This is a genomic window from Pseudomonas oplopanacis (genome assembly GCF_057128725.1).
Genome location: NZ_JBSKHV010000011.1, coordinates 168935 through 221420, shown reverse-complemented (window position 1 = coordinate 221420; position 52486 = coordinate 168935). Strand labels below are relative to the sequence as shown.

Here is a 52486-nt window from a genome sequence, read left to right as displayed (position 1 = left end):
CGCCGGTTTGTTAGATGTGTTTGCTCGCACGAACATCATCAATCAAATCGGCGTTCTTGTTTCTGTGTTTCCCGGGAATCCGTGAAGAACCTTTTTTTTGCTTACTTTTTTTTTGGCGTTTGAAAAAAAAAGTGAGTCGCCGTAAGGGCGAAACCCTAAGCAGCCGTTACCGCAGCAACGGATATGTACACCCAAACCAACAACATGGTCGGCCCAGAGGCCGCCAAGTCACCAGCACCTGTCCAAACCCTGAACACACAACTTGAAATATCCCGTGCCATTGAAACCGCCCCCCACCTGCCCCATCTAAGACCCATACCCCATTGCGCAGGTGCCCCATGAGCGACCAGCAAGAATTCCCCGAAGACCCGAGCGAGTACGACGAAGCCGAGCAAATCGAACACCACGCTACCGGCAAAGGCCTCGCCCTGCCCGGCCAGAACCTGCCGGACAAGGTCTACATCATCCCGATCCACAACCGCCCGTTCTTCCCGGCCCAAGTCCTGCCGGTCATCGTCAACGAAGAACCGTGGGCCGAAACCCTCGACCTGGTCAGCAAAGCCGATCACCACTCCCTGGCCCTGTTCTACATGGACACGCCCCAGGAAGACCCGCGCCATTTCAACACCGGCGCACTCCCCGAGTACGGCACGCTGGTCAAGGTCCACCACGCCAGCCGCGAAAACGGCAAACTGCAATTCGTCGCCCAGGGCCTGACCCGGGTGCGCATCAAGACCTGGCTCAAACACCATCGCCCACCGTACCTGGTGGAAGTCGAATACCCGCACCAGCCGACCGAGCCGACCGACGAGGTCAAGGCCTATGGCATGGCGCTGATCAACGCGATCAAGGAACTGCTGCCGCTCAACCCGCTGTACAGCGAAGAGCTGAAAAACTACCTCAACCGCTTCAGCCCCAACGACCCGTCGCCGCTGACCGACTTCGCCGCCGCCCTGACCTCCGCCACCGGTGGCGAGCTGCAAGAAGTGCTCGACTGCGTGCCCATGCTCAAGCGCATGGAAAAAGTCCTGCCGATGCTGCGCAAGGAAGTCGAAGTTGCGCGCCTGCAAAAAGAGATTTCCGCCGAAGTTAACCGCAAGATCGGCGAGCATCAGCGCGAGTTCTTCCTCAAGGAACAACTCAAGGTCATCCAGCAAGAGCTGGGCCTGACCAAGGATGACCGTAGCGCCGACATCGAGCAGTTCGAACAACGCCTGACCGGCAAAGTGCTCTCGCCGCAGGCGCAGAAACGCATCGAAGAGGAAATGAACAAACTGTCGATCCTCGAGACCGGCTCGCCGGAGTACGCGGTCACCCGCAACTACCTCGACTGGGCGACCTCGGTGCCGTGGGGCGTGTACGGCGAGGACAAACTCGACCTCAAACACGCGCGCAAAGTGCTCGACAAGCACCACGCCGGCCTCGACGACATCAAGGACCGCATCCTCGAATTCCTCGCGGTCGGTGCCTACAAAGGCGAGATCAGCGGCTCCATCGTGTTGCTGGTCGGCCCGCCGGGCGTAGGTAAAACCAGTGTCGGCAAGTCCATCGCCGAATCCCTCGGCCGGCCGTTCTACCGTTTCAGCCTCGGCGGCATGCGCGACGAAGCCGAGATCAAGGGTCACCGCCGCACTTACATCGGCGCGCAACCGGGCAAACTCGTGCAGGCGTTGAAAGACGTCGAAGTGATGAACCCGGTGATCATGCTCGACGAGATCGACAAGATGGGTCAAAGCTACCAAGGCGACCCAGCCTCCGCGCTGCTGGAAACCCTCGACCCGGAACAGAACGTCGAATTCCTCGACCATTACCTGGACCTGCGCCTGGACCTGTCGAAAGTGCTGTTCGTGTGCACCGCCAACACCCTGGACTCGATCCCCGGCCCATTGCTGGACCGGATGGAAGTGATTCGCCTGTCCGGTTACATCACCGAAGAAAAAATCGCCATCGCCAAGCGTCACCTGTGGCCCAAACAACTGGAAAAGGCCGGTGTGTCCAAAGGCAGCCTGAGCATCAGCGACAGCGCCCTCAAAGCGTTGATCGACGGGTACGCCCGTGAAGCCGGCGTGCGTCAGTTGGAAAAACAACTGGGCAAACTGGTGCGCAAAGCCGTGGTGAAATTGATCGACGAACCGAAAGCGGTGATCAAAATTGCTCCGAAAGACCTTGAAGCCTCACTTGGTCATCCGGTGTTTCGCAACGAGCAAGTGCTGTCCGGCACCGGCGTTATTACCGGTCTGGCCTGGACCAGCATGGGCGGCGCGACCTTGCCGATTGAAGCGACGCGGATCCACACGCTGAATCGTGGCTTCAAACTCACCGGTCAACTGGGTGATGTGATGAAAGAGTCGGCGGAAATCGCCTACAGCTACGTCAGCTCGAATCTGAAGTCGTTTGGCGGTGATCCGAAGTTCTTCGACGAAGCCTTCGTCCACCTGCATGTCCCGGAAGGCGCCACCCCGAAAGATGGCCCGAGCGCCGGCGTGACCATGGCCAGCGCCCTGCTCTCGCTCGCACGTAACCAGCCACCGAAAAAAGGCGTGGCCATGACCGGCGAATTGACGTTGACCGGGCACGTACTGCCGATTGGCGGGGTACGCGAGAAGGTGATTGCGGCGCGGCGGCAGAAGATCTTCGAGTTGATCTTGCCGGAACCTAACCGTGGCAGTTTTGAGGAGCTGCCGGATTACCTGAAGGAAGGGATCACCGTGCATTTCGCCAAGCGTTTTGCGGATGTGGCGAAGATATTGTTCTGATTGGTATGTAGTGCCTGGCCCACCGCTTTCGCGAGCAGGCTCGCTCCCACAGGTTGATCACTGCCCCCTGTGGGAGCGAGCCTGCTCGCGAAGGCGTCGGCATGGCCGACAACTCTGCACCGTCACACTTTGTCTCATCTTCAGTTATGCTCGCCGTTCGTCGTGAACGCCGGAGCCGCTGACCTTATGTCCCCCACTCGCTTGTTTGTCCCCCTCGCCCTTTCTTTGCTGGCCGCCTGCGCCACGCAACCGAAACAAAACGTGACCGTGGAAAAACAAAGCCAATGCCCGGTGAAACTCAACAGCGGGCAAAACCTGATCCTGACCCTGCCGAGCAACCCGAGCACGGGTTACCGCTGGGCAATCCAGGATTCGGCCGGTGGTGTGCTGCATGCCCTCAGCCCTGAGGTGTACACCAATCCGGAAGATGCAGGGATCGTCGGCAGCGCCGGTCTTTCGACCTGGCGCTTTCAAGCCTTCACCGCCGGCTCCGGACGTCTACGCCTGACCTCGCAACAACCCTGGGCCCCGGAAGTGTTGCCGGTGGAAACTTTCGACTGCGCAATCTCGGTTAACTGATCGTGGGCTGGCTGATTCTGGCGCTGATGGGCGCGGTGACCTTCCTGTATGGCGTGAGCGTACACGCGACGTTGCTTTGTCTGCTGGTCAAACCGTTGCCGGTGCTGGCCCTGCTCGGCTGGTTGCATGACGCGCCGCCCAGCGACTATCGCCGCTGGATCAGCCTTGGCCTGATTTTTTCGCTGCTCGGCGACGTGTTGCTGGCGTGGCCAGGGGATCTGTTTGTGTTCGGTCTCGGGGCGTTTCTGGTCGCGCATCTGGCTTATCTCAAAGCCTATTTGAGCGATTGCCGGCGGTTGGCGGCGTTACCTTTGGTGATCGCCTTGATCGTTGGCGCGGTATTGTTGGGAATTCTGATTTCCCACGGCCTCGGCCCGTTGCTGATCCCGGTGATTGTTTATGGGCTGGCCATCAGCGCGATGCTCTGGCGGGCGCTGGCTCGTTTGGGCACTGATGTGCCAAAACGCTCGGCGTTGCTGGCGGCGGCGGGCGCGCTGGCGTTTGTGTTCTCCGACAGCGTGATTGGTATCAGCCGCTTTGTGGCGCCGTTTGATGCGGCGCCCTACGTGATCATCCTCAGTTACTGGCTGGGGCAGTGGGGGATTACGGCGTCAGCGTTCACCCAGAAACCGCGCTGAATTCTTCGCGAGCAGGCTCGCTCCCACATTTGATCTGCGGTGAATGCAATATTTGAGTTCGACGAGATCCATTGTGGGAGCGAGCCTGCTCGCGAAGGCGGCATTACTGACAATGCAGCTCCCCGAGTACCCCTTCCAGCCGGTTTATCAGACAACCCGCGCATCCCCCCGTCAATTTGGCTAAAATGCCGGCCTTTTCCACCCATGCCGCTGGAACCGCCGTGAGCAAAGAATCCGATCGCCTTTTCGCCCAGCCTTTGGCCCAGGTGCCTGACTTCGCCTTTAACGAGGACGTGGTGCGGGTGTTCCCGGACATGATCAAGCGTTCGGTGCCGGGTTATCCGACCATCGTGGAAAACCTCGGCGTGCTCGCCGCGCAATTTGCCCAGCCCAACAGTGTGCTCTACGACCTTGGTTCGTCCCTGGGCGCTGTGACGCAGGCGCTGCGCCGGCACGTGCGCACCGACGGTTGCCGCGTGATCGCTGTGGATAACTCCGCGGCGATGGTCGAGCGTTGCCGCGAATACCTCAATGGCCAGGACTCGATGTTCCAGGAGTTGTTGCCCGTTGAAGTGATCGAGGGCGACATCCTCGCCCTTGAGTTTCAGCCGGCCTCGGTGGTGGCGCTGAACTTCACCCTGCAATTCATCGCCCCGGACCAGCGCACCGCTTTGCTGTCGCGTATCCGCCAGTCGTTGTTGCCGGGTGGCGCGCTGATCCTGTCGGAGAAGCTGCGTTTCAATGACCCTGAAGAACACGCGCTGCTCACCGACCTGCACGTCGCCTTCAAGCGCGCCAACGGCTACAGCGAACTGGAAATCGCCCAGAAGCGCAGCGCCATCGAAAACGTCATGAAGCCCGACAGCCTTGAAGAACACCGCGACCGCCTGCTGGCCGCCGGGTTCTCGAAAGTCGTGCCGTGGTTCCAGTGTCTTAACTTTGCCTCGTTGATTGCCTTGCCATGATTGATCTGTCCCCCCTCGCCCGCCGTCTGGCCGGTACACCGCTGGCCGCCTGGGCCAACACCCTGCAAGCGCAACTCGACAAGAAAATGGAGAAGGGTCACGGCGACCTGGAACGTTGGCAGAGTGCGCTGGATGCATTGCCGAAGATCCAGCCAAGCGAAGTCGACTTGCTCAATGGCCTGATGCTCGACACCGAGTGCGACGACGAAACGCGTGCGCAGATGCGTACCGCGCTGATGGGGTTGTCGCCATGGCGCAAAGGACCGTTTGATTTGTTCGGTGTGCACGTCGACACCGAATGGCGATCAGACTGGAAGTGGTCGCGGGTTGCACCGCATCTGGACCTGAAGGGCAAACGCATCCTCGATGTCGGCTGCGGCAACGGTTATTACATGTGGCGCATGCTCGGCGCCGGTGCCGACAGCGTGATCGGCGTTGACCCGAACTGGCTGTTCTTCTGCCAGTTCCAGGCCGTGCAGCGTTACCTGTCCGAACCTAACGCCTGGCACCTGCCATTCCCGTTCGAAGACTTGCCGCCGGAGCTGGAAGGCTTTGATACGGTGTTTTCCATGGGTGTGTTCTATCACCGTCGTTCGCCGATCGAGCATTTGCTGGCGCTGAAGGATTGCCTGGTCAAGGGCGGTGAACTGGTGCTGGAGACGCTGGTGATCGAAGGCGATCAGCAGCAGGTGCTGGTGCCGGAAGACCGCTACGCGCAGATGCGCAACGTGTGGTTCCTGCCGTCGGTGCCGGCGCTGGAGTTGTGGTTGCGCCGTGCCGGGTTTACGGATGTGCGCTGCGTGGATGTGAGCGTAACCACGGTCGAGGAACAGCGCGGGACGGAGTGGATGAAGTACCAGTCGCTGAGTGACTTCCTGGACCCGGACGATCACAGCAAGACTATTGAAGGGCTGCCAGCGCCGATGCGTGCGGTCATCGTGGCCCGCAAGTAATCCCCCGATCTCACTACCAATGGAGATCAACTGTGGGAGCGAGCCTGCTCGCGAAGACGGCGGCACATCCAGCATTGATGTGACTGACATACCGCTTTCGCGAGCAGGCTCGCTCCCACAAGGGCCGGTGTTTATTCAGTAGGTTTCGCGCGGCGGGCCTTGAAAAACTCACTAAGCACCGCCCCGCATTCCTCCGCCAACACCCCGCCCTCAAACAACACCCGATGATTCAAAAACCCTTGGGTAAAGAACTGCCCCTGACTCTGCACAATCCCCGCCTTGGGCTCCAGCGCGCCATACACCACCCGCGCAATCCGCGAATGCACGATCAGCCCGGCGCACATACTGCACGGCTCCAGCGTCACGTACAGCGTGCTGCCCGGCAGGCGATAGTTGCTCACGGCCAGGGAGGCGGCGCGGATCGCGACCATCTCGGCATGGGCGCTCGGGTCGTTGCCGCTGATCGGGCAGTTGAAGCCGCGACCGATGACTTCACCGTCCTGCACCAGCACCGCGCCCACGGGCACTTCACCCAGCGCGGCGCCTTGAGCCGCCAGGGCCAGGGCTTCGCGCATGAAGTCGCGATCACGGCTGCGGTCGATGATGGCAGCGGGACGAATCTGACGCATCACGCCACCTCGATGGCGGCCATCAGGCCGGTTTCCATGTGATCGATCACATGGCAGTGGAACATCCAGATACCGGGGTTATCCGCCACCAACGCCACTTGCGCACGCTCGTTCTTGCCCAACAGATACGTGTCGGTGAAGTACGGAATGACCTTGTGCCGGTTCGAGGCGATGACTTTGAAGCTCATGCCGTGCAAGTGAATCGGGTGCTGATACTGAGTCATGTTCTTCAATTCGAAAATGTAGCTCTTGCCCTTCTCAAGCTTGGCAATCGGGCGGTCGGCGCAGGTTTTGTCGGTGATGTCCCACGCCTTGCCGTTGATCTGCCACAGGCTCGGCGGTTTGCCGTTATCGACGTTCACCGACACCGAACCCACCCATTCGAAATTGAAGTTGAGTTTCTCGGCATTGGCCAGGTCCGGCTCGGCGATCGGATTAGCAGGCAGTGCTGGCGGCCATGGTGTCGGTGCGTCGGTATTCGCCACTGAGCGCAAAGTGCCCAGGCGAACCGGGCCGTTGCGCAGGGACAATTCCTCACCGGCCGGCGGCGCCTTGATCGCCAGGCAAATACGCATGCCGGGGCCAAGCCAGTATTCCTTGCCCAACGGGCGCGGCTCAATGGGATTGCCGTCCAGCGCATAGATCTGCGCTTCGACGCCGGGGATGTTGAGTCGATAGGTCAGGGTGTTATCGAGGTTGAGCACGCGCACCCGGGTAATCTGCCCGGCGGGCAAGTCGATCATCGCTTGCGAGACCCCATTGATGGTCGACAAACGTCCCGCCGTACCGCCACGCGCCGCTTCACGAGGAATGCTAAACGCAACGAACGCGCCCTCCTCATCGACGTGCCAGCTCTTGAGGCTGAGGGTTTTTTCGTACTTGAAACCGGTCGGCTCACGCTCTTCGATGATCAGCGGACCGACCAGCCCGCGACCGAGTTCTTCGCTACTGTTCACATGCGGGTGATACCAGTAACTGCCCGCATCGGGCACGCGGAATTTGTAATCGAAATACTCACCCGGCAGCACCGGCAATTGCGAGACGTACGGCACGCCGTCCATTTCCAGCGGCAGGCGGATGCCGTGCCAGTGAATGGTGGTCGCCACAGGCAGGTGGTTGATGAAACGCACCCGCAGCCATTCGCCCTGGCGAACCCGCAACTCAGTCCCCGGTGCCGACGGGCCGAATGCCCAGGCTTCGGTCTTGTGCCCCGCGACCAACTCAACGTCGAGCGGCGCTGCGATCAGCTCGTAGTCGTGACCTGCGTCAGCGTCGGCCATCTTGCCCAACCAGTAACGCGACGCGCCCCCCGCCCCGACACCAACGACAACAAGACCGGCCAGGCCACCGAGGATTTGGCGACGGGTAAACGACATGAACTCAACTACCTCACATGAAAAGCGGCAGGGCCAAGGCCCGCAAAAGGCGAATACGATACACCCGCAGTTGTGAAAGAAACAGCAAAGCGCCCGTGACGACGGGACGCAGGCTAGGAATATGACAAAACAGGCCCATGAAAAAAGCCGTGTGAACTCACGTTCACACGGCTTTTTTATCCAGCGATCAAACCTTCAAGGTTTGTGCAGGATCACTCCCACTCAATCGTCGCAGGCGGCTTGCTCGACACGTCGTAAGTGACGCGGGAGATGCCTTCGATTTCATTGATGATGCGGCCGGAAACGGTTTCCAGCAGTTCGTAAGGCAGGTGCGCCCAACGCGCGGTCATGAAGTCGATGGTTTCCACGGCACGCAGGGCAACGACCCAGGCGTAACGACGGCCATCGCCTACAACGCCAACCGATTTCACTGGCTGGAACACCACGAAGGCCTGGCTGACCTTGTGGTACCAGTCGGCCTTGCGCAGTTCTTCGATGAAGATGTGGTCGGCACGACGCAGCAGGTCGGCGTATTCCTTCTTCACTTCACCGAGGATGCGCACGCCCAGGCCCGGGCCCGGGAACGGGTGACGGTAGACCATGTCGTACGGCAGGCCGAGTTCCAGGCCCAGACGACGGACTTCGTCCTTGAACAGTTCGCGCAGTGGCTCGACCAGTTTCAGGTTCATCTCTTCCGGCAGGCCGCCCACGTTGTGGTGCGACTTGATCACGTGAGCCTTGCCGCTCTTGGCGCCAGCCGACTCGATCACGTCCGGGTAGATGGTGCCTTGGGCGAGGTACTTGATGTTGTCCAGTTTGTTCGACTGGGCATCGAATACGTCGATGAAGGTACGGCCGATGATCTTGCGTTTCTTCTCTGGGTCGCTTTCGCCAGCCAGGTTGTCCAGGAACTGATCTTCGGCGTTGGCGCGGATCACCTTGACACCCATGTTCTCGGCGAACATGGCCATCACTTGCTCGCCTTCGTGCAGACGCAGCAGGCCGTTGTCGACGAAGACGCAGGTCAGCTGGTCGCCAATGGCTTTGTGCAGCAGCGCGGCAACTACCGAGGAGTCAACGCCGCCGGACAGGCCGAGCAGTACGTTGTCGGTGCCGACCTGGGCGCGAATGTTGGCGATGGCGTCTTCAGCAATTTTCGAAGGCGTCCACAGGGCTTCGCAGCCGCAGATGTCGAGGATGAAGCGCGACAGGATGCGACCGCCCTGCTTGGTGTGGGTCACTTCCGGGTGGAACTGCACGCCGTAGTAGCCGCGAGCGTCGTTGAACATGCCCGCAATCGGGCAGCTCGGGGTGCTGGCGAGGATGTGGAAGTCCTGTGGCATCTTGGTGACCTTGTCACCATGGCTCATCCACACGTCGAGGCCGAACAGGCCGTCGGCGTCGATGTGGTCTTCGATGCCGTCGAGCAGGCGGCTTTTGCCGACCACGTCAACGCGAGCGTAACCGAACTCACGCAGTTCGGAACCTTCGACCTTGCCACCCAGCTGTTCAGCCATGGTCTGCATGCCGTAGCAGATACCGAAGACCGGTACGCCCAGGTCAAACACCGCTTGCGGGCAGCGCGGGCTGTCAGCGACGTGCACGGACTCGGGGCCGCCGGCGAGAATGACGCCTTTTGGAGCGAATTCGCGGATCGCTTCGTCGTCCATGTCGAACGGATGCAGTTCGCAGTACACACCGATTTCACGCACGCGGCGGGCAATCAACTGGGTGTACTGGGAACCGAAGTCGAGGATCAGGATGCGGTGGGCGTGAATGTCGAGGGCCATGATTCAGTCTCGTCTAAGTAATTCAGAAACAGTCGTGATTCAGAAACAACTCGGGGCTGAATAAAACAGCCCCGGTTACTTAACTTTTTGCTTGAAGCCTCAACCTACGCGGTAGTTTGGCGCTTCTTTGGTGATTTGTACGTCGTGCACGTGGGACTCGGCCATGCCAGCGCCGGTGATCCGCACGAACTCAGGCTTGGTGCGCATTTCTTCGATGTCGGCACTGCCGGTGTAGCCCATCGAGGAACGCAGGCCGCCCATCAGTTGATGGATGATGGCGCTCAGGGTGCCCTTGTAAGGAACACGCCCTTCGATACCTTCCGGAACCAGCTTCTCGGCGCCTGCCGAGGAATCCTGGAAGTAACGGTCGGAGGAACCTTGAGCCTGGGACATGGCACCCAGCGAACCCATGCCACGGTAAGCCTTGTACGAACGACCCTGGAACAATTCGATCTCGCCCGGTGCTTCTTCAGTACCGGCGAACATCGAGCCCATCATCACGCAGGAAGCACCGGCGACGATGGCCTTGGACAGGTCACCGGAGAAACGGATGCCGCCGTCGGCGATCAACGGAACGCCAGTGCCTTCGAGGGCAGCGGCGACGTTGGCGATGGCACTGATTTGCGGGACGCCGACGCCGGCGACGATACGGGTGGTGCAGATCGAGCCAGGGCCGATACCGACCTTGACCGCGTCAGCGCCAGCTTCGGCCAGGGCCAGAGCGGCAGCACCGGTGGCGATGTTGCCACCGATGACCTGCACTTCAGGGAAATTCTGTTTGACCCAGCGAACGCGGTCGATCACGCCTTTGGAGTGACCGTGAGCGGTGTCGACCACCACCACGTCAACGCCGGCACTGACCAGGGCTGCGACGCGGTCACCGGTGTCTTTACCGGTGCCGACCGCAGCGCCTACACGCAGACGACCTTGATCGTCCTTGCTGGCCAGCGGATATGCCTTGGCTTTTTCGATGTCGTTGACGGTCATCATGCCTTTGAGGGCGAATTTGTCGTCGACGATCAGTACGCGTTCGATGCGGTGTTTGTGCAACAGCTCGCGGACGTCGTTCTTGTCGGCGCCTTCCTTGACCGTGACCAGACGCTCTTTAGGCGTCATCACTTCACGGACGGAGACGTCCATGCGGTTCTCGAAGCGCACGTCACGGGAGGTGACGATGCCGACCAGGTCGCCATCGTGCAGTACCGGAACGCCGGAGATGTTGTGCATGCGGGTCAGTTCGAACAGTTCACGAACCGTGGCGTCAGCCTCGATAGTGATCGGGTCCTTGACCACGCCGGCTTCGTAACGCTTGACCTTACGCACTTCGGCAGCTTGCTGCTCGATGGTCATGTTCTTGTGGATGATGCCGATGCCACCTTCCTGAGCCATGGCAATTGCCAGACGGGCTTCAGTAACGGTGTCCATGGCGGCAGAAACCAGAGGAATATTCAGCTCGATGCCACGGGTTAGGCGGGTCTTGAGACTGACTTCGTTAGGAAGTACCTCGGAATAACCGGGCACTAGGAGAATGTCGTCGAATGTCAGAGCTTCTTGGCTGATACGCAGCATCGCGGGGGCTCCCGAGCGGGAAAATGGAAGCGCGCCATTATAGTCAGACACCCCCTCGGGTTCAATGTAAAACTCTGTCTATTATTAGCATTACTGATATACGGGAATTCTCGGGGCCTACAACTCGACTTTGACCCAACTCACCGGCTGATCCAGCCAATCGGCAAATTCGTCGATAAAGTTCTGCTTGAACCCGGCTTCTGCCCAGTTGTTGAAGATGAATCCGAGGTTGGAAAAACCGCACTCCTGCAAGAACAGGAATCCGTTGATGTCATCTTCATGCCCGCATTCTGGACAGGTGAAGTTGTCGGTGCGGCCGGGCATCCAGTCTTCCAGGCTTTCGAACAGCGCTTCGCCGACTTCCTTGCGGCACTCGGCGCAGCCCGCCTCGCTCAGGAAACCTTTGGCCGGCGTGTAGATGCAGCGCTTGGTGATGATCTCCAGGCCATTGACCGGCTCGCCAAATGGCAGCGCTTCGGGGTGCAGCACTACAGCGCGGGCACCGTCGGCGATGGCGTGGCCCATGCGATTGCCCGTGCGGCCGCAGGTGGTCAGTTCTTCCTTGATGATGTTCTTGCGCACCAGCCACCGCACGACCGCCCGGGCCCGGGGTTCGTGCACTGGCAGCGTGGAGATTTTCGGGACGATGATGCTTTGGGAGTTCATGGTGCGGCCCTACAAATTCTGAATGATCACCCTTGTGGCGAGGGAGCTTGCTCCCGCTCGGCTGCGCAGCAGTCGTAATCCAATGCATGCAGTGTGCCTGACACACAACATTGCAGGTTTTGGGGCCGCTTCGCAGCCCAGCGGGAGCAAGCTCCCTCGCCACAGGGACTGCGCCGGGCAGCTTAATCCCTGAGATATTCCGGTCAAGTACTCAGGTAACGCCCGATCAAGGCAATCCCGCTGGCCAGCACCAACCAGGTCACCAACCGCACAAACGCCTCGCGGGATAACCTCATGGTCAACCGCCGCCCGATCCACAGCCCCAAGGCCATGGCCGGCAACAAACACAGGGCCAATACCAACAAGGGTAGCTCGGCATACACACCTGCGACGGCAAACAGGCTCAGGCGCACCACCGTGCTGCAACTGATCAGCGCGCTCTGGGTCGCGCGGGCCGCCTCTTTGGGCAGGCGACTGTTCAAATAGATCGCATATAAAAAGCCGCCACTGCCAAACAATGCCCCGAACATCCCGCCCACCGTGCCCATCGGCACCGCCCACGCGGCGGATAACTGTGTCGGACGGGTTTTGACCCACAGGCTGTAAATCGCATAGGCGCTGATAAACAGCCCCATGAGCAGCAGCAACACGTCGGATTTCAGGTTCAGCAGAAAGATCACCCCCAACGTGCACCCCACCGCCATGCATGGAAGTAACCGCAGCAACTCGGGTTTCGCCACATCACGTCGTGAGGGCAGCAGATTGCCGAACGCGGCGACAAAATCCAGCAGCACCAGCAATGGCACGATCTTCGACAGCGGCATGAACAGAATCAGAATCGGCCCCGCCACCAGCGCGGTGCCGAAGCCGGCGATGCCAAACACGATATAAGCCAGAGCGATGCCCAGCCCGATGATCAGCCAATCCGTTGTGCCGAAGGGCCATTGGTTGAGAAATTCCAACATATTCACTCCATGTCTTCCTTGAATACCGGGGCTGGACTTTACCCCTGTGGGAGCGAGCCTGCTCGCGAATACGGATTGACTTTCAGCATTGCAGTGGCTGACACACCGAATTCGCGAGCAGGCTCACTCCTACAGGGGGAATTTCGTTGGGTCATGGAGATTGATCGCCGAATGCCTTTAAACTGCGCCCCATGATTAAAGATCCCTTTGCAAGACTCGGCCTGGACCGTGAAGTCCTGACTGTCAGCCAGCTCAACGGCCGCGCGCGGGTGTTGCTCGAAGACGTGTTCAGCAATATCTGGGTCGAAGGCGAAATCTCCAACCTCGCCCGCCCGGCGTCCGGCCACGTGTATTTCACCCTCAAGGACAGCGGCGCCCAAGTGCGTTGCGCGCTGTTCCGGCAGAACGCTGCGCGGGTTCGCCAAGCGTTGAAGGATGGCCTGGCGGTCAAAGTCCGCGGCAAGGTTTCATTGTTCGAGGGACGTGGCGACTATCAGCTGATCCTCGACACTGTGGAGCCGGCCGGTGACGGCGCGCTGCGTTTGGCCTTCGATGCGTTGAAGGAAAAGCTCAGCGCCGAAGGCCTGTTCAGCGCCGAGCGCAAAGTGCCGCTGCCGGCGCATCCGCAACGCATCGGCATCATCAGTTCGCCGACCGGCGCGGTGATCCGCGACATCATCAGCGTGTTCCGCCGCCGTGCTCCGCAGATCCAGCTGACGTTGATCCCCACTGCCGTGCAAGGTCGCGAGGCTACCGCGCAGATTGTCCGCGCACTGAAACTGGCCGACGCCCGTGGTTTCGACGCGCTGATTCTGGCCCGTGGCGGTGGCTCGCTGGAAGACCTCTGGTGCTTCAACGAAGAAGCCGTAGCCCGTGCCGTTGATGCCTGCGTCACGCCGATTGTCAGCGCTGTCGGCCACGAAACCGATGTGTCGATCAGTGACTTCGTCGCTGACGTTCGTGCCCCGACGCCCTCCGCTGCCGCCGAACTGCTCGCCCCGGATTCCAGCGATCTGGTGCGTCGGGTCGAAAGCCTGCATCGCCGACTGGTGATGCGCATGCGTGACCGTTTGATGCGCGATCGCCTGCGTCTGGAAGGCATTTCCCGGCGCCTGCGCCATCCCGGCGAACGTCTGCGCCAGCAAGCGCAGCGTCTGGATGATCTGGACATGCGCATGCGTCGCGCCTTCGAGCGCAGCCTCAACACCCGTCGCGAACGTTTGATTCGCCTGGAAACCCGCCTCGCCGGGCAACACCCCGGCCGGCAATTGGCGATGCTCCGCCAGCGCCTCGACAGCCTTGCCGAACGCCTGCCACGTGCGATCCGCGAAGGCCTGAAGTCGCGGCGCCTGCAACTGCAAAGTCAGGTGCAGACGCTGCAAGTGGTCAGCCCGTTGGCAACCCTGGCTCGTGGTTACAGCATTTTGCTCGACGAGCGCGGTAACGCGATCCGCAGCGCCGAGCAAACCCACAACGGTCAGCGCCTCAAGGCCAAACTCGGCGACGGCGAACTTCAAGTGCGGGTCGAAGACAATCACCTGACGCCTGTCACCCTTTCTTTACTGGATTGATCCATGCCGCGTTTTCTAGCTCCGCTGCTGTTGCTGTGCCTGACCTTCAACGCCCACGCCGACAGCTACATCACTCGCCTGTTGAACAAACCGGTGCCGGGCGGCGTGGCCGTGGTGGATCTGGGCACCGCTGCCCAGGCGCCGAAAGCCAGCTATCAAGGCAAACCGGTGCTGGTGGTCAAGGAACAGAACAACTGGCTGGCGATTGTCGGCGTGCCGCTGACCGTGAAGCCGGGCACGCAGCAGATCAGCAGCAGCGGTCGCAGCCTGAATTTCACCGTCGGCAACAAGAAGTACCCGGAACAACACATCACCCTGAAGAATACGCAGCAGGTCAATCCGAACCCGGACAACCTCAAGCGCATCGAAGGCGAACTGGCCGAGCAGATCCAGGCCTACCGCAGCTTCAGCCCGAACACACCGAGCAACCTGCTGCTGGACAAACCGGTCAACGGGCCGCTGTCGAGCAAGTTTGGTGTGCGCCGTTTCTTCAACGGTGAAGAACGCAACCCGCACGCAGGGCTGGACTTCGCTGTGCCGGCGGGGACGCCGATCAAGACGCCGGCCGCGGGCAAGGTGATTCTGATCGGCAACTACTTTTTCAACGGCAACACGGTGTTTGTCGATCATGGGCAAGGCTTTATCAGCATGTTTTGCCACATGTCGAAAATCGATGTGAAGGTCGGACAGCAGTTGGCGCGTGGCGGGGTGGTGGGCAAGGTCGGTGCGACTGGCCGGGCGACCGGGCCGCATATGCACTGGAATGTCAGCCTGAATGATGCGCGGGTGGATCCGGCGATTTTTATCGGGGCGTTTCAACCTTAATAGTTGTTGAGGCTACTGGCCCCTTCGCGAGCAGGCTCGCTCCCACATTTGATCTGTGGTGTACACACATCCACTGTGGGAGCGAGCCTGCTCGCGAAGGCGGCAAAACAGACACCACCTATTCCGCCTCAAGATCCTCGATGCCATGGGCTTCCCGGTCCGCCAAACAATGCCTGACCCACTCCTGCGTCTCCGCCGAAAACCCCGCCAACTCCTCAGCCGTAATCAACTCCCGCGCACACAACCCGAGCAAGTGCGACTGCGCCTCATGCCGTGAAAACCTGAATACACCAAACGCCCAGTACAGCTCCTTTTGCCTGGACTGAAGCAGCTCTTCAGTGGCTTCAATCCGATCATAAGGCTCCAGGCTTTTATCCAGCACCGTGCGCTCGACCTCCTCCATGATCCGGATACACATCCGCTCATGAGCCAACGGCCGCAGCGCGCTATAACGCTTCCAGTCCGACTCGTTCATGTCCGACTCCTGCCATGATCAGGCTTTAAGCATAGCCGTGCCCAAGAGGCCGACGTCGCAATTCTCCAATTGCGCAGTGCTCAAACCTCGCGCAATCATCCAGACAATCACTGCCATTCAAAGCAATAAAATCTCGATAAATTCGGCTTTCCGGGTATTCCTCTCAATTTTTTTCGACTGCTTGCCATCCTTCACCCCCAAGGTTAGGGTTGAAGGCATGAAAACCTTTCACACCCTCATTCAGCTTCGCCAGCACCGCAGCCTGTGCCTCGTCAGCGCACGACTGCCAGGCTGAATCGCGGTGCCTCGCCCCACGCTTTTCCCCAAGAACATTTGATCCACCGGCAGGCCGCCTTTTTTCGGCCAACACAATAAGGATTCCCCCGATGAGCATGCTCAAAGACCCGTCTTCGAAATACCGCGCGTTCCCGACCATCGACATCCCGGACCGCACCTGGCCGTCGAAGACCATCACCGCCGCGCCGATCTGGTGCAGCTCTGACCTTCGTGATGGCAACCAGTCCCTGATCGAGCCAATGGACGCGGTCAAGAAGCTGCGCTTCTGGAAAACCCTGGTGTCGGTCGGCGTGAAAGAAATCGAAGCGTCGTTCCCGGCCGCTTCGCAAACCGACTTCGACTTCGTACGTACCCTGATCGAAGGCAACCACATCCCGGACGACACCACCATTCAGGTGCTGACCCAGGGCCGTGAAGACTTGATCGAACGCACCTTCGAATCCCTGCGTGGCGCGAAGAAAGCCATCGTTCACCTGTACAACGCGACCTCCCCTTCTTTCCGCAAGATTGTCTTCAATCAGGACAAGGACGGGATCAAGGAAATCGCCGTGAGCGCGGCCAAGCTGTTCGTCAAATACGCCGCCCAGCAGCCGAACACCGAGTGGACCTTCGAGTACTCGCCAGAGACCTTCAGCGCCACCGAACTGGAATTCGCCAAAGAAGTCTGCGATGCAGTGATCGAGGTCTGGAACCCGACGCCTGAGCACAAGATGATCCTCAACTTGCCTGCCACCGTCGAATGCGCCACCCCGAACATCTACGCCGATCAGATCGAGTGGTTCGGTCGTCACATCAACCGTCGTGACAGCGTGATCATCAGCCTGCACACCCACAACGACCGTGGCACCGGTGTTGCCGCTACCGAATTGGGCTTGATGGCCGGTGCCGACCGTGTCGAAGGCTGCCTGTTCGGCAACGGCGAGCGTACCGGTAACGTCGACCTCGTGACCGTGGCACTGAACCTGTACACCCAGGGCATTCACCCTGAGCTGGACTTCTCCGACATCGACGGCGTGCGCAAAGTCGTCGAAGAGTGCAACCAGATCCAGGTGCACCCACGTCACCCATACGTCGGCGACCTGGTGCATACCGCGTTCTCCGGCTCCCACCAGGATGCGATTCGCAAAGGCTTCGCCCAGCAGAAACCGGACGCCTTGTGGGAAGTGCCGTACTTGCCGATCGACCCGGCCGACATCGGTCGCAGCTACGAGGCGGTAATCCGCGTCAACAGCCAGTCGGGCAAAGGCGGTATCGCGTACCTGCTGGAACAGGAATACGGCATCAACTTGCCACGCCGCATGCAGATCGAGTTCAGCCAGGTCGTACAGCGCGAAACCGATCGCCTGGGCCTCGAGATGACCGCTCAGCAAATCCACGCGCTGCTGCACAGCGAATACTTGCAGGCCAACACCCCGTACGCGCTGGTCAGCCATCGCTTGCAGGAAGAAAACGGTCACAGCGCCGTGGAAGTGGAAGTCTCCAGCAAAGGTCAGGGCGAAACCAACCTGCACTGGCGCGGCAAGGGCAACGGCGCACTGGAAGCCCTGGTGGCCGGCCTGCCGATTCCGGTGGAGATCATGGACTACAACGAACACGCGATTGGCGCGGGCACCAATGCCAAGGCTGCGGCCTACATTGAACTGCGTGTGAACGGCGAGCGTGCGGTGCACGGTGTGGGTATTGATGAAAACATCACCACGGCCAGCTTCAAGGCCCTGTTCAGCGCGCTGAACCGCTCGCTGAGCCAGCCGGAAGCGAAAGCGGCGTAAGCGTTCGCTGAAATGCAAAAGGCCCCAAGGTGTGAACCTTGGGGCCTTTCGTTTGCCTGTGATTTTTGTGTTGTCTGTCGTGGCCTCTTCGCGAGCAGGCTCGCTCTCACAGTAGAGCTGGGGTGCACATAAGAGTTGCGGTCACACAGATCCAATGTGGGAGCGAGCCTGCTCGCGAAGAGGCTGGGTCAGGCAGCGAAAATCTCAGGTGAATTCGAATGAATCCGCATCCAGATTCGCCGGGAAACGCGTGCGATAAGCCTGCAGATCCGCAGCGTTCAGCACTACCTGAAACACGCCGTCGGCTTCACCGGCACTGAGCAGGGTTTCGCCCTGGAAATCCAGCACCTGACTGTCACCGGTGTAGGCAAAACCTTTGCCATCGGTGCCGATGCGATTCACCGCGGCCACGTAGCAGAGGTTTTCGATGGCCCGCGCCGGCAGCAATCGGTTCCAGTGCTGACGTCGCGCCCCCGGCCAGTTGGCGGTGTACAGCAGCAAATCGGTGTCGTGCGCATCGCGACTCCAGACCGGGAAGCGCAGGTCGTAACAAATCAGCGGCCGCACGCGCCAGCCCTTGAGTTCGAACTGCACCTGACGCTCTCCCGGTGTGTAGTGGTTATGCTCGCCGGCCATGCGAAACAGATGGCGCTTGTCGTAATGCCACACCTCCCCGTCCGGCCGCGCCCACAGCAGGCGATTGCGATGACTGCCGTCTGCGGTTTGAACGATGATGCTGCCGGTGATGACCGCGTCGAGCTTCGCCGCCTGAGCGCGCAGCCACTTGCTGGTCGGACCGTTTTCCGCCTCCGCCAGCGTTTGCGACTCCATGGAGAAACCGGTGGTGAACATCTCCGGCAGGATGATCAGGTCCGCACCGCGCGCCTGCTCCAGCAACTGCTCGAAATGCTCCAGGTTGGCTTGCCGGTCATGCCAGGCCAGCGTGGTCTGGATCAGCGCGACATTCAGGTTGGGCAATGCACTCAGATCACGCATAGTTTTGCCGCTGCTTCACGCAGGGTCTCCTCGCGTTTGGCGAAGCACAGGCGCACCAGGCGCTGGCCTTCGGGTGGGGTCTGGTAGAACACCGAGATCGGGATGCTCGCCACGCCATGTTCGCGGGTCATCCACAACGCCATTTCGACGTCATTGAGGTCCGGGCGGATCTGCGAGTAGTCGACCAACTGGAAATAGGTGCCGGTCACGCGAGTGAAACTGAAGCGCGATGGCGTCAGTAAATCGCAGAACAGATCACGCTTGGCCTGATAGAAACCTGGCAACTCTTCGACGTGTTCCGGGTGCTCGGCCATGAAGTCGGCCAGGGCGAACTGCAGCGGCGTCACGCCGCAGAAACTGACGTATTGATGCACCTTGCGCAGTTCGGCGGTGAGTGCCGGTGGAGCGACCACGTAGCCGGTTTTCCAGCCGGTAACGTGATAAGTCTTGCCGAAGGAACTGACCACGAAAGCGCGCTGATAGAGCTCTTCGTGATTCAACACGCTGACATGCGGCACGCCGTCAAACACCAGGTGTTCGTAGACTTCATCGCTGACCAGATAGATGTCGCGACCCCGAATCAGATCCGCCAGCTGATCCAGCTCGGCCCGGCTGATCAGCGCCCCGCTCGGGTTGTGCGGCGAGTTGAGCACGATCATCCGCGTGCGCGGGGTAATGGCGTCAGCCAGTTTCTGGAAGTCGATGGCGAAATCATTCAGCCCGAGCTGCACATGCACGCAGCGTCCACCGGCCAGTTCCACCGACGGCTCATAACTGTCGTAGCAAGGATCGAACACGATCACTTCGTCGCCGTTGTGGATAACCGCCTGAATCGCACAGAAGATCGCCTGGGTGGCGCCGGGAGTGATGGTCACTTCGTGATCGGCATCGACGTTGACGCCGTAGCTGCGCGCGATCTTCGCCGACACTTGCTGGCGCAGCGCCGGCAGGCCGGTCATTGGCGAATACTGGTTATGGCCATTGGCGATATGCCGGCCGACCGCATCGCACAGGGCTTGCGGGGCATCGAAATCGGGAAAACCCTGGGACAGGTTGATCGCCCCGGTTTGCGCCGCGAGTTGAGACATCTGAGTGAAGATAGTGATGCCGACATTCGGCAGCTTACTGGTGATCATCGGTGATTCCCTGCTCTACACCCGGCTCTAACGGCGGCGCGGGAGAGCCCGAGGATAGCCCATCCGGCGCCCATAAAAAAAGGGCGCCAATGGGCGCCCTTCTTCTAATTGATCGTTCCTGCGCGGGAGCGTGGGAACGACCGACTAAAGCTGCTTCTATTTCTTGTCGCGGCGCTTTTTGTCGGCCTTTTTGTGGTGCGACATCATGCGACGCTTCTTGTTGACCTGGCGGTCGGTCAGCGTGGTCTTTTTGCCTTCGAACGGGTTCTCGCCGCCCTTGAACTCGATGCGGATCGGCGTACCGACCAGCTTCAAGACCCGACGGTAAGTGTTTTCCAGGTAACGAACGTAAGACTTCGGTACCTTCTCGATCTGGTTACCGTGGATCACGATGATCGGCGGGTTCGCACCACCCAAGTGGGCGTAACGCAGCTTGATCCGGCGGTTGTTGACCATCGGTGGCGCGTGCTCACCGACCGCATCTTCCAGAATCTGGGTGAGGCGGTTGGTCGGCCAGCGGGTCACGGCGGACTTGAACGAGTTCTGTACCGAGGCGTAGAGGTTGCCCACGCCCGTGCCGTGCAGGGCCGAGATGAAGTGGATGTCGGCGTAGTCAACGAAGAACAGTCGACGTTGCAGTTCGACCTTCACGAAGTCGCGCTCGCTCGGCGTCATGCCGTCCCACTTGTTGATCGCGATAACCAGCGCACGACCCGACTCAATGGCGAAGCCCAGCAGGTTGAGGTCGTGGTCCACCACGCCTTCGCGCGCGTCCATGACGAAGATCACCACGTTGGCGTCTTTGATCGCTTGCAGGGTTTTGACCACGGAGAATTTTTCAACTTCTTCGTGGATCTTGCCGCGCTTGCGCACACCGGCGGTGTCGATCAGCGTGTACTTTTCGTCGTTACGCTCGAACGGGATGTAGATACTGTCGCGGGTGGTGCCTGGCTGGTCATACACGATCACCCGGTCTTCACCGAGCATGCGGTTGACCAGGGTCGACTTGCCGACGTTCGGGCGGCCGATGATGGCGATCTTGATACCGTCTTTTTCACTTGGGCCAGGAATGCGCTTGGCTTCCTCGCCTTCGGCAACGATCTCTTCCTCGCCTTCTTCCTGCTCGTCATCGTCTTTCGGGAAGTCGCTCAGGGCGATTTCCAGCATCTGGGTGATGCCACGACCATGAGCACCGGCGATAGGGATCGCGTGGCCCATGCCCAACGGGGCGAACTCGGCGCGGGCCATTTCAGGGTCGATGTTGTCGACCTTGTTGGCAACCACATAAGAACGCTTGTTACGTTTGCGCAAATGCTCGGCGATCATCTGGTCGGCGGCGGTGAAACCGGCCTTGGCATCTACCAGGAACAGAACGACATCCGCTTCTTCAATGGCCAGCAGCGACTGCTCGGCCATTTTTTCGTCCATACCGTGCTCGTCACCGGAGATACCGCCGGTGTCGACCAGAATGTAGGAACGCCCTTGCCACTTGGCCTCACCGTATTGGCGATCACGGGTCAGACCGGACAAGTCGCCGACGATGGCGTCACGAGTCCTGGTCAGGCGGTTGAACAAGGTGGACTTGCCGACGTTCGGTCGGCCCACCAGGGCGATTACGGGAACCATGCGGCTCTCCACTTCGTTATTTCAGAAAATACAAAAGCCGCTGCGAGGCAGCGGCTGGTGCTCGGGGCAGCGCTTGAGGGCGCTGCGAACCCCGTCAAACGGGGCTGCCTGGGGTTTAACCCCAAGCATAGTCAAACCTTTACTTAATGGTCAGGGCTTCCAGTTTGCCGCTGTTGCCATACACATAAATCGTGTCACCCACCACCAGCGGACGGGCACGCAGGCCGTCGCTGTCGATGCGCTCGCGACCGACGAAACGACCGTCCACCTGGCTCAGCAGGTGCAGGTAGCCTTCCATGTCGCCGACTGCAACGTAGCTGGAGAACACTTCCGGAGCCGACAGTTGACGACGGGCCAGCGAGTCGTTGCTCCACAATGCAGTGGTGGAACGCTCGTCAACGCCTTCAACCGTGCCCGCAGACAGGCTCACGTAGACGTTGCCAAAACCCTGGGCGACACCGGCATAGCTGGAAGCATCACGCTGCCAGAGCTGACGACCGCTTTCCAGGTCCAGTGCCGCAACGCGACCCTGATAGCTGGCAACGTACAAAGTACCGCCGGACAGCAACAAGCCGCCGTCGATATCGACCACACGTTCCAGCTCCGAACGACCTTGTGGAATTGCTACTCGCTGTTCCCACACCGGCACGCCGTTGGTGATATCGAGAGCAACCACTTTACCGGTCGACAGGCCAGCCAGCGCAAGGCGGTTGGTGACGATCGGTGCGCTGGTGCCGCGCAGGGTCAGGACCGCAGGGGTGCTGTCATACAACCAGCGCTGGTTGCCGGTCGCGGCATCCAGACCGATCAGACGGTCGTCCTGAGTCTGGACCACAACCACGTCACCGTTGTTGGCCGGCGGTGCGAGGACTTCACTGGACACGCGAGCGCGCCATTTCTCTTCACCGTTGATCGCGTCCAGGGCAACGATTTCGCCTTTGAGCGTACCGATCATGACCAGCCCGTAACCCACGCCAACGGCGCCGGAAACAGGCAGTTCGAGATCTTTCTTCCATTTGACGTCGCCATTGCTGCGATCCATCGCGACCACCACGCCAGTGACGTCGGCAGCATAGATGGTGTCGCCATCAATCGCCGGTACCAGCATGTTGTAGGTTTCGCCCTGACCGTCACCGATCGAACGACTCCACTGCTTGTGCAAGACCACTTCTTCTTTGAAGTCGACGAGCTCGGCAGGCGGCAATTCTTTTTTGCTGTTGCTGCTGCAACCCGCGGCCAAAATGGCCAGGGCCAGCAATGCTGCATGTTTCCAACGAATCACGTCACGCATCCCCTTTGGCCAGATCGTCCAGCTTGATTTGTAGGCCGCCGACCGCCGCTTCATCCGACAGGGCTGCCTTGGCTTTTTGATACGCCTTGTTCGCTTCGTCGGTACGACCCAACTGCACCAGCAGGTCGCCTTTGAGTTCTTCGCGAGTGGCCAGGAATGCTTTGTCGGCATCGCCTTCGAGCAGTTTCAGGGCTTCATCGGCCTTGTTCTGCGCGGCCAGTACCTGCGCCAGACGCTGACGGGCGATTTCACCCAGCGCCGGGTTGGCCGGTTTGGCGACAATGGCTTTCAGCTCGGTGGCGGCGTCGTCCAGCTTGGCGCTGTCGACCGCGACTTTCGCCACGAACAGGCTGCCGTATTGCGCGTAGGCACTGCCGGCGAACTCGCTGTTGAGCTTGCCAGCCAGGTCGGCAACACGGGCTGCGTCAGGCTTGCCGTCAGGCGTCAGCGTGGTTTCGAGCAGTTGCTGATAGAGCATCGAGGCGCCTTGCGACTGATTGCTCTGATACTTGTGAAAGGCCTGCCAGCCGAACACGATGACCAGCGCCAACAGGCCGCCAGTGACCAGGGGCTTGCCGTTGCGTGACCACCAGTCCTTCAAATCCGCCAAATTTTCGTCTTCGGTACTCGACACCCCAATACTCCTTAATCGCTAATTCGGCTGTTTGACAGCTTCAACCCTGCACGACGCAGGTGGCCAGGTGTGCAGCAAGCGCATCCCAGGCAATGCTTTGTTGTTCGCCCTGGCCACGCAGGGGTTTGAAACCTACCACTTGCTGGGCCATCTCATCGTCACCGAGGATCAGCGCATACAGCGCACCGCTCTTGTCGGCCTTCTTGAACTGGCTTTTGAAGCTGCCGGCGCCGGCATTGACTTGCAGGCGCAGGTTGGGCAATTGATCACGAACACGTTCACTCAGGGTCAGGCCGGCGAGTTCCGCCGCTTCGCCGAAGGCGCAGAGGTAGACGTCGACCTGACGGGAGATTTCTTCCGGGATCTGCTCCAGGGTCTCAAGCAACAGCACCAGGCGCTCGATGCCCATGGCGAAACCAACGCCAGTGGTCGGCTTGCCGCCCATTTGCTCGACCAGACCGTCGTAACGACCACCGGCACACACGGTGCCTTGGGCGCCCAACTTGTCGGTGACCCATTCGAAAACGGTCTTGCTGTAGTAATCCAGCCCGCGAACCAGCTTCGGGTTGATCACATAAGGAATGCCGGCGACGTCCAGACGAGCCTTCAGGCCCTCGAAGTGCACGCGGGACTCATCGTCCAGGTAGTCGGCCATTTTCGGCGCGTCGACCAGGATCGCTTGAGTGTCGGCGTTCTTGGTATCCAGAACCCGCAAAGGGTTCGTTTTCAGACGGCGCTGGCTGTCTTCGTCCAGCTTGTCCAGATGCGCGGACAGGAACTCGACCAGCGCTTCACGATAGCGACCACGCGATTCGGCAGTGCCCAGGCTGTTGAGCTCGAGCTTGACCGCATCACGGATGCCCAGCTCGCCCCACAGGCGCCAGGTCAGCACGATCAGCTCGGCATCGATGTCCGGACCGTCGAGGTTGAACACTTCGACACCGATCTGGTGGAACTGGCGATAACGACCTTTCTGTGGACGCTCGTGACGGAACATCGGGCCGATGTACCAGAGTTTCTGCACCTGGCCACCGCCGGTGATGCCGTGCTCTAGCACTGCACGCACGCACGCAGCCGTGCCTTCCGGACGCAGGGTCAGGGAGTCGCCGTTGCGATCTTCGAAGGTGTACATTTCTTTTTCGACGATGTCGGTCACTTCACCGATGGAGCGCTTGAACAGCTCGGTGAACTCGACGATCGGCATGCGGATCTGCTTGTAACCGTAGTTATCCAGCAGACGCGAAACGGTGCCCTCGAAATGACGCCACAGGGGAGTCTGTTCGGGCAGGATGTCGTTCATGCCACGAATGGCTTGCAGAGACTTGCTCACTTTAAATCCTTAAATTCGTTCGGCTCTTCAGTCGGGCTCAGCCGCGGGCGATGACTGCCGCGTCGGCTTTGACCTTCTCGGCCGCTTTCTGGCGGATCAAACGTTCAAGCTCATCCACCAGATTGTCATTCGTCAGTTTCTGCGACGGCTTGCCGTCGATGTAAATCAGGTTGGGCGTGCCGCCGGTCAAGCCGATATGGGCTTCCTTGGCTTCACCCGGCCCGTTGACCACGCACCCGATGACCGCGACATCCAGCGGCACCAGCAGGTCTTCGAGGCGCCCTTCCAGCTCGTTCATGGTCTTGACCACATCGAAGTTCTGCCGCGAGCAGCTCGGGCAGGCGATGAAGTTGATGCCACGGGAACGCAGATGCAGGGATTTGAGAATGTCGTAGCCGACTTTCACTTCCTCGACCGGGTCAGCCGCCAACGAGATGCGAATAGTATCGCCAATCCCTTCGGCGAGCAGCATACCGAGGCCCACGGCGGATTTCACTGTGCCTGAGCGCAAACCACCCGCTTCGGTGATGCCCAGGTGCAGCGGCTGGACGATTTCCTTGGCCAGCAGGCGGTAGGCTTCGACGGCCATGAACACGTCGGAGGCCTTCACGCTGACCTTGAAGTCCTGGAAATTCAGGCGTTCGAGGTGCTCTACGTGGCGCAGGGCAGATTCGACCAGCGCCGCCGGAGTCGGCTCGCCGTACTTCTTCTGCAAATCTTTTTCCAGGGAACCGGCGTTGACGCCGATACGGATCGGAATCCCGCGATCACGGGCGGCATCGACCACCGCGCGGACGCGGTCTTCGCGACCGATATTGCCCGGGTTGATCCGCAGGCAGTCCACACCCAACTCGGCCACGCGCAAGGCGATCCGGTAGTCGAAGTGGATGTCGGCGACCAAGGGCACTTTAACCAGTTGCTTGATCTTGCCGAAGGCTTCGGCGGCATCCATGTCTGGCACGGAAATGCGCACGATGTCGACGCCAGCGGCTTCCAGACGATTGATCTGGGCCACGGTGGCGGCGACGTCATTGGTATCGCTGTTGGTCATGCTCTGCACAGCGATAGGCGCATCGCCGCCAACAGGCACGTTACCGACCCAGATCTTGCGGGATTCGCGACGTTTGATTGGAGATTCGCCGTGCATGACTTATTGACCCAACTTCAGGCGAGCAGTCTCGCCACTGGTGAACGGAGCGACATCAACCGCCTGACCGTTGTAGCTGACCTGCGCGCCACGGGCAAAGCCCAGGCGCACGGCAAACGGCGGCTTGCCGCTGACGGAAACGCTATCGCCTTTACGCTTGAGACCACTCAACAGCACCTTGCCGGAGCCATCGGTCACTTGCGTCCAGCAATCGGCGGTGAACTGCAGCTGAACCTGACCCTGGCCGGCCACTGGAGCCGTTGTGGTCGGAGCGGAAGCAGTCGGAGCAACCGGAGCGGTCACTACCGTTGCGGGAACCGCTGGAACAGCCGGCGCCGGAGCAGTCGGTGTTGCAACCACAGGGGCAGTGCTGTGCGCTGGAGCGGCAGCAACCGGCGCGGCGTTGTGCGTCGGAGCTACCGGTGCCGGTGCTACCGGAGCAGCAGGCGCGGTTGCTTCAGCTTCAGCCGGTGCCTCAGTGGAGGTCTCGGCTTGTGGCAATGCCAGCGAAGTAGAGCCTTCAGCCTGACCTTCCGCGACGGCCTGGTCTTCCGGCTCGTCCAGCGGATGGATCTGGGTGGTGCCGTCGGCGCCTTCCACTTCTACGTGTTCAGGGGCGAGGCCGATCGACTCCTTGGTGCGCTGCGAAGTTTGATCCTGCCACCAGACAAATCCGCCACCAATCACAGCGATCAGCAACAACAGGCTGACGATGCGCAAAATAGTATGGGAAACCCGCACCGGCTCTTCGATACGCCCCAGGCTGTGAACGCTGCTGCCCTGGGAATCGGTGCCAGTGGACTGGTCGAACTGCTGGACAAGAACGGCCTGGTCCATGCCCAACAACTTGGCGTACGCACGGATATAACCGCGAGCAAAGGTATGCCCTGGCAGCTTGTCGAATGCGCCGGCTTCAAGATTGCTCAAGGAGGTAACGGTGAGGTTGAGCTTGAGGGCCACTTCGGCCAGCGACCAGCCATTGCTTTCGCGGGCCTGGCGCAAAGTCTCACCGGGGTTAACGCGATTCGCTGCTACAACTTCGGGATGCGCCGCTTTCATCATTGCTCCGACAGGTATTGCTGATATTCCGGCGTACCGGGATAGAGTCGTTTTAGTTGTAGGCCTGCACTTGCGGCCTTGTCGCGATCTTCGAACACGTTTGCCAGCCGAACGCCGAGCAATAGACTACGTGCATTTTGCTCGGCCAGCAGGCTAAAACGATCGTAATAGTCACGCGCGGGCACATAATGCCTGTCTTCGAAGGACAACTCAGCCATTTCGAGCAGTGCACGAGGCTGTTGGCGATTCAAACGCAGGGCTTTTTCAAGTTGCTGCTGTGCAAGATCACGCTCGCCCAGCTTTGAAGCGGTCATGCCCAGGTTCTCGAATACTCGCGAACGCTCAGGATACAGCGTATCGGCGGCGGCCTGTTCAAAGCGCTCGTACGCCTCTTTGTAGCGTTTTTCCTCGAACAGGAAACTGCCGTAATTGTTGAGGATTCGTGCGTCGTTAGGGCGGGAAGACAGCGCCTTGCGGAAATGCTGGTCGGCCAGTTCCGGCTCCATTTCGGCCTGGAACACCAGACCCAGCGCCGCGTTGGCATCAGGGTCCGAGTCATCCAGCTCCAAAGCCTTTTTCAGCGGGACTTTGGCACGCTCGGTCATGCCCTGCTGCAAGTACCCCAGCCCCAGCTGTACATAAGCCACACGCGCTTCATCGCGCCCCTTGCTGGTCTTCATCGGGTTGAAATCGCCCGACAGGACACAACCAGTACATAGACTGGCCCACAGCAAAAGCAGCGCGAAGCGCAGGGACATAGAGATCCTCTCTTTAATTATTTCGCAACGTTTGTAGCCATATCGTTTTCGGCGCTCAACTCGCGCACGGCGATATAACGTTCGCTGCGACGGGTGCGATCCAGCACCTGCCCTACCAATTGGCCACACGCGGCATCGATGTCTTCACCGCGGGTGGTGCGTACGGTGACATTGAAGCCTGCATGGTGAAGCTGATCCTGAAACCGGCGAATCGCGTTGTTGCTCGGGCGCTCGTAACCGGAATGCGGGAACGGGTTAAACGGAATCAGGTTGATCTTGCACGGGATGTTCTTGAGCAGCTCGATCATCTCAACGGCGTGTTCAACCTTGTCGTTGATGTCCTTGAGCAAGGTGTACTCGATGGTCAGCACGCGCTTTTCGCCCAGGGACGACATGTAGCGCTGGCACGACTCGAGCAGCATCTTAAGCGGATATTTCTTGTTGATCGGCACCAATTGGTTACGCAATGCGTCATTCGGTGCGTGCAGCGACAACGCCAGGGAGACGTCGATGTGCTTGGACAGCTCATCGATCATCGGTACCACGCCGGAGGTCGACAGGGTCACACGGCGTTTGGAAATGCCGTAGCCCAGGTCGTCCATCATCAGGTGCATGGCCGCGACGACGTTGTCGAAGTTCAGCAGCGGCTCGCCCATGCCCATCATCACCACGTTGGTGATGGCACGGTCGGCGGTCGCCGGGATGCTGCCAAACGACTTATTGGCAATCCACACCTGACCGATGACTTCGGCGGCGGTGAGGTTGCTGTTGAAACCTTGCTTGCCGGTGGAGCAGAAACTGCAATCCAGGGCACAGCCTGCCTGGGACGAAACGCACAGAGTGCCGCGTTTGCCCTGGGGAATGTACACGGTCTCGACGCAGCTGCCGGACGCCACGCGCACCACCCACTTACGGGTGCCGTCGGTGGAAATGTCCTCGCTGACCACTTCAGGACCGCGAACTTCAGCAATCACCTTGAGCTTGTCGCGCAAGGCTTTGCTGACGTTCGTCATGGCGTCGAAATCATCGACGCCAAGGTGGTGAATCCATTTCATTACCTGACCGGCACGGAAACGCTTCTCCCCGATCGAGTCGAAGAATTTTTCCATTTCCTGTTGAGTCAGACCCAGCAGGTTGGTTTTTACAGTCGATGTAGTCATGGATTCACCTTCACTCTTAAGCCAATGCTTAGCGAGTGGTTACTTCAGTAGCTGCGAAGAAGTACGAGATTTCGCGAGCAGCAGCGGCTTCGGAGTCCGAACCGTGTACAGCGTTGGCGTCGATGGAGTCAGCGAAGTCAGCGCGGATGGTACCGGCAGCAGCTTCTTTAGGGTTGGTAGCGCCCATCAGCTCACGGTTCAGAGCGATAGCGTTTTCGCCTTCCAGAACCTGAACAACAACCGGGCCGGAGATCATGAAAGCAACCAGGTCGCCGAAGAAACCACGAGCGCTGTGCTCAGCGTAGAAGCCTTCAGCTTCAGCTTTGGACAGTTGCTTCAGTTTCGAAGCTACAACGCGCAGGCCTGCTTTTTCGAAACGAGTGGTGATCTCGCCGATGACGTTTTTAGCAACAGCGTCAGGCTTGATGATGGAGAAAGTACGTTGAACAGCCATGGTGTAACTCCAGAAACGGTAATTTGTGAAAAATTAAACCCGCGAATTATACGCGGGTTCTTGGGTATTGCCTAACCTGCAGCGTGGCTCAGTCGCGTTCTTCGATCCAGTTGGCCTGAATGGCCTCCAGGATCTTTTCGCCACAATGCTCAGGCTTGTCGTCGAACTCGGGCAATTCCATCACCCATTTGCGCAGATCGACGAAGTTGACCGATATAGGGTCAACATCGGGCTTGCTTTCAGCCAGCTGGATCGCAATCTCCAGCACATCAGTCCACTTCAGACTCATGACAATTCCTTGAATCAGTGCGGCGCTTCGGCTGCGTGGTTGAGCGAGTACTTCGGAATTTCGACGGTCAGGTCTTCAGTACCGACTCGGGCCTGACACGCCAGGCGGGACTGAGCCTCCAGCCCCCAAGCCTTATCAAGATAGTCTTCTTCCAGCTCGTCAGCCTCTTCCAGCGAGTCAAAGCCTTCACGAATCAGGCAATGGCACGTGGTGCAGGCACAGACGCCGCCACAGGCACTTTCCATCTCGATATGGTGCTCATGCGCCAGTTCGAGGATGGACGTACCGGTCTCAGCCTCCACAACCATGCCTTCCGGGCAAAACTTCTCGTGTGGCAGAAAAATGACCTGCGGCATCGTTATTCCTCAATCTCGTTCAGGTTGCGCCCCGCCAGCGCGGCTTTCACCGTCGAGTCCAGGCGGCGGGCAGCAAAGGCATCGGTCACTTGCGACAGACGCTTGGTCTGCTGCTCGATGGCGTAACCATCGGAACCTTTCATCAGTTCGGTCAATTCCTGCACTTGCATGTCGATGACCAGACGCTCTTCGGTGTCGAGCAAGCGCTCGCCATCAGCCTCCAGAGCCGCTTGTACTGCTTCGATCAGGCGTTGTGCGTCGACTTGCTGCTCACGCAGTACACGAGCGACTTTGTCGTCATTGGCGTGCTGGAACGAATCCTTGAGCATTTTGGCGATTTCGCCGTCTGTCAGACCGTAGGACGGCTTGACCTGAATGCTCGCTTCAACGCCCGAACCCAATTCACGGGCCGAAACACTGAGCAGACCGTCGGCATCGACCTGGAAGGTCACGCGAATCTTCGCCGCACCGGCCACCATCGCCGGAATGCCACGCAATTCAAAACGTGCCAGGGAGCGGCAGTCGCTGATCAGCTCGCGCTCACCCTGCAATACGTGGATCGCCATGGCCGACTGGCCGTCTTTATAGGTCGTGAAGTCCTGGGCGCGAGCGACAGGGATGGTGGTGTTGCGCGGAATCACCTTCTCCATCAGGCCGCCCATGGTTTCCAGCCCCAGGGACAACGGAATCACGTCGAGCAACAGCAGTTCATCGCCATCGCGCTTGTTGCCGGCCAGCGTATCGGCCTGGATCGCGGCACCGATGGCCACCACTTGATCCGGATCGATTTCGGTCAGCGGCTGACGACCAAAGGCTTCAGCGACCGCTTCGCGAACGCGAGGCACGCGGGTCGAACCACCGACCATGACCACCGCGTGCACTTCTTCCAGTTCAACACCGGAATCACGCACTGCGCGGCGGCAGGCTTTGAGGCTGCGAGCGACCATCGGCTCGATCAGCGCATCAAAGGCTTCGCGGGTCAGTTCGGCTTTCCAGCCGCCATGCGCCACTTCCACCGACGATGCGGTGGTCAGTGCTTCTTTGGCGGCGCAGGCTGTTTGCAACAGTTGACGCTGCGCGCCCGGATCGAGGTCGGCGGACAAACCGGCGCTCTCGATGATCCAGCCAGCAATCGCGTGATCGAAGTCATCGCCACCCAGCGCGCTGTCGCCGCCGGTAGCCAGGACCTCAAACACACCGCCGGTCAGGCGCAGAATCGAAATATCAAAGGTGCCGCCGCCCAGGTCATAAATGGCGACCAGGCCTTCAGCATGCTGATCCAGACCGTAAGCCACAGCAGCGGCGGTTGGCTCATTGAGCAAACGCAGCACGTTCAGACCGGCCAGTTTGGCCGCGTCCTTGGTGGCTTGACGCTGTGCATCATCGAAATAGGCTGGAACGGTGATCACCGCGCCGACCAGCTCGCCACCCAACGTCGCTTCAGCACGCTGACGCAGCACTTTGAGGATATCGGCGGAGACTTCGACCGGGCTTTTCGGCCCCTGCACGGTGTCTATGAACGGCATGTGCGATTCGCCACCGACAAAGCGGTACGGCAGTTGATCGCCCAATTGCTTGACGTCGGACAGACCACGACCCATCAAGCGCTTGACCGACAACACGGTGTTCAAGGGATCTGTGGCGGCAGCCAGTTTGGCGGATTCGCCCACTTCGACGCGATCAGCGTGATAGCGCACGGCAGACGGCAGGATGACCTGCCCGTCAGCGTCGGCCAGAGGCTCGGAAAGACCACTGCGCAACGCAGCGACCAGCGAATTGGTAGTGCCCAAGTCGATCCCCACAGCCAGACGACGCTGGTGCGGTTGAGGACTTTGGCCGGGTTCGGCGATCTGCAGTAGGGCCATTGGTATCAGGACTTATCTGTATATCAGGCGTGCGACCGGAGCGGCACTGGGTTAATCGTCGAGGCGCTCTTCTAACTGGCGCACTTCGTAGGTGAGCTTGTCGAGGAACTGCATGCGCCGCATCAGGCGTTCGGCCTGCTCACGGTGCGCCGCATCATTCCAACAAGCCGCGAAGCTTTGGTTCAGTACATCCTGGGCGGTTTTCAAGCGACGCTTGAACGCTGCAACACCGGCCAGATCGGCACTGTCTTGCAGGTCTTCGAGCTCTTCACGCAGCTCCATCTGCTGCAGCAAAAACTCCGGGTCATGCACCGTGACCTCCAGCGGCAGCTCACCACCGTTCAAGGCGAGCAAATAACGCGCGCGCTTGGGCGGACTTTTGAGCGTCTGGTAGGCCTCGTTGAGGCTCGCGGATTGCTCTAGCGCCAACCGCTGCTCACGCTCGGAAGCGTCAGCAAAGCGGTCCGGATGAACACTGCGCGCCAACTCACGGTAGCGCGTAGCCAGCTGGTCGAGGTCCAGATTGAAACTCGGTTGCAGCTCAAATAAAGCGAAATGACAAGGAGTACCCACGACAAGCCTCAGATGTTGAAGCTTTCGCCGCAGCCACATTCACCGCGTACGTTGGGGTTGTTGAACTTGAAGCCTTCGTTCAACCCTTCCTTGACGAAATCGAGCTCGGTGCCGTCCAGGTAGGACAGGCTTTTCGGGTCGATAATCACTTTTTCACCGTGACTTTCGAACACCTGATCCTCTTCAACCACCTCGTCGACAAACTCCAGCACGTAGGCAAGGCCGGAACAGCCTGTGGTGCGAACACCCAGACGAATCCCTTCACCTTTGCCGCGCCCGTCGAGGGAGCGCCGCACGTGTCGAGCAGCCGCTTCTGTCATGCTGATAGCCATCGGTGACTCCTTACTCGTCGCCAAAACCTGAAAGTCAGATCAAGCCTTTCTTCTGCTTGTAGTCACGAACGGCCGCTTTGATAGCGTCTTCTGCGAGCACGGAGCAGTGGATTTTCACTGGCGGCAGGGCCAGTTCTTCAGCCAGCTGAGTGTTCTTGATGGTCTCGGCTTCGTCCAGGGTCTTGCCCTTCATCCACTCGGTAGCGAGGGAGCTGGAGGCGATAGCCGAACCGCAACCGTAGGTCTTGAACTTGGCGTCTTCGATGATGCCTTGCTCGTTGACCTTGATTTGCAGGCGCATAACGTCGCCGCACGCCGGAGCGCCGACCATGCCGGTGCCGACATCAGGGTCTTCCGCGTCCATCTTGCCGACGTTGCGCGGGTTTTCGTAGTGGTCGATGACCTTTTCGCTGTAAGCCATGATGCTTAATCCTCACTCATCAGAGAGTCGCTCTTAAAGCCCTGCCAACCTTGGTTTACAGGGCCGGTTCGCGGCGACTTGAAATCAGTGTGCCGCCCACTCGATTTTCGAAATGTCGACACCGTCTTTGTACATGTCCCACAGCGGCGACAGAGTGCGCAGCTTGGTAACGGCCTCGCAGACTTTCTGCGCGGCGTAGTCGATTTCTTCTTCGGTGGTGAAACGGCCGAAGGTGAAGCGAATCGAGCTGTGTGCCAGTTCGTCGTTGCGGCCCAGGGCACGCAGTACGTACGAAGGCTCAAGGGACGCCGAGGTGCAGGCAGAACCGGACGAAACGGCCAGGTCCTTGAGCGCCATGATCAGCGACTCGCCTTCGACGTAGTTGAAGCTCAGGTTCAGGTTGTGCGGTACGCGAGCGGTCATGCTGCCGTTGATGTACAGCTCTTCCAGGCCTTCGACCTGTTTGAAGAAGCGGTCGCTCAGGGCTTTGATGCGCACGTTTTCGGCAGCCATGTCTTCCTTGGCTACGCGGAACGCTTCACCCATGCCGACGATCTGGTGGGTCGCCAGGGTGCCGGAACGCATGCCACGCTCGTGACCGCCGCCGTGCATGGTCGCTTCGATGCGAACACGCGGCTTGCGGCTGACGTACAGCGCGCCGATGCCTTTAGGGCCGTAGGTTTTGTGGGCAGAGAACGACATCAGGTCGACTTTCAGCTTCGACAGGTCGATGTCGACCTTGCCGGTGGACTGAGCCGCGTCGACGTGGAACAGGATGCCCTTGGAGCGGAGCAGTTCGCCGATGGCTTCGATGTCGTTGATGGTGCCGATTTCGTTGTTCACGTGCATGACCGAGACCAGGATGGTGTCGTCACGCAGTGCAGCTTCAATCATGGCCGGCGTTACCAGGCCATCGGTCTGAGGCTCGAGGTAGGTCACTTCGAAGCCTTCACGCTCCAGTTGGCGCATGGTGTCGAGGACAGCCTTGTGCTCAATCTTGGTGGTGATGAGGTGCTTGCCTTTGGTCGCATAGAAATGCGCCGCGCCCTTGATTGCCAGGTTGTCGGACTCGGTGGCACCGGAGGTCCAGACGATTTCACGCGGATCGGCGTTGACCAGGTCTGCGACCTGACGACGGGCGTTTTCGACGGACTCTTCAGCTTTCCAGCCGAACACGTGGGAACGGGACGCCGGGTTACCGAAGTTTCCGTCGACCAGCAGGCATTCACTCATTTTTTGCGCAACACGCGGATCAACCGGGGTGGTCGCAGAGTAATCAAGGTAAATCGGCAATTTCATGGACTATCTCCTAAATCAGGCTGGCTGGCGTGCCGTTAGCTCTTTGGCTGTCATTCGACGGCGGACGCTTCAATCTTGTCCAGGCGTGGCGCCTTGCTGTTGCAACGGCGCTGGTCCTGACGCTGGGCTATGTCTTGTACCTCACGGCGAGTCACAAGGTCAGCCAAGCTGATACCGCTCAGAAATTCGTGAATCTGCAGGCTCAGGTCGCACCACAAGTGGTGAGTCAGGCAGGTATCGCCTGAATGGCAATCGCCTTGGCCCTGGCATTTGGTGGCATCCACCGATTCGTTCACCGCATCGATCACCTGGGCGACCTGGATGCCCTGCATCTCGCGGGACAGTTGGTAGCCGCCGCCCGGACCGCGGACGCTGGACACCAGATTGCTGCGGCGCAATTTGGCGAAAAGCTGTTCGAGGTAGGACAGGGAGATGCCTTGGCGCTCGGAGATATCGGCCAGGGACACCGGCCCGTGCTGCGCGTGCAACGCCAGATCGAGCATGGCGGTCACGGCGTATCGGCCTTTTGTAGTCAGTCGCATGGACAATTACCACGGAGTTCGGAATGGGGCGAGTATGCAATTCCCGAGTATTTAAGTCAACTATAAGACCTAGTACTTTAGTCAGGTTTACCCGCAAAAGAGCGGCCGCATCATAGCAAAGGCTGGAGGGTTACAGCCAGTCATTGCGCGTTATCGTTCTTCGCGAGCAGGCTCGCTCCCACAGGGGAATACATTTCAATTGTGGGAGCGACCCGGTCTAGCTGGCCTGACTCTGATCCTTGTCCTTCACGCAGGCGAAGTCTTCTTCGCGCAGCTCAGGCAGATCCTTGGCACAGTAGTTACTGCCCAGATCCTTCAGTGCGCCGCACATCCCCTCCAGGCGACCATCGACCGCCTGCAAGTGATCCAGCAACTGACCAATGGCACGGGCTACCGGGTCCGGCATGTCTTCACCGACACCGTAGGCATCGAAGCCGATCTTCTCGGCCATGGCCTTGCGCTTGGCATCCTGCTCGTCATCGGACTTGACGATGATCCGCCCTGGAATACCGACAACGGTCGCGCCGGCAGGCACCGCTTTGGTCACCACGGCGTTAGAACCGACCTTGGCACCCGCACCAACGGTAAACGGGCCAAGCACCTTGGCGCCCGCCCCCACCACCACGCCATCTTCAAGGGTCGGGTGACGCTTGCCCTTGTTCCAGCTAGTTCCGCCCAGCGTCACGCCTTGATAAAGGGTGACGTCATTGCCGATCTCGGCGGTTTCACCAATAACGATGCCCATGCCATGGTCAATAAAGAAGCGACGACCGACCTTGGCGCCCGGATGGATCTCAATCCCGGTCAGCCAGCGACCGAAGTTCGAGACCAGTCGCGCCAGCCATTTCAGCTCTGCGCGCCACAACGCCGACGACAGACGATGAATCCAGATGGCATGCATGCCCGGGTAGCACGTCAGAACTTCAAAAGCGTTACGCGCCGCCGGGTCTCGATGGAATACGCTTTGGATATCTTCACGCAAACGCTCAAACATCATTAATCCTTCCGCTTTAGAAGCTCGCCACGGGCCGCTTTTTGGGTTTCCGTGAGGATGCCACGCAATATGTTCATTTCCGCCCGGCTGACCGAGCTACGTCCGTACAACCGACGCAGGCGCGCCATCAAGTGCCGTGGCTTTTCCGGATCAAGGAATTCGATGGCCACCAGGGTTTGTTCCAGGTGTTCATAGAATCGCTCCAGCTCATCCATGGTCGCCAGCTCACCACTTTTGGTGGACGCCACTTCATCCTTCTCGACCTTGCTCGGCCGCCCTTGGGCCGCGAGCCAGGACATGCGCACTTCATAGCCCAACACCTGCACCGCCGCCCCAAGGTTCAGCGAACTGAACTCGGGGTCTGATGGAATGTGCACGTGATAATGACATCGCTGCAGCTCTTCATTGGTCAGGCCGGAATCTTCACGACCAAAGACCAAGGCAATCTCGGCACCCTGCCCGGCTTCTTCCACCACTTTCACACCGCATTCGCGAGGATCGAGCAGCGGCCAGGGAATGCGCCGGTCGCGAGCGCTGGTGCCGAGCACCAGGTTGCAGCCGACCAAGGCATCTTCCAAAGTGGCGACGACTTGCGCGTTTTCAAGGATATCGCCGGCACCGGAAGCACGGGCGTCGGCTTCGTGATGCGGAAATAGCCGCGGTTCGACCAGCACCAGCCGCGACAGGCCCATGTTCTTCATGGCACGCGCAGCCCCGCCGATGTTGCCGGGATGGCTGGTATTGACCAGGACGACACGAATGTTATGCAGCACGGGAGGCAGTCTCGAACACAGAATTAAGGAGCCGAATCTTACAGTTCCTACTACCGTTAAGCTATGAAAGCGAACACCGACCTTCACCTGTAGAAAAGTTCTGATAGAATGCCCGGCTTTCTTTAACAACCTTAGGTGACACATCCATGCAGCCCATGCTGAATATCGCGCTGCGCGCCGCCCGCAGCGCCAGTGAATTGATTTTCCGCTCCATCGAGCGCCTGGATACCATCAAGGTCGACGAAAAAGACGCCAAGGATTACGTATCCGAGGTGGATCGCGCCGCCGAACAGAAAATCATCGATGCGCTGCGCAAGGCCTACCCGAACCACTCGATCCTGGGTGAAGAAACCGGCATGCACGCCGGCAACGGTATCGAAGGCGAAGAATACCTGTGGATCATCGATCCGCTGGACGGCACCACCAACTTCCTGCGCGGCATTCCTCACTTCGCTGTCAGCATCGCCTGCAAATACCGTGGTCGCCTGGAACACGCTGTTGTTCTGGACCCGGTTCGCCAGGAAGAATTCACCGCCAGCCGTGGTCGCGGCGCTCAACTGAACGGTCGTCGCCTGCGCGTCAGCGGTCGCACCAGCCTGGACGGCGCCCTGCTGGGTACCGGCTTCCCGTTCCGTGACGACCAGATGGACAACCTCGAGAACTACCTGGGCATGTTCCGCGCCCTGGTTGGCCAGACTGCCGGCATCCGTCGCGCTGGCTCGGCGAGCCTGGACCTGGCCTACGTGGCTGCCGGTCGTTTCGACGCGTTCTGGGAGTCGGGCCTGTCCGAGTGGGACATGGCTGCAGGCGCCCTGCTGATCCAGGAAGCCGGCGGTTTGATCAGCGACTTCACCGGTGGTCACGAATTCCTTGAGAAAGGTCACGTCGTTGCCGGTAACACCAAATGCTTCAAGGCAGTTCTGACGGCGATCCAGCCGCACCTGCCAGCCTCGCTGAAACGCTAAGCTTCCAGCGACAGAAAAAGCACCCTTCGGGGTGCTTTTTTTATTCCCGAAATCTACCCCCACAAACACCAAAAATCCCCTGTGGGAGCGAGCTGCTCGCGAAAGCGGTGGACCAGTTTCCATTGATGTGGATGTGAGACCGCCTTCGCGAGCAGGCTCGCACACACTGGATTGGGGGGATTCAGGAATTGTGGGCACAAAAAAAGCACCCCGAAGGGTGCTTCTTTTTAACGCTTGAACCTGAATATTTAACGGTTCTCTTCGTTCTGCGACAGGACCAGCTTGCCTTCCTTGTCGACCGGGATCTGGTTGCCCGGATCACGATCCATCCGCACTTTGCCTTCCTTGCCATCCAGCGAATAACGAACGTCGTAACCTACGACCTTGTCGCTGATGTCATTCACCGTATTGCAGCGAGTTTGAGTCGTGGTGTAGGTGTCACGCTCTTGCATGCCTTCCTGAACCTTGTTGCCTGCATAACCACCGCCGACAGCGCCTGCAACCGTAGCAATCTTCTTGCCGGTGCCGCCGCCGATCTGGTTACCCAGCAAACCACCTGCTAATGCACCGACCACCGTACCGGCAATCTGATGTTGATCCTTGACCGGCGCTTGCCGAGTCACTGCGACATCCTTGCAGACTTCACGTGGCGTCTTGATCTGTGTCTTGACCGGTTCAACGGCTAGTACTTGCGCATACTCAGGGCCGCTTTTTACCAGGCTGTAGGTGGCAACAGCACCCCCGGCAGTTACACCGACAGCACCCAATACCGCACCAACCAGCAACGACTTGTTCACATGAACCTCCTGACCATCACATGCGGGAAGAACCCGCGCTTCTCCCAGCCTTGGAGCATAAAAAAAGGCGCGAGTTCAACTCGCGCCTTTTTTGGCAGACAGCTGGAAAGCGATGGCCGTTATGGACGGTCGTCGACTTCCTTCTCGGTTGCCGCAGGAGGAATCAGATCCTCGCTGTTGAGGTTCAGCCAGATCAGCACCACGTTCGCGATGTAGATCGACGAGTAAGTACCCGCCAGAACACCGACGAACAGCGCAATGGAGAAGCCGAACAGGTTGTCACCACCAAAGAACAGCAGGGCCGCAATCGCCAGCAACGTGGAGATCGAAGTGGCCATGGTCCGCAGCAGGGTTTGCGTGGTCGAGATATTGATGTTCTCGATCAGGCTAGCCTTGCGCAGCACACGGAAGTTCTCACGAACCCGGTCGAATACCACGATGGTGTCGTTGAGCGAGTAACCAATGATCGCCAGCACCGCCGCCAGTACCGTCAGGTCGAAGGTGATCTGGAAGAACGACAGGATACCGATGGTCACGATCACGTCGTGGATCAGCGAAACAATCGCACCGACCGCAAACTTCCACTGAAAGCGGAACGCCAGGTAGATCAGGATGCCGCCCAGCGCCATCAGCATGCCGAGGCCGCCCTGGTCGCGCAGCTCTTCACCTACTTGCGGACCAACGAACTCGACGCGCTTGACCGTCGCCGGGTTGTCGCCGCCGACTTTCAGCAGCGCTTCTGCCACCTGGTGACCCAGTTGCGGATCTTCACCCGGCATACGCACCAGCAAATCGGTAGTTGCACCGAAGCTCTGCACGATTGCTTCGTGATAACCCGATGTCACCAGTTGCTCACGCACCTTGGTGACGTCAGCCGGACGCTCGTAGGTCAGCTCAATGAGCGTACCGCCGGTGAAGTCCAGGCCCCAGTTCATGCCCTTGTGGAAGACGCTGAAAATGGCCAGCGCCGTAAGGAACAATGTGACGCCGAACGCAAAGTTGCGAACGCCCATGAAGTTGATTGTACGTAACATGGCAGCCCCTTAAATCCACAACTTCTTGAAGTCACGACCGCCGAAGATCAGGTTGACCATCGCGCGGGTCACCATGATGGCCGTGAACATCGAGGTAAAGATCCCGAGGGACATGGTCACTGCGAAGCCTTTGACCGGGCCGGTGCCCATCGCAAAGAGAATCCCGCCGACCAACAGTGTTGTCAGGTTGGCGTCGAGAATCGCGGTGAATGCCCGGCCGAAGCCTTCGTTGATTGCCCGTTGTACGGTCATGCCCGCCGCGATCTCTTCACGAATCCGCGAGAAGATCAGAACGTTGGCGTCAACCGCCATACCCATGGTCAATACGATACCGGCGATACCCGGCAGGGTCAGCGTTGCACCCAGCAAAGACATCAAGGCCAGCAGCAGCACCATGTTCACCGCCAGCGCGACGGTGGCGATGATGCCGAAGAAGCGGTAGATGGCGATGATGAACAGCGAGACAAACAGCATGCCCCACAGCGATGCATCGATACCCTTGACGATGTTGTCGGCACCCAGGCTTGGACCAATGGTGCGCTCTTCAGCGAAGTACATCGGTGCAGCCAGACCACCGGCACGCAGCAGCAGCGCCAGTTCGGAAGACTCGCCCTGGCCGTTCAGGCCAGTGATGCGGAACTGAGCACCCAGCGGCGACTGGATGGTCGCCAGGCTGATGATCTTCTTCTCTTCTTTAAACGTCTGGACCGGCACGTCTTTCTCGACGCCGTTGACCATTTGCTTGGTGTAGGTGGTAACAGGGCGTTGCTCGATGAAGATCACCGCCATGCTGCGACCAACGTTGCTGCGAGTCGCACGACTCATCAGCTCGCCACCGTGGCCATCCAGACGGATGTTCACTTCTGGCGTGCCGTGCTCGCCGAAGCCAGCCTTGGCGTCAGTCACCTGGTCACCGGTGATGATCAGGCCACGCTCGATCTGAGCCGGCGGACGCTTGCCTTCACGGAACTCGAAAGTTTCGGAAGTGGCTTTCGAAGCACCTGGCTCAGCCGCCAGACGGAACTCGAGGTTGGCCGTCTTGCCGAGGATACGCTTGGCTTCTGCGGTGTCCTGAACGCCCGGCAATTCAACCACAATGCGGTTGGCACCCTGACGCTGAACGATCGGTTCGGCAACACCCAGCTCGTTGACGCGGTTACGTACCGTGGTCAAGTTCTGCTTGATGGAGTATTCGCGGATTTCCGCCAGCTTGGCTGGGGTCATCGCCAGACGCAGCACCGGTTGACCATTCAGGTCGGCCGGAACAATGTCGAAATCGTTGAAGTTCTTGCGGACCAGCGCGCGGGCCTGTTCGCGGGTTGCTTCATCAGTGAAGCCCAGCTGAATGGCACCGTTGAGTTGCGGCAGGCTGCGATAGCGCAGTTTCTCTTTACGCAACAGGCTCTTTACATCGCCTTCGTACACTTTCAAGCGTGCGTCGAGGGCTTTGTCCATGTCCACTTCCAGCAGGAAGTGCACACCACCGGACAAGTCCAGACCCAGCTTCATCGGGTGCGCGCCAAGGCTGCGCAGCCACTGCGGCGTGGTTTGTGCCAGGTTCAGTGCAACGACGTAGTCATCACCCAACGCCTTGCGCACGACGTCTTTGGCCGGCAGCTGATCTTCAGCCTTGGTCAGACGAATCAGACCGCCCTTGCCATTGGCCGCCAGCGTGGCTGCCTTGACGTTGATCCCGGATTCCTTGAGCGCAGTGCTCACACGATCCAGATCAGCCTGATTGACCAACAGCGCAGTACTTGCACCGCTGACCTGAATGGCCGGGTCATCAGGATATAGATTGGGAGCGGAATAAATCAGACCGACCGCCAGCACCGCCAGGATCAGAATGTATTTCCACAGAGGGTATTTGTTCAGCATCACGCCGCCCGTTTATGACGCGGGGCGCCTTGCGCGCCCCGTCGATTGAATATGAAGTTGAAACTTAGATCGCTTTCAGCGTGCCTTTTGGCAGCGTCGCGGCAATAGCGCCTTTCTGGAACTTCATTTCGACAGTGTCGGAAACTTCCAGAACAACGAAATCGTCTGCCACTTTAGTGATCTTGCCGGCGATACCACCGGTGGTCACAACTTCGTCGCCTTTCTGCAGGCTGCTCAGCAGGTTCTTCTGTTCTTTGGCGCGCTTGGCCTGTGGACGCCAGATCATCAGGTAGAAGATGACCAGGAAACCGACCAGGAAAATCCACTCAAAGCCGCCGCCCATTGGGCCTGCCGCAGGTGCAGCAGCGTCAGCCATGGCATTAGAGATAAAAAAGCTCATTTAGCACTCCAGTTGCAAATGTTGAATCTTGGGGTCAGAAAACTCAGTCCAAAGGCGGAACAGGTAACCCGCGTTTGGCGTAGAAGGCATCGACAAAGGCGGCCAATGTACCCTGTTGAATAGCCTCGCGCAAACCAGCCATAAGCACTTGATAATGACGCAAGTTATGGATGGTATTGAGCATGCTCCCCAGCATTTCGCCGCACTTGTCCAGGTGATGCAGATAAGCACGGGAGAAGTTCTGGCAGGTATAGCAATCGCAGGTCGGATCGAGCGGCGAATCATCATGGCGATGGAACGCGTTACGGATCTTCAGCACGCCGGTATCAATGAACAGATGCCCATTGCGGGCATTACGGGTTGGCATCACGCAATCGAACATGTCCACACCGCGGCGCACACCCTCAACCAGATCTTCAGGTTTGCCAACGCCCATAAGGTAACGAGGTTTGTCAGCCGGCATCTGACCCGGCAGGTAATCCAGCACCTTGATCATTTCATGCTTGGGCTCGCCCACCGACAAACCGCCAATGGCCAGGCCATCAAAGCCGATCTGGTCGAGGCCTTCCAGGGAGCGCATGCGCAAGTCCTGGTGCATGCCGCCCTGAACGATGCCGAACAGCGCCGCCGTGTTGTCGCCATGGGCTTCTTTCGAGCGCTTGGCCCAACGCAACGACAGCTCCATCGACACGCGAGCGACGTCCTCGTCAGCCGGGTACGGGGTGCATTCGTCGAAAATCATCACGATGTCCGAACCCAGGTCACGCTGGACCTGCATCGATTCTTCCGGGCCCATGAACACTTTTGCGCCATCCACCGGGGAGGCGAAGGTCACGCCCTCCTCCTTGATCTTGCGCATGGCGCCCAGGCTGAACACCTGGAAACCACCGGAGTCGGTCAGAATCGGGCCTTTCCACTGCATGAAATCGTGCAGGTCGCCGTGCTTCTTGATCACTTCGGTGCCAGGACGCAGCCACAAGTGGAAGGTGTTGCCCAGAATGATTTCCGCGCCAGTGGCGGTGATATCCCGCGGCAACATGCCCTTGACGGTGCCGTAGGTGCCCACCGGCATGAACGCCGGGGTTTCTACGGTGCCGCGTGGAAAGGTCAAACGACCGCGACGAGCCTTGCCGTCAGTAGCAAGTAACTCAAACGACATACGACTTTGGCGACTCATTCTGTTTCCTCAGGGCCACGTGGTGCGGGGTTACGGGTGATAAACATCGCATCACCGTAGCTGAAAAAGCGGTATCCATGCTCGACGGCCGCTTTATAGGCAGCCATGGCTTCGGGATAACCGGCGAACGCCGAAACCAGCATCAACAGCGTGGATTCAGGCAAATGGAAGTTGGTGACCAGGGCATCGACCACGTGAAACGGTCGGCCCGGGTAGATAAAGATATCGGTGTCGCCACTGAACGGCTTGAGCACGCCATCGCGCGCAGCACTTTCCAGCGAACGCACGCTGGTGGTCCCCACGGCCACCACGCGACCACCGCGAGCACGACACGCCGCCACCGCATCCACCACGTCCTGGCCGACTTCCAGCCATTCGCTGTGCATGTGGTGGTCTTCGATCTTCTCGACGCGCACCGGCTGGAACGTGCCCGCACCGACGTGCAAGGTCACGAACGCGGTCTCGACGCCCTTGGCGGCAATCGCCTCCATCAGCGGCTGATCGAAATGCAGCCCCGCCGTCGGCGCCGCCACCGCGCCCAGGCGCTCGGCGTAAACCGTCTGATAACGCTCACGGTCCGAGCCTTCATCCGGGCGGTCTATATAAGGCGGCAACGGCATGTGCCCGACGCGATCCAGCAGCGGCAACACCTCTTCGGCGAACCCCAACTCGAACAACGCATCGTGACGCGCCAGCATCTCGGCCTCGCCACCGCCATCGATCAGGATCTTCGACCCCGGCTTCGGCGACTTGCTGGAACGCACATGCGCCAGCACGCGATGACTGTCGAGCACGCGCTCCACCAGGATTTCCAGCTTGCCGCCGGAAGCCTTCTGGCCAAACAGCCGCGCCGGAATCACCCGGGTATTGTTGAACACCATCAAATCGCCCGGGCGCAAATGCTCGAGCAAATCAGTGAATTGACGGTGTGCCAGGGCGCCACTGACCCCATCAAGGGTCAACAGGCGACTGTTGCGACGCTCGGCCAAAGGGTGGCGGGCGATCAGCGAATCTGGGAGTTCGAAAGTAAAGTCAGCAACGCGCATGATGGGGTTCGTCTAGCAGGGGCCGGAAGTCTAGCCGAAATAGTGAAAATTCTCTATGTACCTGATTGACCGACGGTAATCTCATCTCTATACTTCGCCGCCATTGAGCCCTGATGGCGGAATTGGTAGACGCGGCGGATTCAAAATCCGTTTTCGAAAGGAGTGGGAGTTCGAGTCTCCCTCGGGGCACCAAAATTAAGAAAGGTCTTGCTTAGCAAGGCCTTTTTTTTCGCCTGCCAAAAAGTGCCTGACACAACGCCGACCTGTAGGAGCCGGCTTGCTGGCGATGCTTTTGATCCTCTCGTTCTCGTTTGGTACGACAATTCTCAAGGATTCATCCCATGGAACTGCTGCTGGAAACTGTTGCTCTGTTCTGCCTCAAGCTGGCTTATGAGACGGAGGATTCGAGTCCGATTCTTCGGGATGATTTGGTGATGAGTGAGTATGAGCGGGAGGTTTTTGGGTTGTTGGTAAGGCGGGGGGATGTTGAGGGGATTCAGTTGAAAGTGGATGAGTGTGTGGGGTTGGCGTTGGAAGCCATTGGTGGTGTGGATAAGCCGTTGGGGCGGGAGTTGCAGAGATTAGGGGCTGAACTTGCCAGTATTCAGAAGATGGAGCAGCTTGATGCCCCCCTCATCGCGCTCAAAGATTATCTGAAAGACATTCAATGAATGAAAACGGACGGATTAAAAAGCAATAATAAATCTGCCCTCTTTTCTGTCCTTTTCTGCCCAAGATAAGTGTTATGTTATACCACTTACGGCAAATGGTAGCATTGACTTACAAGCTCGCAACCTATACTACCTTTAGAGTGGCAATCGGCCACCCAATGGATTAGGTGAGGAAATGGTCGCTACTCAAAGGGAATTTGTTTGTTTGGCAAACTCCAAGAAACACGGCGAAAGATGCATCGCGGGAAAGCTCGTTGGCGAGGCACAGAATGGCGTTTGGTACAGACCCGTAAGTAACAGGGGCAGTCGGGGGATCTCAGAGAATGAGGCGAGCTACCAGGCCGGGGGATCGGTGAAAGCATTAGATATCATTTCCATCTGGGATACTGCGAAGCACCAGCACGTATTTCAGCAGGAAAACTACATCATCGATGCAGCTCAAAAGTGGGTTAAAAACGGCGAGTTTATTCACGCTAATCTCAGCCAGCTGATAGATACACCTGAAAGCCTTTGGGAATCTAATTACAGCAGCACTTCGGGCCTTAATGACCGCGTACCCGAGCGGTTACTGACGCAAGCGAGATCAACACTTTATCTGATCAGACCTGATGGAAATGTATCAATCAAGGTCGATGCCGAAGGCAAGCAGTGGAATAATCACAAAATCAGTGTTCGAGCAACTTTCGCTTATAGAGGTGTAAATTACGCCCTAAGCTTGACAGACATTCCGGCAGAGGCCCACTTCCTAAACAAGGGAGTTGGAACCTATGTATTAAATAACATCAGCTGCCTAACGATCAGCTTGAGCGAGATACATACAAACGTACCAAATTACGTACCGGGCCAAGGCTATGGGTACAAAGTGATTGCAGGTATCTTTTAAGGTTACTATGAAAATTTATACTATAGGGTTTACGGAAAAAAAAGCTGAAAGATTTTTCAGCCTAATCAAGATTAGTGGAACGAAACGAATAGTAGATGTAAGACTTAATAATATATCGCAACTCGCAGGATTTTCAAAAAAGGAAGACCTAAAGTATTTTCTTAAAGAACTTTGTAATGTCGATTATTTGCACCTTCCAGATTTAGCACCAACAAAAGAAATTTTGTCTCCATATCAGAAAAAGGACATCACCTGGCAGCAGTACGAGGAAAAATATCTCAACCTGATGTCAAAGCGAAATATTGAGAAACACGTATCCAAAGATGTCATTGACGAAGGATGTTTGCTTTGTAGCGAGCATCAACCTCATCAATGTCATAGACGTTTGGTCGTAGATTATCTAAAATCGGCATGGAATGAATCTGACGCAGTCGTTAAACATTTGATATGAAAACAGAAGCAAAAGTTTTAATAGCATACCCAATTGACTTTCTATCTTTTGAAAAATTCGAGAGAAAAGTCAAAAAAATAATTAGCTCACTTGAAAAAGCAGAGTTGATTTACTTTGCCGACGACAATAACTTTATCAAAAAATATGCTGAAGCCAACGAACTGGCTTCAACTAAGTATGAAAAAGAAACCGACACTGTTCTCGATGCGACACATGCGTTTATTTTTCAAGACGAGGAGAGAAACTGCTTTTTCAATCTTTTTCTTGAGCTTCGTAAAAAAAACACCCCTATTCGAATCACAAACCTTAAACTGACGAAGGTTTCCAATCGAGATAATGGCGAAAAATATGATGTTTATATTGGCAGGGGGACACTCTGGGGAAACCCCTACCAGATGGGCAAAGAAGGCACCCGAGAAGAAGTTATCGAAAAATTTGCTTATGACTTTAAAAGACGCTTCCTAAAACTCCCGGATAAGTTTGATGAAAATATTGAAAAACTCAGAGGAAAGACGCTAGGTTGTCACTGTAAACCTGCTGCATGCCACGGTGATGTAATTGCAAATTACCTGAATGCACAAGACGATGGTGAATAATGAGAAAAACACCATTTCAAAAAAATGGACTATTCAAGCGTATCTATTGCTACAGAAAATGTAGTATTTCACCATTGGTTTTTTACCACTATAACGATCAGGATCGATGCGTTTACTCCCGCTCCTCCTAGCTACCTCCCTCTCTTTCCGTAGCCAAATGTAGCCACGCTGCTTAAGAGTGCCACATCAAACCAATAACAAAAAAATGTTATCGATATCTCCCTCCTTGCTGCAAACAATAATCGACGACATGATCAAACCATGATTCATACCAATACCAAGTATTCGCTACTTTGGTGCCAAAGCCTAGACCTGGCCTTTTAGCATCCAACTCCTTCCAGAGAACCGTATGGTGGGTCATCGTAAAATTTTCGTATCCAGCTTCTTTTATCTTTTGCACAATTTCCGAAGGAAGGCATTTAGGTCGTTCAGTCTCTTTAATTACTGTGTACTGTGCATTGATACCTTTCGCAAGCTCCGAATCCGACTTAATAAACTCAATAACCTGGTCGGCTTGTCCTTTTCGATTCGCCGTTTTAGGAATGAAAAACACCCTGTACGAAAATCTAGGGTCGTTAAACTCCTCATCACTTAAATCCATATCGAAGGCAGTTATATAAGCTCTTATATTTTCAGGCAACCCCTCTGTCTTAGAAAGCATGTCAACCTGCTCTTTATTAAGGGATGAAAACTGCAAACTGAATGAAAGATGCTTATCGATACCAAATTCCAGCCCAAACAATTCTTTTATAAGCTCATTATAGTTAAGACAGCACGCTTGAAAGCGCGCACTCAGAAGCTGATCTATCCTTGTCGTCATCTGATGTTCGATTTCGTGCCTTAGCCCAATTAAAAACTTTAAATTTTTTGCTGCGCTTGCAGACACCGGGGAGTTTTCGTCATTAAGGCATCGCTCCAACTCCCAATGTTTCATAGCGCCTTTAGCTGTTTTATCGAACTTCTTGCGGGCACCCACCATTTTGTAGTAACGATATTCTATTTGTTTTTTTCGATAATAAGCATGCAACAGATATGTCCATGAAATCATCATCAGCACGATAAATATCTCAGACTTGAAGGTTAACGCTGGATTATTAAATATTTGTACTGATGCCAGCGCAGCCTCTCGAGATTTCTTAATCAGCTCACTCGATATAGAACCTACAGCTCGAATACGTTTCTTCTGAGAGGTCATATCCATCATCCGTTGACAGCACCTAAACAGCATAGCTTCAGTATCAGGAATAAAAATAGGACATCTCACACTTTCTCATCTCTTGTGGTTTCGGAACAAAGCTTTCGAGGTTGCAGGAAAGGAGCCTCCACGATACCCTCCCACCGTCGCTGCCAATTCAGCGACCGGGTGTGGAAACCCGTGTAATTCAAGGCGCAACAGCGCCCCCATCACGTCTGCCGGCGCTTTTTTTGTGTCTGCGGCGTGAGTTATGGCGGCTGTGCGTGGGACGTCTTCGGGCGTGCCGGTTTCCTTGATTCCCGGTTTTCCACCCTGCGCACAGCTGTCACCCATTCGTGTGGAAACGGATATGGCAGCTCCATATATCAAGGAGTCTGATAATGCGCAGCATCAATCCGTACAAAATTTGGCTTTTCCCTCATCGCGACTCCCAGTTGCGTAACACCCCACGCGCCACCCTCTCCCACCGCCTCTCCGTCCTCGGAGGTGCCCAATGACCGATCAATCAGAGCTGAAAACCATCGGCCTAACACCTGCCATTTACTGCGCAGATCAACCACTCTTCCACGTCACTCGCGGCGTCCCTCTCGGCGATGCATTGGCCATGGCTTCTGACTTTCTGTTTCTCGCCAAGAAGCTGAATGAAGATGCGGCGTACGCCACAGACACCGACCGCCATGCCTGGGCTGCGCATTATTTGACGGCGATGAGTAAGGCGGTGGTTGATGATGCGGTGAAGGTGCTTGGGCGGGGTCGCAGTTCTGCGGCGACACCTGAGCGGACGGCGACGACTGAAGAGTAGCGGCTGAAAAATAGGGAGCGAACTGCTTGTGATGACGGTGGTCGGTTCAGCATTGATGTTGGCTGAACCGGCGCTTTCGCGAGCAGGCTCGCTCCCGCAGAAGGACCGCGTGATTGCGTCCATGATTATTGGCTTACTACTTGATACGTACGAAGCACGCAGCGGATCTTGCGTACTTTGCAGAGTCTGAAACTTCAGGTTACCGAGTCAAATTGACTGGGAAGCGAGCTGACCGACAATCTCCTGTCTCGAGACGACGTCACACAGGGATTGTCATGACCATGGACACACGGAAAAAACATCCTTTCGACGACATTTGGCGCCGAAAACGTCCGAACGGTGGCGCCTCGTGGGCCGGCTGGAATCCGCCCCCGAAGCCCGAGCCGGAATATATCCCCAAAGATGAATGGCCAATTCCCAAGGAGCGTACAGACCCGGTTTTTGCCAAGTGCTGCACACCTGAACACTGGGGGAGTACTCACGCTGGTAGCAACACCATGCCCGCCTCGGACTTTGGCAAGGTCATCCTGGCTGGGTCGACGCTTGTCCCGTCGGCGGCAGAGGCTGCCGGACTCGCTCTAGGCTTCGACGCTGTACTGGGGCGCGTAGCGGGTGGCGGCATCATGCAAAAAGGATTCACCTGGGCATTGCGTGGAAATCCTGCCGGCGTGTTTGTACTGGGCATGCTCCCGACCAAAATGGACGACGGCACGCTCTATACCGACGATCAGCTACGCAGCATGACCCGTGCTCCGACCCGCATGCGCTTTCAGTTGGGAGAGTTCAACCCTGACACGGGCGAACGAGCAAAGGACGCCGAGTTAGGCCGAACCACGCCAAAGTAACTTTGATAGGAGTCAGAAAAATGCTGCATGAGATTCTTGCATTCGACAAGGGAACTGAGGAGCTGGCGTTCAGCATTGAAATCCCTGCCAACCAGTTCGATCAATTGGCAGAGCTTATGGCGTGGAGTGAGCCGGAAGACGCCATTTATGAATACGACTTAACGCCAGATCAGATAAGGCGCCTTGAAAGTATGACTGGAAAAACCTTCAGCAGTCCGGATTACATCTTTCAACTGTCCTGTAGTGCCTGATGGAGTTTGTCGGCGCGTCCATTCAGCGGCCATCTGGATAAGTCCGATTTGAAATAAGAGTTGCAGCCTCTTCACACCTACTGACACTGGCAGGGGTATGGTTGAAGTGAGGATGGACCTGCCACTTTTCTATTACCCCAGCTGACAACAACGAAAGACTTTTTCAGCATCACAAGGACGTATCAATGCGGCAAATCGCCCTCAGCAACAAGCCACTCAGAGGCATCCCCCGCCGCCTTCGCGCCCTGGAGCGCTGGGCCTCCAGTTTTCGCGACGAGTTTTACCCGCGATCCGCGCAAATGGAGCGCTACACACACTGGAAGATCCCGGTGCATGAGGCCCTGGTGGAAGGTCCTCACGCCGCGATCGAAGTTCAGGCCTTCTGCATTCAGCAACTGCTCGAAGCCGCTAGTCACCTGTCCAACGCTGCTGACCACTCTCAAGGTTACTACCGCGTTGCTTGCCTGCTGACGTGGCCATGGGTTCATCAGAGCGAGGTCACCATCTTCTATGACCGTGACTATTATCTGGGTTTTCTCGGTGAAACTAACGCGCTCATGCCAGAGCGGATCAGTCGTGATCTTGCGTTGCACACACCCGCTAATTTCGTCGAGCACGGGCATGACGTGACTCAACCTGACGATGAGGTCGCAGTACAGTGGTGGTGCATTGGGGAACCGGCCTGACGGCTTTGGCGAGCACCTCGAACGCTGGTACTCCAAGTAAAACAAGCTGGATCTGAAAAGGCCCTGACGGGCCCTTTTTGGGGATGACGCTAAACTCAAAAGCAAAACAAACTTCGCTGTCAACTCACAGCCTGCTGACAATCTCCTTCCAGATGTACCTGTAGTTATATTCCAACCAACGCACAAGGAGCTTGTCGAACTGCCTACGAAACCAACTGTTATTCCGGGCGACGCGCCTTTCTTCAATCATGGCATTGAGGGAGTCGGGATCGAAGCCTGTCCATACCGTTGGAAGGGCCGCCGCAATATTGGTAAAGCACACAGGCGCGACTTCGGAATATAGGATCTCGTAGAGGGTTTTAAGATCAACTCCTTTCACTTGGCTGGCTATGTAATCGTAATCAACCGGGAAATCATTGAACGGATCCGAGAGCGCGACCCTAATCTTTGTCAACTCAGATTGACTCAAAGAATATCCCAATGTGAAAACTCCTCTAATTCCTCATCAAGCGAGTCTGCTACCGTTCCGCCTGCGACGCCCCCAACAACAGTTCCTAGAAATACAACGGCAAATGCACAGATCGGAGCTCCTGGCCCACAGAGAGCGCTGACTCCAAGCCCTGCCAGAATACCGCCCGCCGCGCCGCCGCCCACGATGAGCCCTTGACGCGCCGTTTCCTTTTGTTTGTTTTCAGCATTCAGAATTTGATAAGTCGCGATAGCAGCAGTAACCAAAATGCCAAGCTTGCCCATTAGCTGCATTTTTTTTGTGCCATTTGTGAACTTGGAATTGTCCCGCCCTGCTGCCTCCAAAATTGTGTAATGAACCTTGCTCTGCTCCGTCGGTGAAAGGCTGTCGTAACTCTTCTTGAACAGCTCCTTGGAGTAACGATCAAAAAGCGTTTGAAGCGTTCTGCCATCGGCCTTCTTTTTTTGCACGACAGCCAAGCCCTGCGCAGAGGTAACCTTGCGGTGCTCCATCAAGATCTTGTTTCGCATTTCATGACTGAACTGTACGCCCTCTCCCGCGGTGACCTTCCCAGCCTTCACATCGGCCAACGTCTGCTGTGACATACGTTTTATGTTTTTCAGGTAGCTCGCCCGGACCTTTTCGTCAGAGACCGCGTCCAGAGAGAACCTAAGTGCAGTTCCCTCCATCAGTTCTAACGCCCTCTCGAGCGGAGAATCTTGTAAGGCGTGTTCACGCTGAACGACATAGCTGCCGGTGACGAGATATGGTTCTGTCATAGGATGTTCCTTATCCTAATATTCTATTCAAAAAGCTTTCTGTGAGAGACGACGTACCGGCTGGAGCTTCATCATCAAATTTGAGCATCACGCAGGTCTTACCGGACGGATTCGTAAACTTAACGGCATTGTCTTTATTGAACACCCCTGGCAGTGACGACCCATCCTCGAAATGAGCGGTGCACGATAAGCCTTCATAGCTTTCGTCAGCTGGAATTCTGAAGCCGATCCAGCTTGCGAAACCCATTAACAGCGCAGGAGGAACAAATTCGCAGGGTGTGTGGGTATCGCCAATTATTACCGTACCCGAACCACCAATCACTATGCCGCCGTGGGTACCTCCGGTATCGATGGTCGCTGCATTCTTGCCGTTAATGAACACGGTCGCAGACAGTCCTGAAGAGAGCGCACTACCGCAAGTGCAGGTGTCGCCCTGACGCGCTGCGGGAAGGCCGTCGAAGAATACGTCGGGAGATCCTGATGCAATCGGGTTGGTGCCGTGCCCCGGTAAAGGACAACGGTATAAATCGCTTTTACGCGCTGCTGGCTTAGCCACTTTGACCTCCTGTCAAAAATCCTTGCGAGCGTCATAACCTACCCGAAACAAAGGGGACGGACCACATTACTTCACAACGTAATTTGTGGTCGATGTGTTCGAAGGTTGCGAGAAAAGGGCCTCCACGATACCCTCCTACCGTCGCTG

The 52486-nt window shown here is 57.7% G+C and carries 55 protein-coding genes and 1 tRNA gene; 18 read left to right on the top strand and 38 right to left on the bottom strand.

Annotated elements, in window-relative coordinates; translation table 11 throughout:
* Positions 1-338: 338 nt before the first annotated feature.
* The 5 genes from lon (at position 339) to cmoB (ending at position 5891) form a co-directional block, all read left to right on the top strand.
* On the top strand, positions 339-2756 hold the full coding sequence (lon, locus tag ACWKV5_RS21630; protein ID WP_123435002.1) for an endopeptidase La: 2418 nt from the start codon (positions 339-341) through the stop codon (positions 2754-2756).
* Positions 2757-2942: 186 nt separating this feature from the next.
* Positions 2943-3335 (top strand): protease inhibitor I42 family protein, encoded by a 393-nt coding sequence (locus ACWKV5_RS21625; RefSeq protein ID WP_483842920.1) that lies wholly within the window; start codon positions 2943-2945, stop codon positions 3333-3335.
* Between the two features lie 2 nt (positions 3336-3337).
* Complete coding sequence (locus ACWKV5_RS21620) at positions 3338-3973, top strand: lysoplasmalogenase (RefSeq protein WP_483842919.1); 636 nt, start codon at positions 3338-3340, stop codon at positions 3971-3973.
* Positions 3974-4158: 185 nt separating this feature from the next.
* Positions 4159-4938 (top strand): carboxy-S-adenosyl-L-methionine synthase CmoA, encoded by a 780-nt coding sequence (gene cmoA / locus ACWKV5_RS21615; protein ID WP_483842918.1) that lies wholly within the window; start codon positions 4159-4161, stop codon positions 4936-4938.
* Positions 4935-5891 (top strand): tRNA 5-methoxyuridine(34)/uridine 5-oxyacetic acid(34) synthase CmoB, encoded by a 957-nt coding sequence (gene cmoB, locus ACWKV5_RS21610; protein ID WP_483842917.1) that lies wholly within the window; start codon positions 4935-4937, stop codon positions 5889-5891. Before cmoA ends, cmoB begins: the two co-directional genes overlap by 4 nt.
* 131 nt (positions 5892-6022) lie before the next feature.
* Here the strand turns inward: cmoB and tadA are convergent, their stop codons facing one another.
* From tadA to ACWKV5_RS21580, 6 genes are all read right to left on the bottom strand, one after another.
* Positions 6023-6520 (bottom strand): tRNA adenosine(34) deaminase TadA, encoded by a 498-nt coding sequence (gene tadA / locus ACWKV5_RS21605; RefSeq protein ID WP_483842916.1) that lies wholly within the window; start codon positions 6518-6520, stop codon positions 6023-6025.
* Complete coding sequence (locus ACWKV5_RS21600; protein ID WP_483842915.1) at positions 6520-7896, bottom strand: multicopper oxidase family protein; 1377 nt, start codon at positions 7894-7896, stop codon at positions 6520-6522. Before ACWKV5_RS21600 ends, tadA begins: the two co-directional genes overlap by 1 nt.
* A gap of 212 nt (positions 7897-8108) precedes the next feature.
* Positions 8109-9686, bottom strand: coding sequence for a glutamine-hydrolyzing GMP synthase (gene guaA, locus ACWKV5_RS21595; protein WP_123435011.1), 1578 nt, complete (start codon positions 9684-9686; stop codon positions 8109-8111).
* A 99-nt stretch (positions 9687-9785) separates the two neighbouring features.
* Positions 9786-11255 carry an IMP dehydrogenase gene (guaB, locus tag ACWKV5_RS21590; RefSeq protein WP_483842914.1) on the bottom strand — a complete coding sequence of 490 codons (1470 nt, stop codon included), beginning with the start codon at positions 11253-11255 and terminating at the stop codon, positions 9786-9788.
* 117 nt (positions 11256-11372) lie between these two features.
* Entirely contained in the window at positions 11373-11921 is a 549-nt protein-coding gene (locus tag ACWKV5_RS21585; RefSeq protein ID WP_483842913.1) for a sugar ABC transporter ATPase, read from the bottom strand.
* 203 nt (positions 11922-12124) lie between these two features.
* Positions 12125-12892, bottom strand: coding sequence for a sulfite exporter TauE/SafE family protein (locus ACWKV5_RS21580; RefSeq protein ID WP_483842912.1), 768 nt, complete (start codon positions 12890-12892; stop codon positions 12125-12127).
* Between the two features lie 185 nt (positions 12893-13077).
* Here ACWKV5_RS21580 and xseA point away from each other — a divergent pair, with 185 nt between their 5' ends.
* Complete coding sequence (gene xseA / locus ACWKV5_RS21575; protein WP_123435013.1) at positions 13078-14457, top strand: exodeoxyribonuclease VII large subunit; 1380 nt, start codon at positions 13078-13080, stop codon at positions 14455-14457.
* 3 nt (positions 14458-14460) lie between these two features.
* Positions 14461-15282: a peptidoglycan DD-metalloendopeptidase family protein gene (locus tag ACWKV5_RS21570; protein ID WP_483842911.1), complete on the top strand. Its 822-nt coding sequence runs from the start codon at positions 14461-14463 to the stop codon at positions 15280-15282.
* A 118-nt stretch (positions 15283-15400) separates the two neighbouring features.
* On the opposite strand, the gene ACWKV5_RS21565 is transcribed toward ACWKV5_RS21570, so the two are convergent.
* Positions 15401-15757 (bottom strand): hypothetical protein, encoded by a 357-nt coding sequence (locus ACWKV5_RS21565; RefSeq protein WP_483842910.1) that lies wholly within the window; start codon positions 15755-15757, stop codon positions 15401-15403.
* A 386-nt stretch (positions 15758-16143) separates the two neighbouring features.
* Here ACWKV5_RS21565 and leuA point away from each other — a divergent pair, with 386 nt between their 5' ends.
* Positions 16144-17823, top strand: coding sequence for a 2-isopropylmalate synthase (gene leuA / locus ACWKV5_RS21560; protein WP_483842909.1), 1680 nt, complete (start codon positions 16144-16146; stop codon positions 17821-17823).
* A gap of 204 nt (positions 17824-18027) precedes the next feature.
* On the opposite strand, the gene ACWKV5_RS21555 is transcribed toward leuA, so the two are convergent.
* The 21 genes from ACWKV5_RS21555 to trmJ form a co-directional block, all read right to left on the bottom strand.
* On the bottom strand, positions 18028-18819 hold the full coding sequence (locus tag ACWKV5_RS21555) for an amidohydrolase (RefSeq protein WP_483842908.1): 792 nt from the start codon (positions 18817-18819) through the stop codon (positions 18028-18030).
* Positions 18807-19955, bottom strand: a complete 1149-nt coding sequence (locus ACWKV5_RS21550) for a pyridoxal phosphate-dependent aminotransferase (protein WP_483842907.1) — start codon at positions 19953-19955, stop codon at positions 18807-18809. Before ACWKV5_RS21550 ends, ACWKV5_RS21555 begins: the two co-directional genes overlap by 13 nt.
* 156 nt (positions 19956-20111) lie before the next feature.
* A complete protein-coding gene (gene der / locus ACWKV5_RS21545) occupies positions 20112-21581 on the bottom strand; it encodes a ribosome biogenesis GTPase Der (RefSeq protein ID WP_483842906.1) in 1470 nt (489 codons plus the stop codon).
* Positions 21582-21720: 139 nt separating this feature from the next.
* Positions 21721-22872: an outer membrane protein assembly factor BamB gene (gene bamB / locus ACWKV5_RS21540; RefSeq protein ID WP_483842905.1), complete on the bottom strand. Its 1152-nt coding sequence runs from the start codon at positions 22870-22872 to the stop codon at positions 21721-21723.
* Complete coding sequence (locus ACWKV5_RS21535) at positions 22865-23506, bottom strand: tetratricopeptide repeat protein (RefSeq protein ID WP_483842904.1); 642 nt, start codon at positions 23504-23506, stop codon at positions 22865-22867. The genes bamB and ACWKV5_RS21535 overlap by 8 nt, the downstream gene beginning before the upstream one ends.
* Positions 23507-23546: 40 nt before the next feature.
* Positions 23547-24836 (bottom strand): histidine--tRNA ligase, encoded by a 1290-nt coding sequence (gene hisS, locus ACWKV5_RS21530; RefSeq protein ID WP_483842903.1) that lies wholly within the window; start codon positions 24834-24836, stop codon positions 23547-23549.
* 37 nt (positions 24837-24873) lie between these two features.
* Complete coding sequence (gene ispG, locus ACWKV5_RS21525; protein WP_477803228.1) at positions 24874-25983, bottom strand: flavodoxin-dependent (E)-4-hydroxy-3-methylbut-2-enyl-diphosphate synthase; 1110 nt, start codon at positions 25981-25983, stop codon at positions 24874-24876.
* Between the two features lie 3 nt (positions 25984-25986).
* The gene (locus ACWKV5_RS21520) at positions 25987-27042 is read right to left on the bottom strand and encodes a RodZ domain-containing protein (protein ID WP_483842902.1); all 1056 of its coding nucleotides are present in this window, start codon (positions 27040-27042) and stop codon (positions 25987-25989) included.
* Positions 27042-27800, bottom strand: a complete 759-nt coding sequence (pilW, locus tag ACWKV5_RS21515; protein WP_483842901.1) for a type IV pilus biogenesis/stability protein PilW — start codon at positions 27798-27800, stop codon at positions 27042-27044. Before pilW ends, ACWKV5_RS21520 begins: the two co-directional genes overlap by 1 nt.
* Positions 27801-27817: 17 nt before the next feature.
* Positions 27818-28960, bottom strand: coding sequence for a dual-specificity RNA methyltransferase RlmN (gene rlmN, locus ACWKV5_RS21510; protein WP_483842900.1), 1143 nt, complete (start codon positions 28958-28960; stop codon positions 27818-27820).
* 28 nt (positions 28961-28988) lie between these two features.
* Positions 28989-29414 carry a nucleoside-diphosphate kinase gene (gene ndk, locus ACWKV5_RS21505; RefSeq protein WP_007916882.1) on the bottom strand — a complete coding sequence of 142 codons (426 nt, stop codon included), beginning with the start codon at positions 29412-29414 and terminating at the stop codon, positions 28989-28991.
* An 88-nt stretch (positions 29415-29502) separates the two neighbouring features.
* On the bottom strand, positions 29503-29703 hold the full coding sequence (gene iscX / locus ACWKV5_RS21500; RefSeq protein WP_483842899.1) for a Fe-S cluster assembly protein IscX: 201 nt from the start codon (positions 29701-29703) through the stop codon (positions 29503-29505).
* Between the two features lie 14 nt (positions 29704-29717).
* On the bottom strand, positions 29718-30059 hold the full coding sequence (gene fdx, locus ACWKV5_RS21495) for an ISC system 2Fe-2S type ferredoxin (RefSeq protein ID WP_483842898.1): 342 nt from the start codon (positions 30057-30059) through the stop codon (positions 29718-29720).
* 2 nt (positions 30060-30061) lie between these two features.
* Positions 30062-31924, bottom strand: coding sequence for a Fe-S protein assembly chaperone HscA (gene hscA / locus ACWKV5_RS21490; RefSeq protein ID WP_483842897.1), 1863 nt, complete (start codon positions 31922-31924; stop codon positions 30062-30064).
* A 51-nt stretch (positions 31925-31975) separates the two neighbouring features.
* Positions 31976-32497 carry a co-chaperone HscB gene (gene hscB, locus ACWKV5_RS21485; RefSeq protein WP_027922751.1) on the bottom strand — a complete coding sequence of 174 codons (522 nt, stop codon included), beginning with the start codon at positions 32495-32497 and terminating at the stop codon, positions 31976-31978.
* Positions 32498-32505: 8 nt separating this feature from the next.
* Positions 32506-32829 (bottom strand): iron-sulfur cluster assembly protein IscA, encoded by a 324-nt coding sequence (gene iscA / locus ACWKV5_RS21480; RefSeq protein ID WP_123435026.1) that lies wholly within the window; start codon positions 32827-32829, stop codon positions 32506-32508.
* Positions 32830-32863: 34 nt separating this feature from the next.
* Complete coding sequence (gene iscU, locus ACWKV5_RS21475) at positions 32864-33250, bottom strand: Fe-S cluster assembly scaffold IscU (protein WP_003443374.1); 387 nt, start codon at positions 33248-33250, stop codon at positions 32864-32866.
* Positions 33251-33334: 84 nt separating this feature from the next.
* The gene (locus ACWKV5_RS21470) at positions 33335-34549 is read right to left on the bottom strand and encodes an IscS subfamily cysteine desulfurase (RefSeq protein ID WP_007948176.1); all 1215 of its coding nucleotides are present in this window, start codon (positions 34547-34549) and stop codon (positions 33335-33337) included.
* Positions 34550-34599: 50 nt separating this feature from the next.
* The gene (gene iscR, locus ACWKV5_RS21465) at positions 34600-35091 is read right to left on the bottom strand and encodes a Fe-S cluster assembly transcriptional regulator IscR (protein WP_027922748.1); all 492 of its coding nucleotides are present in this window, start codon (positions 35089-35091) and stop codon (positions 34600-34602) included.
* A 217-nt stretch (positions 35092-35308) separates the two neighbouring features.
* Positions 35309-36085: a serine O-acetyltransferase gene (gene cysE, locus ACWKV5_RS21460; RefSeq protein ID WP_483842896.1), complete on the bottom strand. Its 777-nt coding sequence runs from the start codon at positions 36083-36085 to the stop codon at positions 35309-35311.
* A gap of 2 nt (positions 36086-36087) precedes the next feature.
* Positions 36088-36858, bottom strand: a complete 771-nt coding sequence (trmJ, locus tag ACWKV5_RS21455) for a tRNA (cytosine(32)/uridine(32)-2'-O)-methyltransferase TrmJ (RefSeq protein ID WP_483842895.1) — start codon at positions 36856-36858, stop codon at positions 36088-36090.
* Between the two features lie 146 nt (positions 36859-37004).
* Between trmJ and suhB the strand changes: the two genes are divergently transcribed.
* On the top strand, positions 37005-37823 hold the full coding sequence (gene suhB, locus ACWKV5_RS21450; protein WP_483842894.1) for a type III secretion system regulator SuhB: 819 nt from the start codon (positions 37005-37007) through the stop codon (positions 37821-37823).
* Between the two features lie 248 nt (positions 37824-38071).
* Here suhB and ACWKV5_RS21445 read toward each other — a convergent pair whose 3' ends face one another.
* The 6 genes from ACWKV5_RS21445 to queA all read right to left on the bottom strand — a co-directional run bounded on the left by ACWKV5_RS21445 (position 38072) and on the right by queA (position 44155).
* Positions 38072-38620 carry a glycine zipper 2TM domain-containing protein gene (locus tag ACWKV5_RS21445; RefSeq protein ID WP_027922743.1) on the bottom strand — a complete coding sequence of 183 codons (549 nt, stop codon included), beginning with the start codon at positions 38618-38620 and terminating at the stop codon, positions 38072-38074.
* Positions 38621-38739: 119 nt separating this feature from the next.
* On the bottom strand, positions 38740-39654 hold the full coding sequence (gene secF / locus ACWKV5_RS21440; protein ID WP_123435029.1) for a protein translocase subunit SecF: 915 nt from the start codon (positions 39652-39654) through the stop codon (positions 38740-38742).
* A gap of 9 nt (positions 39655-39663) precedes the next feature.
* On the bottom strand, positions 39664-41532 hold the full coding sequence (gene secD / locus ACWKV5_RS21435; protein WP_483842893.1) for a protein translocase subunit SecD: 1869 nt from the start codon (positions 41530-41532) through the stop codon (positions 39664-39666).
* Positions 41533-41596: 64 nt separating this feature from the next.
* Complete coding sequence (yajC, locus tag ACWKV5_RS21430) at positions 41597-41932, bottom strand: preprotein translocase subunit YajC (protein ID WP_007982729.1); 336 nt, start codon at positions 41930-41932, stop codon at positions 41597-41599.
* A gap of 43 nt (positions 41933-41975) precedes the next feature.
* Entirely contained in the window at positions 41976-43091 is a 1116-nt protein-coding gene (tgt, locus tag ACWKV5_RS21425; RefSeq protein WP_128870527.1) for a tRNA guanosine(34) transglycosylase Tgt, read from the bottom strand.
* A 14-nt stretch (positions 43092-43105) separates the two neighbouring features.
* Entirely contained in the window at positions 43106-44155 is a 1050-nt protein-coding gene (gene queA, locus ACWKV5_RS21420) for a tRNA preQ1(34) S-adenosylmethionine ribosyltransferase-isomerase QueA (RefSeq protein WP_027922739.1), read from the bottom strand.
* Positions 44156-44262: 107 nt separating this feature from the next.
* On the opposite strand from queA, the gene ACWKV5_RS21415 reads away from it, so the two are divergent.
* From ACWKV5_RS21415 to ACWKV5_RS21395, 5 genes are all read left to right on the top strand, one after another.
* A tRNA-Leu gene (locus ACWKV5_RS21415) sits at positions 44263-44347 on the top strand.
* A gap of 149 nt (positions 44348-44496) precedes the next feature.
* Positions 44497-44826 (top strand): hypothetical protein, encoded by a 330-nt coding sequence (locus ACWKV5_RS21410; protein WP_483842892.1) that lies wholly within the window; start codon positions 44497-44499, stop codon positions 44824-44826.
* A 175-nt stretch (positions 44827-45001) separates the two neighbouring features.
* Positions 45002-45709 (top strand): dual OB domain-containing protein, encoded by a 708-nt coding sequence (locus ACWKV5_RS21405; RefSeq protein ID WP_483842891.1) that lies wholly within the window; start codon positions 45002-45004, stop codon positions 45707-45709.
* Positions 45710-45716: 7 nt separating this feature from the next.
* Positions 45717-46160, top strand: coding sequence for a DUF488 domain-containing protein (locus ACWKV5_RS21400; RefSeq protein ID WP_483842890.1), 444 nt, complete (start codon positions 45717-45719; stop codon positions 46158-46160).
* On the top strand, positions 46157-46756 hold the full coding sequence (locus ACWKV5_RS21395) for a DUF4326 domain-containing protein (RefSeq protein WP_483842889.1): 600 nt from the start codon (positions 46157-46159) through the stop codon (positions 46754-46756). Before ACWKV5_RS21400 ends, ACWKV5_RS21395 begins: the two co-directional genes overlap by 4 nt.
* Positions 46757-46964: 208 nt before the next feature.
* On the opposite strand, the gene ACWKV5_RS21390 is transcribed toward ACWKV5_RS21395, so the two are convergent.
* A complete protein-coding gene (locus ACWKV5_RS21390; protein WP_483842888.1) occupies positions 46965-47960 on the bottom strand; it encodes a DUF3644 domain-containing protein in 996 nt (331 codons plus the stop codon).
* A 484-nt stretch (positions 47961-48444) separates the two neighbouring features.
* Between ACWKV5_RS21390 and ACWKV5_RS21385 the strand changes: the two genes are divergently transcribed.
* The 4 genes from ACWKV5_RS21385 to ACWKV5_RS21370 all read left to right on the top strand — a co-directional run bounded on the left by ACWKV5_RS21385 (position 48445) and on the right by ACWKV5_RS21370 (position 50535).
* Positions 48445-48753 (top strand): DUF3077 domain-containing protein, encoded by a 309-nt coding sequence (locus ACWKV5_RS21385; RefSeq protein ID WP_483842887.1) that lies wholly within the window; start codon positions 48445-48447, stop codon positions 48751-48753.
* Between the two features lie 275 nt (positions 48754-49028).
* Complete coding sequence (locus tag ACWKV5_RS21380; protein WP_483842886.1) at positions 49029-49598, top strand: hypothetical protein; 570 nt, start codon at positions 49029-49031, stop codon at positions 49596-49598.
* Between the two features lie 20 nt (positions 49599-49618).
* A complete protein-coding gene (locus ACWKV5_RS21375) occupies positions 49619-49849 on the top strand; it encodes a DUF7683 domain-containing protein (RefSeq protein ID WP_483842885.1) in 231 nt (76 codons plus the stop codon).
* Between the two features lie 185 nt (positions 49850-50034).
* Entirely contained in the window at positions 50035-50535 is a 501-nt protein-coding gene (locus tag ACWKV5_RS21370) for a DUF3916 domain-containing protein (RefSeq protein WP_483842884.1), read from the top strand.
* A 124-nt stretch (positions 50536-50659) separates the two neighbouring features.
* Here the strand turns inward: ACWKV5_RS21370 and ACWKV5_RS21365 are convergent, their stop codons facing one another.
* The 3 genes from ACWKV5_RS21365 to ACWKV5_RS21355 are packed head-to-tail and all read right to left on the bottom strand — an operon-like array spanning position 50660 to position 52339.
* The gene (locus ACWKV5_RS21365) at positions 50660-51016 is read right to left on the bottom strand and encodes a DUF7079 family protein (RefSeq protein WP_483842883.1); all 357 of its coding nucleotides are present in this window, start codon (positions 51014-51016) and stop codon (positions 50660-50662) included.
* The gene (locus tag ACWKV5_RS21360; protein ID WP_483842882.1) at positions 51001-51783 is read right to left on the bottom strand and encodes a hypothetical protein; all 783 of its coding nucleotides are present in this window, start codon (positions 51781-51783) and stop codon (positions 51001-51003) included. The genes ACWKV5_RS21365 and ACWKV5_RS21360 overlap by 16 nt, the downstream gene beginning before the upstream one ends.
* A 10-nt stretch (positions 51784-51793) precedes the next feature.
* Positions 51794-52339: a PAAR domain-containing protein gene (locus ACWKV5_RS21355; protein WP_483842881.1), complete on the bottom strand. Its 546-nt coding sequence runs from the start codon at positions 52337-52339 to the stop codon at positions 51794-51796.
* Between the last annotated feature and the right edge of the window lie 147 nt (positions 52340-52486).

Excerpts from the sequence above, each read along its gene's own strand:
- cmoB (WP_483842917.1), top strand. The coding sequence starts at position 4,935 with ATGATTGATCTGTCCCCCCTCGCCCGCCGTCTGGCCGGTACACCGCTG.
- iscU (WP_003443374.1), bottom strand. The coding sequence starts at position 33,250 with ATGGCTTACAGCGAAAAGGTCATCGACCACTACGAAAACCCGCGCAAC.
- secF (WP_123435029.1), bottom strand. The coding sequence starts at position 39,654 with ATGTTACGTACAATCAACTTCATGGGCGTTCGCAACTTTGCGTTCGGC.
- suhB (WP_483842894.1), top strand. The coding sequence starts at position 37,005 with ATGCAGCCCATGCTGAATATCGCGCTGCGCGCCGCCCGCAGCGCCAGT.
- guaA (WP_123435011.1), bottom strand. The coding sequence starts at position 9,686 with ATGGCCCTCGACATTCACGCCCACCGCATCCTGATCCTCGACTTCGGT.
- leuA (WP_483842909.1), top strand. The coding sequence starts at position 16,144 with ATGAGCATGCTCAAAGACCCGTCTTCGAAATACCGCGCGTTCCCGACC.
- ACWKV5_RS21390 (WP_483842888.1), bottom strand. The coding sequence starts at position 47,960 with ATGATGGATATGACCTCTCAGAAGAAACGTATTCGAGCTGTAGGTTCT.
- ACWKV5_RS21375 (WP_483842885.1), top strand. The coding sequence starts at position 49,619 with ATGCTGCATGAGATTCTTGCATTCGACAAGGGAACTGAGGAGCTGGCG.
- cysE (WP_483842896.1), bottom strand. The coding sequence starts at position 36,085 with ATGTTTGAGCGTTTGCGTGAAGATATCCAAAGCGTATTCCATCGAGAC.
- ACWKV5_RS21385 (WP_483842887.1), top strand. The coding sequence starts at position 48,445 with ATGACCGATCAATCAGAGCTGAAAACCATCGGCCTAACACCTGCCATT.
- ACWKV5_RS21395 (WP_483842889.1), top strand. The coding sequence starts at position 46,157 with ATGAAAACAGAAGCAAAAGTTTTAATAGCATACCCAATTGACTTTCTA.
- tgt (WP_128870527.1), bottom strand. The coding sequence starts at position 43,091 with ATGTCGTTTGAGTTACTTGCTACTGACGGCAAGGCTCGTCGCGGTCGT.
- ACWKV5_RS21570 (WP_483842911.1), top strand. The coding sequence starts at position 14,461 with ATGCCGCGTTTTCTAGCTCCGCTGCTGTTGCTGTGCCTGACCTTCAAC.
- secD (WP_483842893.1), bottom strand. The coding sequence starts at position 41,532 with ATGCTGAACAAATACCCTCTGTGGAAATACATTCTGATCCTGGCGGTG.
- ACWKV5_RS21565 (WP_483842910.1), bottom strand. The coding sequence starts at position 15,757 with ATGAACGAGTCGGACTGGAAGCGTTATAGCGCGCTGCGGCCGTTGGCT.
- xseA (WP_123435013.1), top strand. The coding sequence starts at position 13,078 with ATGATTAAAGATCCCTTTGCAAGACTCGGCCTGGACCGTGAAGTCCTG.
- ispG (WP_477803228.1), bottom strand. The coding sequence starts at position 25,983 with ATGCACGGCGAATCTCCAATCAAACGTCGCGAATCCCGCAAGATCTGG.
- iscR (WP_027922748.1), bottom strand. The coding sequence starts at position 35,091 with ATGCGACTGACTACAAAAGGCCGATACGCCGTGACCGCCATGCTCGAT.
- ACWKV5_RS21400 (WP_483842890.1), top strand. The coding sequence starts at position 45,717 with ATGAAAATTTATACTATAGGGTTTACGGAAAAAAAAGCTGAAAGATTT.
- ndk (WP_007916882.1), bottom strand. The coding sequence starts at position 29,414 with ATGGCTGTTCAACGTACTTTCTCCATCATCAAGCCTGACGCTGTTGCT.
- ACWKV5_RS21360 (WP_483842882.1), bottom strand. The coding sequence starts at position 51,783 with ATGACAGAACCATATCTCGTCACCGGCAGCTATGTCGTTCAGCGTGAA.
- ACWKV5_RS21550 (WP_483842907.1), bottom strand. The coding sequence starts at position 19,955 with ATGATCACCAGTAAGCTGCCGAATGTCGGCATCACTATCTTCACTCAG.
- rlmN (WP_483842900.1), bottom strand. The coding sequence starts at position 28,960 with ATGACTACATCGACTGTAAAAACCAACCTGCTGGGTCTGACTCAACAG.
- fdx (WP_483842898.1), bottom strand. The coding sequence starts at position 30,059 with ATGCCGCAGGTCATTTTTCTGCCACACGAGAAGTTTTGCCCGGAAGGC.
- ACWKV5_RS21600 (WP_483842915.1), bottom strand. The coding sequence starts at position 7,896 with ATGTCGTTTACCCGTCGCCAAATCCTCGGTGGCCTGGCCGGTCTTGTT.
- ACWKV5_RS21520 (WP_483842902.1), bottom strand. The coding sequence starts at position 27,042 with ATGAAAGCGGCGCATCCCGAAGTTGTAGCAGCGAATCGCGTTAACCCC.
- ACWKV5_RS21410 (WP_483842892.1), top strand. The coding sequence starts at position 44,497 with ATGGAACTGCTGCTGGAAACTGTTGCTCTGTTCTGCCTCAAGCTGGCT.
- queA (WP_027922739.1), bottom strand. The coding sequence starts at position 44,155 with ATGCGCGTTGCTGACTTTACTTTCGAACTCCCAGATTCGCTGATCGCC.
- ACWKV5_RS21585 (WP_483842913.1), bottom strand. The coding sequence starts at position 11,921 with ATGAACTCCCAAAGCATCATCGTCCCGAAAATCTCCACGCTGCCAGTG.
- cmoA (WP_483842918.1), top strand. The coding sequence starts at position 4,159 with ATGCCGGCCTTTTCCACCCATGCCGCTGGAACCGCCGTGAGCAAAGAA.
- yajC (WP_007982729.1), bottom strand. The coding sequence starts at position 41,932 with ATGAGCTTTTTTATCTCTAATGCCATGGCTGACGCTGCTGCACCTGCG.
- der (WP_483842906.1), bottom strand. The coding sequence starts at position 21,581 with ATGGTTCCCGTAATCGCCCTGGTGGGCCGACCGAACGTCGGCAAGTCC.
- hscA (WP_483842897.1), bottom strand. The coding sequence starts at position 31,924 with ATGGCCCTACTGCAGATCGCCGAACCCGGCCAAAGTCCTCAACCGCAC.
- lon (WP_123435002.1), top strand. The coding sequence starts at position 339 with ATGAGCGACCAGCAAGAATTCCCCGAAGACCCGAGCGAGTACGACGAA.
- guaB (WP_483842914.1), bottom strand. The coding sequence starts at position 11,255 with ATGCTGCGTATCAGCCAAGAAGCTCTGACATTCGACGACATTCTCCTA.
- ACWKV5_RS21470 (WP_007948176.1), bottom strand. The coding sequence starts at position 34,549 with ATGAAATTGCCGATTTACCTTGATTACTCTGCGACCACCCCGGTTGAT.
- pilW (WP_483842901.1), bottom strand. The coding sequence starts at position 27,800 with ATGTCCCTGCGCTTCGCGCTGCTTTTGCTGTGGGCCAGTCTATGTACT.
- ACWKV5_RS21625 (WP_483842920.1), top strand. The coding sequence starts at position 2,943 with ATGTCCCCCACTCGCTTGTTTGTCCCCCTCGCCCTTTCTTTGCTGGCC.
- tadA (WP_483842916.1), bottom strand. The coding sequence starts at position 6,520 with ATGCGTCAGATTCGTCCCGCTGCCATCATCGACCGCAGCCGTGATCGC.
- ACWKV5_RS21370 (WP_483842884.1), top strand. The coding sequence starts at position 50,035 with ATGCGGCAAATCGCCCTCAGCAACAAGCCACTCAGAGGCATCCCCCGC.
- ACWKV5_RS21405 (WP_483842891.1), top strand. The coding sequence starts at position 45,002 with ATGGTCGCTACTCAAAGGGAATTTGTTTGTTTGGCAAACTCCAAGAAA.
- ACWKV5_RS21380 (WP_483842886.1), top strand. The coding sequence starts at position 49,029 with ATGACCATGGACACACGGAAAAAACATCCTTTCGACGACATTTGGCGC.
- iscA (WP_123435026.1), bottom strand. The coding sequence starts at position 32,829 with ATGGCTATCAGCATGACAGAAGCGGCTGCTCGACACGTGCGGCGCTCC.
- iscX (WP_483842899.1), bottom strand. The coding sequence starts at position 29,703 with ATGAGTCTGAAGTGGACTGATGTGCTGGAGATTGCGATCCAGCTGGCT.
- ACWKV5_RS21555 (WP_483842908.1), bottom strand. The coding sequence starts at position 18,819 with ATGCGTGATCTGAGTGCATTGCCCAACCTGAATGTCGCGCTGATCCAG.
- bamB (WP_483842905.1), bottom strand. The coding sequence starts at position 22,872 with ATGCGTGACGTGATTCGTTGGAAACATGCAGCATTGCTGGCCCTGGCC.